The sequence below is a fragment of the Streptomyces sp. NPDC016845 genome (genome assembly GCF_044332585.1).
In the GTDB taxonomy this organism is placed as follows: domain Bacteria; phylum Actinomycetota; class Actinomycetes; order Streptomycetales; family Streptomycetaceae; genus Streptomyces.
Window position 1 is genome coordinate 1 of sequence record NZ_JBIRPI010000010.1, and the last position, 57087, is coordinate 57087.

47 protein-coding genes and 2 pseudogenes (1 of these 49 only partly in view) are annotated in these 57087 nt (G+C 71.2%); 17 read left to right on the forward strand and 32 right to left on the reverse strand.

What is annotated here, in order from left to right; all coding sequences use genetic code 11:
• Nucleotides 1-554: 554 nt before the first annotated feature.
• Nucleotides 555-1562: a stage II sporulation protein M gene (locus ACH4RC_RS23670; protein ID WP_398204196.1), complete on the reverse strand. Its 1008-nt coding sequence runs from the start codon at nucleotides 1560-1562 to the stop codon at nucleotides 555-557.
• Between the two features lie 106 nt (nucleotides 1563-1668).
• Between ACH4RC_RS23670 and ACH4RC_RS23675 the strand changes: the two genes are divergently transcribed.
• A complete protein-coding gene (locus ACH4RC_RS23675; protein ID WP_398204199.1) occupies nucleotides 1669-2673 on the forward strand; it encodes an RDD family protein in 1005 nt (334 codons plus the stop codon).
• Nucleotides 2674-2691: 18 nt separating this feature from the next.
• Here the strand turns inward: ACH4RC_RS23675 and ACH4RC_RS23680 are convergent, their stop codons facing one another.
• The 9 genes from ACH4RC_RS23680 to ACH4RC_RS23720 all read right to left on the reverse strand — a co-directional run bounded on the left by ACH4RC_RS23680 (nucleotide 2692) and on the right by ACH4RC_RS23720 (nucleotide 13265).
• On the reverse strand, nucleotides 2692-3306 hold the full coding sequence (locus ACH4RC_RS23680; protein ID WP_398204201.1) for a hypothetical protein: 615 nt from the start codon (nucleotides 3304-3306) through the stop codon (nucleotides 2692-2694).
• Nucleotides 3307-3467: 161 nt separating this feature from the next.
• A complete protein-coding gene (gene ahcY, locus ACH4RC_RS23685) occupies nucleotides 3468-4931 on the reverse strand; it encodes an adenosylhomocysteinase (RefSeq protein WP_398204203.1) in 1464 nt (487 codons plus the stop codon).
• Between the two features lie 345 nt (nucleotides 4932-5276).
• Entirely contained in the window at nucleotides 5277-6254 is a 978-nt protein-coding gene (locus ACH4RC_RS23690; protein WP_398204205.1) for a cation diffusion facilitator family transporter, read from the reverse strand.
• Between the two features lie 116 nt (nucleotides 6255-6370).
• A complete protein-coding gene (gene manA, locus ACH4RC_RS23695; RefSeq protein ID WP_398204207.1) occupies nucleotides 6371-7522 on the reverse strand; it encodes a mannose-6-phosphate isomerase, class I in 1152 nt (383 codons plus the stop codon).
• 184 nt (nucleotides 7523-7706) lie between these two features.
• A complete protein-coding gene (locus ACH4RC_RS23700) occupies nucleotides 7707-8834 on the reverse strand; it encodes an SIS domain-containing protein (protein WP_398204210.1) in 1128 nt (375 codons plus the stop codon).
• Nucleotides 8835-8862: 28 nt separating this feature from the next.
• Complete coding sequence (locus ACH4RC_RS23705) at nucleotides 8863-9033, reverse strand: Trm112 family protein (protein ID WP_361071626.1); 171 nt, start codon at nucleotides 9031-9033, stop codon at nucleotides 8863-8865.
• Nucleotides 9034-9586: 553 nt separating this feature from the next.
• Nucleotides 9587-10951, reverse strand: coding sequence for a phosphomannomutase/phosphoglucomutase (locus tag ACH4RC_RS23710; RefSeq protein WP_398204213.1), 1365 nt, complete (start codon nucleotides 10949-10951; stop codon nucleotides 9587-9589).
• 107 nt (nucleotides 10952-11058) lie between these two features.
• Nucleotides 11059-12675 carry an L-lactate permease gene (locus tag ACH4RC_RS23715; protein WP_398204215.1) on the reverse strand — a complete coding sequence of 539 codons (1617 nt, stop codon included), beginning with the start codon at nucleotides 12673-12675 and terminating at the stop codon, nucleotides 11059-11061.
• 212 nt (nucleotides 12676-12887) lie between these two features.
• Entirely contained in the window at nucleotides 12888-13265 is a 378-nt protein-coding gene (locus ACH4RC_RS23720; RefSeq protein WP_398204217.1) for a DUF3499 domain-containing protein, read from the reverse strand.
• Between the two features lie 343 nt (nucleotides 13266-13608).
• Here ACH4RC_RS23720 and ACH4RC_RS23725 point away from each other — a divergent pair, with 343 nt between their 5' ends.
• Nucleotides 13609-14097 carry a metallopeptidase family protein gene (locus tag ACH4RC_RS23725; RefSeq protein ID WP_398204652.1) on the forward strand — a complete coding sequence of 163 codons (489 nt, stop codon included), beginning with the start codon at nucleotides 13609-13611 and terminating at the stop codon, nucleotides 14095-14097.
• Nucleotides 14098-14201: 104 nt separating this feature from the next.
• Here the strand turns inward: ACH4RC_RS23725 and ACH4RC_RS23730 are convergent, their stop codons facing one another.
• The 3 genes from ACH4RC_RS23730 to ACH4RC_RS23740 all read right to left on the reverse strand — a co-directional run bounded on the left by ACH4RC_RS23730 (nucleotide 14202) and on the right by ACH4RC_RS23740 (nucleotide 20012).
• Complete coding sequence (locus tag ACH4RC_RS23730; protein ID WP_398204219.1) at nucleotides 14202-15701, reverse strand: DUF5719 family protein; 1500 nt, start codon at nucleotides 15699-15701, stop codon at nucleotides 14202-14204.
• Nucleotides 15698-19537, reverse strand: a complete 3840-nt coding sequence (locus ACH4RC_RS23735; protein ID WP_398204222.1) for a glycosyltransferase — start codon at nucleotides 19535-19537, stop codon at nucleotides 15698-15700. The genes ACH4RC_RS23730 and ACH4RC_RS23735 overlap by 4 nt, the downstream gene beginning before the upstream one ends.
• Before the next feature lie 211 nt (nucleotides 19538-19748).
• Entirely contained in the window at nucleotides 19749-20012 is a 264-nt protein-coding gene (locus ACH4RC_RS23740; protein WP_127831770.1) for a WhiB family transcriptional regulator, read from the reverse strand.
• Between the two features lie 722 nt (nucleotides 20013-20734).
• Between ACH4RC_RS23740 and ACH4RC_RS23745 the strand changes: the two genes are divergently transcribed.
• The 3 genes from ACH4RC_RS23745 to ACH4RC_RS23755 are packed head-to-tail and all read left to right on the forward strand — an operon-like array spanning nucleotide 20735 to nucleotide 23649.
• On the forward strand, nucleotides 20735-21241 hold the full coding sequence (locus ACH4RC_RS23745) for a cysteine dioxygenase (RefSeq protein ID WP_398204224.1): 507 nt from the start codon (nucleotides 20735-20737) through the stop codon (nucleotides 21239-21241).
• A 57-nt stretch (nucleotides 21242-21298) separates the two neighbouring features.
• Nucleotides 21299-22270, forward strand: a complete 972-nt coding sequence (gene cofD, locus ACH4RC_RS23750) for a 2-phospho-L-lactate transferase (protein ID WP_398204227.1) — start codon at nucleotides 21299-21301, stop codon at nucleotides 22268-22270.
• 17 nt (nucleotides 22271-22287) lie between these two features.
• The gene (locus ACH4RC_RS23755; protein ID WP_398204654.1) at nucleotides 22288-23649 is read left to right on the forward strand and encodes a coenzyme F420-0:L-glutamate ligase; all 1362 of its coding nucleotides are present in this window, start codon (nucleotides 22288-22290) and stop codon (nucleotides 23647-23649) included.
• A gap of 83 nt (nucleotides 23650-23732) precedes the next feature.
• Here ACH4RC_RS23755 and ACH4RC_RS23760 read toward each other — a convergent pair whose 3' ends face one another.
• From ACH4RC_RS23760 to ACH4RC_RS23770, 3 genes are all read right to left on the reverse strand, one after another.
• Nucleotides 23733-24806 (reverse strand): DNA-3-methyladenine glycosylase family protein, encoded by a 1074-nt coding sequence (locus ACH4RC_RS23760; RefSeq protein ID WP_398204231.1) that lies wholly within the window; start codon nucleotides 24804-24806, stop codon nucleotides 23733-23735.
• Nucleotides 24807-24981: 175 nt separating this feature from the next.
• Nucleotides 24982-26064: a sugar phosphate nucleotidyltransferase gene (locus tag ACH4RC_RS23765; protein WP_398204232.1), complete on the reverse strand. Its 1083-nt coding sequence runs from the start codon at nucleotides 26062-26064 to the stop codon at nucleotides 24982-24984.
• A gap of 89 nt (nucleotides 26065-26153) precedes the next feature.
• Complete coding sequence (locus ACH4RC_RS23770) at nucleotides 26154-27407, reverse strand: N-acetylmuramoyl-L-alanine amidase (RefSeq protein WP_398204234.1); 1254 nt, start codon at nucleotides 27405-27407, stop codon at nucleotides 26154-26156.
• 653 nt (nucleotides 27408-28060) lie between these two features.
• On the opposite strand from ACH4RC_RS23770, the gene ACH4RC_RS23775 reads away from it, so the two are divergent.
• From ACH4RC_RS23775 to ACH4RC_RS23790, 4 genes are all read left to right on the forward strand, one after another.
• Nucleotides 28061-28816, forward strand: a complete 756-nt coding sequence (locus tag ACH4RC_RS23775) for a TIGR03089 family protein (protein WP_398204236.1) — start codon at nucleotides 28061-28063, stop codon at nucleotides 28814-28816.
• A 116-nt stretch (nucleotides 28817-28932) separates the two neighbouring features.
• Nucleotides 28933-30207 (forward strand): LCP family protein, encoded by a 1275-nt coding sequence (locus tag ACH4RC_RS23780; RefSeq protein WP_398204238.1) that lies wholly within the window; start codon nucleotides 28933-28935, stop codon nucleotides 30205-30207.
• Between the two features lie 261 nt (nucleotides 30208-30468).
• Nucleotides 30469-32172 (forward strand): LCP family protein, encoded by a 1704-nt coding sequence (locus ACH4RC_RS23785; protein WP_398204657.1) that lies wholly within the window; start codon nucleotides 30469-30471, stop codon nucleotides 32170-32172.
• Nucleotides 32173-32260: 88 nt separating this feature from the next.
• On the forward strand, nucleotides 32261-33934 hold the full coding sequence (locus ACH4RC_RS23790) for an LCP family protein (RefSeq protein ID WP_398204240.1): 1674 nt from the start codon (nucleotides 32261-32263) through the stop codon (nucleotides 33932-33934).
• Nucleotides 33935-33963: 29 nt separating this feature from the next.
• On the opposite strand, the gene ACH4RC_RS23795 is transcribed toward ACH4RC_RS23790, so the two are convergent.
• Nucleotides 33964-35001 (reverse strand): glycosyltransferase family 2 protein, encoded by a 1038-nt coding sequence (locus tag ACH4RC_RS23795; protein WP_398204243.1) that lies wholly within the window; start codon nucleotides 34999-35001, stop codon nucleotides 33964-33966.
• A 125-nt stretch (nucleotides 35002-35126) separates the two neighbouring features.
• Here ACH4RC_RS23795 and ACH4RC_RS23800 point away from each other — a divergent pair, with 125 nt between their 5' ends.
• Complete coding sequence (locus ACH4RC_RS23800; protein WP_398204246.1) at nucleotides 35127-36593, forward strand: LCP family protein; 1467 nt, start codon at nucleotides 35127-35129, stop codon at nucleotides 36591-36593.
• 56 nt (nucleotides 36594-36649) lie between these two features.
• Here ACH4RC_RS23800 and ACH4RC_RS23805 read toward each other — a convergent pair whose 3' ends face one another.
• A complete protein-coding gene (locus ACH4RC_RS23805) occupies nucleotides 36650-37216 on the reverse strand; it encodes an acyl-CoA thioesterase (protein ID WP_398204248.1) in 567 nt (188 codons plus the stop codon).
• A 106-nt stretch (nucleotides 37217-37322) separates the two neighbouring features.
• Between ACH4RC_RS23805 and ACH4RC_RS23810 the strand changes: the two genes are divergently transcribed.
• The gene (locus ACH4RC_RS23810) at nucleotides 37323-38597 is read left to right on the forward strand and encodes an LCP family protein (RefSeq protein ID WP_398204251.1); all 1275 of its coding nucleotides are present in this window, start codon (nucleotides 37323-37325) and stop codon (nucleotides 38595-38597) included.
• Between the two features lie 417 nt (nucleotides 38598-39014).
• On the opposite strand, the pseudogene ACH4RC_RS23815 reads toward ACH4RC_RS23810, so the two are convergent.
• From ACH4RC_RS23815 to ACH4RC_RS23825, 3 genes and pseudogenes are all read right to left on the reverse strand, one after another.
• Nucleotides 39015-39485: pseudogene (locus ACH4RC_RS23815) on the reverse strand (hypothetical protein); the annotation flags it as partial.
• Nucleotides 39486-39773, reverse strand: a pseudogene (locus ACH4RC_RS23820) (hypothetical protein); the annotation flags it as partial.
• A 237-nt stretch (nucleotides 39774-40010) separates the two neighbouring features.
• The gene (locus tag ACH4RC_RS23825) at nucleotides 40011-41177 is read right to left on the reverse strand and encodes an acyl-CoA dehydrogenase (RefSeq protein WP_398204253.1); all 1167 of its coding nucleotides are present in this window, start codon (nucleotides 41175-41177) and stop codon (nucleotides 40011-40013) included.
• Between the two features lie 177 nt (nucleotides 41178-41354).
• Here ACH4RC_RS23825 and ACH4RC_RS23830 point away from each other — a divergent pair, with 177 nt between their 5' ends.
• Nucleotides 41355-42680 (forward strand): UDP-glucose dehydrogenase family protein, encoded by a 1326-nt coding sequence (locus ACH4RC_RS23830; RefSeq protein WP_398204256.1) that lies wholly within the window; start codon nucleotides 41355-41357, stop codon nucleotides 42678-42680.
• A 138-nt stretch (nucleotides 42681-42818) separates the two neighbouring features.
• Here ACH4RC_RS23830 and ACH4RC_RS23835 read toward each other — a convergent pair whose 3' ends face one another.
• Nucleotides 42819-43322, reverse strand: a complete 504-nt coding sequence (locus tag ACH4RC_RS23835; RefSeq protein ID WP_398204259.1) for a CGNR zinc finger domain-containing protein — start codon at nucleotides 43320-43322, stop codon at nucleotides 42819-42821.
• Between the two features lie 112 nt (nucleotides 43323-43434).
• On the opposite strand from ACH4RC_RS23835, the gene ACH4RC_RS23840 reads away from it, so the two are divergent.
• The gene (locus tag ACH4RC_RS23840) at nucleotides 43435-43803 is read left to right on the forward strand and encodes a VOC family protein (protein ID WP_398204262.1); all 369 of its coding nucleotides are present in this window, start codon (nucleotides 43435-43437) and stop codon (nucleotides 43801-43803) included.
• Here ACH4RC_RS23840 and ACH4RC_RS23845 read toward each other — a convergent pair.
• The 4 genes from ACH4RC_RS23845 to ACH4RC_RS23860 form a co-directional block, all read right to left on the reverse strand.
• Nucleotides 43800-44897 carry a membrane dipeptidase gene (locus tag ACH4RC_RS23845; protein ID WP_398204264.1) on the reverse strand — a complete coding sequence of 366 codons (1098 nt, stop codon included), beginning with the start codon at nucleotides 44895-44897 and terminating at the stop codon, nucleotides 43800-43802. The genes ACH4RC_RS23840 and ACH4RC_RS23845 overlap by 4 nt on opposite strands.
• 567 nt (nucleotides 44898-45464) lie before the next feature.
• Nucleotides 45465-46655, reverse strand: a complete 1191-nt coding sequence (locus ACH4RC_RS23850; RefSeq protein ID WP_398204266.1) for a dipeptidase — start codon at nucleotides 46653-46655, stop codon at nucleotides 45465-45467.
• Between the two features lie 31 nt (nucleotides 46656-46686).
• On the reverse strand, nucleotides 46687-47187 hold the full coding sequence (purE, locus tag ACH4RC_RS23855) for a 5-(carboxyamino)imidazole ribonucleotide mutase (protein WP_398204660.1): 501 nt from the start codon (nucleotides 47185-47187) through the stop codon (nucleotides 46687-46689).
• A gap of 38 nt (nucleotides 47188-47225) precedes the next feature.
• Nucleotides 47226-48377, reverse strand: coding sequence for a 5-(carboxyamino)imidazole ribonucleotide synthase (locus ACH4RC_RS23860; RefSeq protein WP_398204269.1), 1152 nt, complete (start codon nucleotides 48375-48377; stop codon nucleotides 47226-47228).
• A 171-nt stretch (nucleotides 48378-48548) separates the two neighbouring features.
• On the opposite strand from ACH4RC_RS23860, the gene ACH4RC_RS23865 reads away from it, so the two are divergent.
• On the forward strand, nucleotides 48549-49109 hold the full coding sequence (locus ACH4RC_RS23865; RefSeq protein ID WP_398204271.1) for a GtrA family protein: 561 nt from the start codon (nucleotides 48549-48551) through the stop codon (nucleotides 49107-49109).
• 16 nt (nucleotides 49110-49125) lie between these two features.
• Here the strand turns inward: ACH4RC_RS23865 and ACH4RC_RS23870 are convergent, their stop codons facing one another.
• Both ACH4RC_RS23870 and ACH4RC_RS23875 read right to left on the reverse strand, forming a co-directional pair.
• Entirely contained in the window at nucleotides 49126-50406 is a 1281-nt protein-coding gene (locus tag ACH4RC_RS23870) for an ATP-binding protein (protein WP_398204273.1), read from the reverse strand.
• 98 nt (nucleotides 50407-50504) lie between these two features.
• Nucleotides 50505-51182, reverse strand: a complete 678-nt coding sequence (locus ACH4RC_RS23875; protein WP_398204274.1) for a response regulator transcription factor — start codon at nucleotides 51180-51182, stop codon at nucleotides 50505-50507.
• Between the two features lie 512 nt (nucleotides 51183-51694).
• Here ACH4RC_RS23875 and ACH4RC_RS23880 point away from each other — a divergent pair.
• On the forward strand, nucleotides 51695-53191 hold the full coding sequence (locus ACH4RC_RS23880; protein WP_398204276.1) for a peptide MFS transporter: 1497 nt from the start codon (nucleotides 51695-51697) through the stop codon (nucleotides 53189-53191).
• 72 nt (nucleotides 53192-53263) lie between these two features.
• Here ACH4RC_RS23880 and ACH4RC_RS23885 read toward each other — a convergent pair whose 3' ends face one another.
• A complete protein-coding gene (locus tag ACH4RC_RS23885; protein ID WP_398204279.1) occupies nucleotides 53264-53548 on the reverse strand; it encodes a DUF397 domain-containing protein in 285 nt (94 codons plus the stop codon).
• A complete protein-coding gene (locus tag ACH4RC_RS23890; RefSeq protein ID WP_398204663.1) occupies nucleotides 53524-54372 on the reverse strand; it encodes a helix-turn-helix transcriptional regulator in 849 nt (282 codons plus the stop codon). The genes ACH4RC_RS23885 and ACH4RC_RS23890 overlap by 25 nt, the downstream gene beginning before the upstream one ends.
• A 133-nt stretch (nucleotides 54373-54505) precedes the next feature.
• Between ACH4RC_RS23890 and ACH4RC_RS23895 the strand changes: the two genes are divergently transcribed.
• A complete protein-coding gene (locus tag ACH4RC_RS23895) occupies nucleotides 54506-54673 on the forward strand; it encodes a hypothetical protein (protein WP_398204282.1) in 168 nt (55 codons plus the stop codon).
• Entirely contained in the window at nucleotides 54670-54972 is a 303-nt protein-coding gene (locus tag ACH4RC_RS23900) for a hypothetical protein (RefSeq protein WP_398204284.1), read from the forward strand. The genes ACH4RC_RS23895 and ACH4RC_RS23900 overlap by 4 nt, the downstream gene beginning before the upstream one ends.
• Nucleotides 54973-55127: 155 nt before the next feature.
• On the opposite strand, the gene ACH4RC_RS23905 is transcribed toward ACH4RC_RS23900, so the two are convergent.
• Nucleotides 55128-56447: a hypothetical protein gene (locus ACH4RC_RS23905; RefSeq protein WP_398204286.1), complete on the reverse strand. Its 1320-nt coding sequence runs from the start codon at nucleotides 56445-56447 to the stop codon at nucleotides 55128-55130.
• Nucleotides 56444-57087 carry the 3' portion of a hypothetical protein gene (locus tag ACH4RC_RS23910; protein WP_398204288.1) on the reverse strand. 484 nt of this gene lie beyond the right edge of the window, so only the last 644 of its 1128 coding nucleotides appear in the window; the start codon falls outside the window, past its right edge; it ends in the stop codon at nucleotides 56444-56446. The genes ACH4RC_RS23905 and ACH4RC_RS23910 overlap by 4 nt, the downstream gene beginning before the upstream one ends.

The window sequence follows — 57087 nt, forward strand, 5'->3', positions numbered from 1 at the left end:
CACCACGAGAGCGGACCGGGCGGGAGGAATAATCCCGTCCGGTCACAGCGTCCTCGCTGTGTTTATTTCAAAGGAACCTCGCCCCAACCATCATGCGACGGCCGGAGACGGGGTAATCAACATATCTGGCGTTGACTTTTGGCACGCTGTTGAGTTCTCAAGGAACGGACGCTTCCTTTGTACTCACCCGAGAGACTCTCTCGTGGCTTTCCTCCGGGCGCTTCCCTTCGGTCTTGCGTTTCCAACCTTACCAGATCCGTTTTCCGTTCCGTTTCCGGTTCGGATTTCATTTCCGGTGGCCGTTGGAGGGCCTTTGCCTTTCGGCGGTTCCGACTTTATCAGAAGTTTTCGGCCGGACTGACCGGCTGTTTTCTCTGAATAGGCGGGGGCTTCTCGAAGAATGTTATTTCGTGAAGCTCGCTAGATGCTAACGGTTGCTATCGAGTCTTGTCGAACTCGGGGCAACTGTTCGAATCTACCTCCCCGGTCCGGCCGTGTCAACGGTCTTTCCGGGGCGAAGAGGAGACTAGCAGGTCAGATGAGCCGTATGCACATCACGCAGCGGTAGGCACGGCCGCGCTGCGTTCCGTTGTCTCCAAATCGCCGGTTTCCCCTGCTCGCGCCGCGCGGCCGCCCAGGACGTACACGTACGTGAGAAAGGCGAGCTCGGCGGCGATGCCGATGCCGATACGCGCCCAGGTCGGCAGGCCCGAAGGGGTGACGAAGCCTTCGATGGCGCCGGAGACGAAGAGGACCAGGGCCAGACCGATGGCCATGCCGATCGCCGCGCGGCCCTCTTCCGCGAGGGCGGTCCGACGGGTGCGGGGGCCGGGGTCGATGACCGTCCAGCCGAGGCGCAGTCCGGTGCCGGCGGCCACGAAGACCGCGGTCAGTTCGAGGAGGCCGTGCGGGAGGATCAGGCCGAGGAAGGTGTCGAGGCGGCCGGCGGAGGTCATCAGCCCTATGCCGACGCCGACGTTGAGCATGTTCTGGAAGAGGATCCACAGGACCGGCAGCCCGAGGAAGACGCCGAGGACCAGGCACATCGCGGCGGCCTGCGCATTGTTCGTCCACACCTGGGCTGCGAAAGACGTGGCCGGGTGGCTCGAGTAGTACGTCTCGTACTGGCCGCCCGGGCGGGTCATCTCGCGGAGCTCGGACGGGGCGGCGATCGAGGCCTGTACGTCGCGGTGAGCGCCTATCCACCAGCCGATCAGGACGGCTATCGCCGTGGATATCAAGGCCGTGGGCACCCACCAGTGGCGTGACCTGTAGACCGCTGCCGGGAAGCCGTGGGTGAGGAAACGGGTGACGTCGCGCCAGGAGGCGCGGCGCGTACCTGTCACGGCGCTACGCGCGCGTGCCACAAGTTGGGTGAGGCGGCCGGTGATCCTGGGGTCGGGGGCGCTCGACTGGATGAGCGAAAGGTGGGTCGCCGTGCGCTGGTAGAGGGACACCAGTTCGTCCGCTTCCGTGCCGGTGAGGCGGCGTCGGCGGCGCAGCAGTGCGTCCAGGCGGTCCCACTCGGCGCGGTGGGCGGACACGAAGACGTCGAGGTCCATCCGGTCTGCTGCTCCTCGCTTTTCCGGCACCTGTGCGGCGCGTTGTGCCCTCAGCTTGGCAGACTGGCGGTTCCGGAGGCAGGTCAGGGAAGGGTGGGTGGCCGGCGTGAGTGAGCTGGTGACGGGCGAGGCAGTGGCGTTGGAGCTGCGGCCCGCAAAGCTGCCGAGCCGTGCGCTCGCCGTGCTCATCGATCTGGTGGTGGCGTTCGCCGTCTACATCGTGGTGACCATAGCCGTGGTCGCCGGGACCGGGTCGATGGACGACGCCGCTTCGGCGGCCCTTTCCGTGGCGTTGTTCCTGCTGGTCCTGGTCGGTGTGCCGATCGCTGTGGAGACGCTGAGCCACGGGCGTTCGCTCGGGAAGCTCGCGTGCGGGCTGCGGGTCGTGCGGGACGACGGGGGGCCGGTCCGGTTCCGGCACGCTTTGGTGCGCGGGGCCGTCGGCGTGGTGGAGATCCTGATGACGTTCGGGGTCGTCGCGTGCATCGCCTCGCTCGTCTCCGCGCGCGGGCGGCGGGTCGGTGACGTGTTCGCGGGGACGCTCGTGGTGCGCGAGCGGGTGCCGACCGGGCAGGCGGCGGTCGTGCCGCCTCCGCCGCCGTGGCTGGTGGGGCGGTTCGCGCAGCTGGACCTTTCGGCAGTACCCGAGGGGCTGTGGCTCGCCGTGCGCCAGTATCTGACGCGGATGGGGCAGCTGGATCCGCAGATCGGTCATGGCATGGCCGAGCGGCTCGCCGCCGATGTCGCGGCGCACACGGGTGCGCCCGCGCCGCGCGATGTGCCGCCGGCGGCGTTCCTGGCAGCGGTGATGCACGAGCGGCAGTCTCGTGAGGTGCGGCGGGCCTTCGGCTCGGCCGGGCCGGGTGCGGCTGTCGCGCCGCCCATGCCTGTGCCTGCGCCCCTGCCCCCGGCCCCTGGGGCAGGGCCGTACAGCCCGCAGGGAAGCTACAGCCCGCAGGGGACGTACGGCGCCGGGGCGGCCGGGCCCGTCTCCCCAGGCTTCGCGCCTCCTGCCGTCGCGCCCGCAGCGCCGCCCTACGGACAGCCGGGGCCGTCGGACAGCCGGGGCTCCGAGCAGCCGCCGGCCACCGGGTTCGCCCCGCCCGCCTGACTGCCGCGGCCCACCGCGTCAGCCGAACGCCGACGGCGGCGTCTCCAGCGCCTCCAACTCGATGCCCGGGGCCGCCAGGACCACGTCGCCGCTGATGTGGACGGTGTGCTGCTCCCCCGTGTCCAGGGCTGTGACCTGGTACGCGTTCACGACGAGGGGGCCGTTGTCAGTGGCGTGTGCTTCGCTGTCCAGCAGAGTCCAGGACTCGTCCAGGGTGCGCGGTGCCAGGACCGGATCCGTCAGGGCGACAAGGCGTACGCGCGTCGAGGGGGAATCGGGGGTGAGGTTCAGCAGTCGCGTGGTGGCGACGAGGAACGCGGGGGATGTGCCGGTGAAGGCATGAGCGGGTGCGTTCCCCTCGGTGGCGTGGGCGCCGGTGGGGTCGGTACGGACCCAGGTCACGCCGTCGATGGCGGCTCCTCGCACCTGCCAGCTCGCGGCGTTCACTTCAAGACGGATGGGGCGGCCGAGTTCGTCGAGGGCGAGGTCGATCGAGCCGGCGTGGTCGCCGGAGGGGGTGGTCCGCTGGGCCACGTAGCGCCAGCCGGAAGGGCCGGGGGCGCAGTGGAAGTGCTCGTCACCGAGGGGGGTGTGATCGTGCGGATCGTGAAGCGAATATCGGCCGCGGGGCATAGGGTTCGCGGGTCCTTCAGAGATCGTGACGGCTGAGACGGCTGCACGCGGAGTACGGGACAGGCCCCCGGCACGGGGGTGCGGGGGCCTGTCCTGTCAGTCCGTGAGCGTGACCGACGTGGTCGTGGTGCTCGGTGTCGCTACCTCAGTGGCTTAGTGGCTCAGTAGCGGTAGTGGTCCGACTTGTACGGGCCGTCGACCTCGACACCGATGTACGAGGCCTGCTCCGGGCGGAGCGTCGTCAGCTTCACGCCGAGCGAGTCCAGGTGGAGCCGGGCGACCTTCTCGTCCAGGTGCTTGGGCAGGACGTAGACGTCGGTCGGGTACTCGGACTGCTTGGTGAACAGCTCGATCTGGGCCAGCGTCTGGTCCGCGAAGGAGTTGGACATCACGAAGGACGGGTGACCGGTCGCGTTGCCCAGGTTCAGCAGGCGGCCCTCGGAAAGGACGATGAGAACCTTGCCGTCGGGGAACGTCCAGGTGTGGACCTGCGGCTTGACCTCGTCCTTGACGATGCCGTCGATCTTCGCGAGGCCGGCCATGTCGATCTCGTTGTCGAAGTGACCGATGTTCCCGACGATCGCCTGGTGCTTCATCCTGGCCATGTCGCTCGCCATGATGATGTCCTTGTTGCCCGTCGTCGTGACGAAGATGTCGGCCTTGTCGACGACCTCGTCGAGCGTCGTGACCTGGTAGCCGTCCATCGCCGCCTGCAGCGCGCAGATCGGGTCGATCTCGGTGATGATCACGCGGGCGCCCTGGCCGCGCAGCGACTCCGCGCAGCCCTTGCCCACGTCGCCGTAGCCGCAGACGACGGCGGTCTTGCCGCCGATCAGGACGTCGGTGGCGCGGTTGATGCCGTCGATCAGTGAGTGGCGGCAGCCGTACTTGTTGTCGAACTTCGACTTCGTCACCGCGTCGTTCACGTTGATCGCGGGGAACAGGAGGGTGCCCTCGCGCTGCATCTCGTACAGGCGGTGGACGCCGGTCGTGGTCTCCTCGGTCACGCCGCGGATCTCCGAGGCGAGCTGGGTCCACTTCTGCGAACCGTCCGAGATGGTGCGGTGCAGGAGCTGGAGGATGACGCGGTGCTCGTCGGACTCGGCGGTGTCGAGCGAGGGGACCTTGCCGTCCTTCTCGTACTCGACGCCCTGGTGGACGAGGAGGGTGGCGTCGCCACCGTCGTCCAGGATCATGTTCGGGCCGCCGGTGGGGGTGTTCGGCCAGGTCAGCGCCTGCTCCGTGCACCACCAGTACTCCTCGAGCGTCTCGCCCTTCCAGGCGAAGACCGGGACGCCCTGGGGGTTGTCCGGCGTGCCGTTCGGGCCGACGGCGATGGCCGCGGCGGCGTGGTCCTGGGTGGAGAAGATGTTGCAGGACGCCCAGCGGACCTCGGCGCCGAGGGCGACGAGGGTCTCGATGAGGACGGCCGTCTGGACCGTCATGTGCAGGGAGCCGGTGACGCGGGCGCCGGCCAGCGGCTGGGCGTCGGCGTACTCCTTGCGGATCGACATCAGGCCGGGCATCTCGTGCTCGGCGAGGGTGATCTCCTTGCGGCCGAACTCGGCGAGCGAGAGATCGGCGACCTTGAAGTCCTGGTCCTGTCGGGCGGCGACAGAAGTCATAGGTGAGCTGCTCCTCGGTGCAGTTGCAGATGGTCGAGGTGGGCTTGGTGCGCATGCCCGGGACCGGGTATGCGCCTGGCTGGTCTGCGGCGCCGGCGGACATACGGGTCCACTGCTGGGACACCAGTGTTCCCTGACGGGACCAAGGTGTTCCCTAGCGCTCGCAGCGCAGTCCGTCGGAGGCCCTCTCTCCCTCGGACGACCCGTCGCGCGGGTCGCCCGACCGCCATCAGCAGCGACGTCTGGCTCATGACGAATCTACACCGATCGGCCCAGTCGGCCCCACCCCGTCTCCGTCGAGTCGGAGGTGGGGCGTGGCCGAAAGACGTCGCATGGAGGGTGGGATCAGTGGTCCGCGGCCGGGGCCGGGCCGCCCGGCGTCGCCTCGCGGTCGGGGCCCTTGGCGGCCTCGGCCTCGCTGTAGATGTCGGGTTCGAGGTAGATGACGCGGGCGATCGGGACGGCGGCGCGGATGCGGGACTCGGCCGCGTCGATCGCGCGGGCGACCTCGGCGGCGGTGTCGTCGTGCTGGACGGCGATCTTCGCGGCGACGAGAAGTTCCTCGGGGCCGAGGTGGAGCGTGCGCATGTGGATGAGGCCGGTCACGGTCTCACCGTCGACGACCGCCTCCTCGATCTTGCGGACCTCGTCCGTGCCGGCGGCCTCGCCGAGCAGGAGCGACTTGGTCTCCAGGGCCAGGACGATCGCGATGGCGATGAGGAGGAGACCGATGCAGAGGGTGCCGATGCCGTCCCAGACACCTTCGCCGGTGGCGAGGGTGAGGCCTACGCCGAACAGGGCGAGGACGAGACCGATCAGCGCGCCGAAGTCCTCGAGGAGGACGACGGGCAGCTCAGGGGCCTTGGCGCGCTTGATGAACTGGCCCCACGAGAGCTTTCCGCGCAGCTGGTTCGATTCCTTTATGGCCGTACGGAAGGAGAAGCCCTCGGCGATGATCGCGAAGACGAGGACGCCGACCGGCCAGTACCAGTGCTCCAGCTCGTGCGGGTGCTTGATCTTCTCGTAGCCCTCGTAGACGGCGAACATGCCGCCGACGGAGAAGAGGACGATCGATACGAGGAAGGCGTAGATGTAGCGCTCGCGGCCGTAGCCGAAGGGGTGTTGCGGGGTCGCCTCGCGCTGGGCCTTCTTGCCGCCGATCAGCAGCAGGAACTGGTTGCCCGAGTCGGCGAGGGAGTGGACCGCCTCCGCGAGCATCGACGAGGAGCCGCTGAAGAGGAACGCCACGAACTTCGATACCGCGATGGCGAGGTTGGCTGCGAGCGCCGCCACGATCGCCTTTGCTCCGCCTGAAGCACTCATGTTGTTCCCGGTGTCCCTTCGTACGTCCCGTGCTGCTGTGAGAAGTGATGCTGCTGCTGCTTTGCCCGCTCTTTGCGGTGGGCCATTGTTGCAGCACGGGACGGGAGGAGCGGGAGTCAGGCCACGACGGTCGCGCGGAAAAGGGTGCCAGGTCCGGACACTTCCACCTTTTCGCCCGCGGGGACGAAGGCGGAGTGGCCGGGCGCGAGGGTGAGGTCGCCCGCGCGGACCGTGCCGGCGGTGCAGAGCAGGATCTGCGGGGTGGAGTCCGTCACGTCGTGGGCGGGGGCGCCCTCGGGGAGCACGAAGCGCGAGAGGCGGAACTCGTCGATCGGGGTGTCGTAGACCTCTTCGCCGTCCGCGCCGGCCTCCGGGCGCAGGACGCCGGGGTCGGTGGCCTCGAAGCGGACGATGCGGAGCAGTTCGGGGACGTCGACGTGCTTGGGGGTGAGGCCGCAGCGCAGGACGTTGTCGGAATTGGCCATGATCTCGACGCCGAGGCCGTTCAGGTACGCGTGCGGGACGCCCGCGCCGAGGAACAGGGCCTCGCCCGGCTGCAGCCGTACGTGGTTGAGCAGCATCGCGGCGATGACGCCCGGGTCGCCGGGGTAGTGGTGGGCGATGCCCGCGTAGGGCTCGTAGACGCCGCCGATGCGCCGGGCGGCGGCCGTGGCGTCGGCGACGGTGCGGGCCATCTCGTCCCGGTCCGCGCTCAGGACGGCTGTGAGGACCTCGCGCAGCGCGGCCTCCTCGGGGTGGGCGCGCAGCAGGTCGACGTACGGCTTGAGGGTGTCGACGCCGAGCCCCTCCAGGAGGCGGGCCGCCTCCTCGGGGGTGCGGAAGCCGCACAGGCCGTCGAACTCGGTGAGGGCGCAGATCAGTTCCGGCTTGTGGTTGGCGTCCTTGTAGTTGCGGTCGGGGGCGGTGACCGGGACGCCCTTCGCCTCTTCGGCCGCGTAGCCCTCCTTCGCCTGTACGAGGTCGGGGTGGACCTGGAGGGAGAGGGGGGCGCCCGCGGCGAGGAGCTTGAGCAGGAACGGCAGGCGCGGGCCGAACTTGTCGGCCGCCGGCTCGCCGAGCGTGGCCGCCGGGTCGGCGGCGATGACCTGGTCGAGCGGGCCGCGGTCGGTCTGCGACGGTGCGCCGGGGTGGGCGCCCATCCACATCTCGGCCTGGGGTTCGCCGGTCGGCTCGGTGCCGAGGAGGTGCGGGATGGCGGTGGTGGAGCCCCAGGCGTAGGGGCGGATGGTGTTGGTCAGGGCGTCCATCTGGGGGCTTCTCCGGTGAGCGGGGTGTGGCGGCGGGGCGGGCAGTGTCGTGCGTGCGTCTGCGGCTCGGCCGGGTGCGGGCGGCGGCCGGTGCGTGGGGCATCACGTACCGGCCACTGGCCGCACCCGGCCGAGCCGCACCGGGTGCGCGTGGAGCGAGGGTGTCGTCGGCGGGCGAGGCGGTTCAGGTGCCGGAGGCCAGGCCCAGGTAGATGGCGGCGAAGTCCGTCACGGCGATCAGTTCCGCCAGGGTCTCCAGGTCCGTGCCCTCCTCCGGTTCCAGCTCGCTGATCGCGGTGTCGTGGGACAGGGCGAGTTCGCGGGCGGCGACCGCGGCGGAGAGGCCGTCCGCGGGGCGGTCGCGGAGCAGGACGACGCGGGCGCGCAGTGCCTGGCCCTCCTCGACGCGGTCGCGGAAGAAGTCGTCGGGATCGGAGCCCGCGGCGAGGGTGCTGGTCAGGAGCGCGCCGTGGGCGGGCAGCGCCTCGGGCAGGTCCGCGGCGAGCGCGGGGCGGCCGGCCAGTTCGGCGATCGCGGCGGCGAAGCGGCGGCCCGCCGGGCCCGCGGCGGCGCCCTCCGTCCAGATCAGCGGGAGCGCCTCGGCGAGTTCGGAGGCGAGGGTCTTGGCCGGGTTGCTGTACGTCGCGATCGCCGGGCCGCAGCGTTCCGCGGTGTGGTCGAGGCGGTCCGCGACCTTCTCCAGGGTCTCCGCGGGGGCGGCCAGCAGGCCCGTACGGTCGAGGAGCGCGAGGAGCGGGGTGAGCAGGGACCAGAGCACGCCCGGCGCGGAGGCCGCGACCAGCTCGTCCTGGTCGTACGGGGAGGTCGCCATCGGCACGAAGAGGCCGCGCGCGCCCGCGACGGACTCCGTCAGGGGGGCGCCCTTGGGGCAGACGGCGACGACCGTGACGCCGCGCCTGTACGCCTGTTCGACCAGGAGGGAGAGGCTGGGCTCCGTGCCGGTCGGGGAGGCGATCAGGAGCAGGTCGACCGGGCCCGCCCAGCCGGGCAGCTCCCAGCGCAGGGCGCCCGGGGCCGGGGCCACGCCGGTGGGGCGCAGGCGGATCACCGGGCACGCGGCGCCCGCCAGGCGGCCGAGCAGTTCGGCGACGCCGGTGGCCGCGGTGCCGGGGCCCGCGATCAGCACGGCGCGCGGGCGGCCGTCCGGCTTGAGGTCGTTCATTCCGGCCTCGGCCGCGTGCCGGGCCGCCGTGCGGACGCGGGCGCCCGCCTCGGCCGCGCCGCGCAGCAGGCCACGGCGGTCTGCCCTGGCCAGCGCGTCCGGGTCGTCCAGGAGCGTTTCGTCGAACATCGGGTCGGGCCTCCTGCTCGCGGGACGGTTACGCGGGGCGGCGGGCCTCGTCGACCAGGAGGACGGGGATGCCGTCGCGGACCGGGTAGGCCAGGCCGCACTCCGTGCCGGTGCAGACCAGCTCGGCGTCGGCCTCCTTGAGCGGGGCGTGGCAGGCCGGGCAGGCGAGGATCTCCAGGAGGCCGGCTTCGAGCGGCATGAGGGTCCCTTCGGGGTACGTGGGCGGAGCGGTGCCGCGGGGCTTGCGGCCAGCTCAGCGTAGCGCTGCGCTGGGCTTGGGCGGATTGGTGGGCCGGGGGTCGGCGCGGGCACCGGGTTGATCGGGGTCTGGGGGGCGGGGCGACCCCGGGCCGGGTGCGGGGGCCGGGCGGTCCGGGGAAGCGCGACTCGGCCCGCCGCGGTGATCGCCTCAACGGCTCGTCCTCAAGCGCCGGACGGGCTGGGAGTTGGACCGGCCCGGGGAGCGTCCCCCGGCCCACCGCAGTCATCGCCCTGAGCGCTCCGCTGGAAGTGCCGCGACACGTGTGTGGCCGACTGCGGCGCCGTCGCGGCTGGTCGCGCAGTTCCCCGCGCCCCTTCGGGGCGCTGCCGAACCGCGACGTACTTCGCCCGGCTCGCTTGAAGGCTCGTCCTCAAGCGCCGGACGGACCCGGAGTTGATTGTGCGCCGGACGGGCTGGAGGGGGCTGGACCGGTCCGGCGGTCAATTCGGCGAGGGCGGCCGGGGTGGGGCCCGGCTCGGCCGCTGGGCTGCTACGCCCTGATCAGGGCCAATACCTCGTCCCGCACCTTCTCCATCGTCGCCCGGTCACGGGCCTCCGCGTTGAGGCGGAGCAGGGGCTCCGTGTTGGAGGGGCGGACGTTGAACCACCAGTCGGCGGCGGTGATGGTGAGGCCGTCGAGTTCGTCGAGGGTGAGGCCGGGGCGGGGGCCGTACGTGGACTTGAGCGCGGCCAGGCGCTCCGCCTGGTCGGCGACGGTGGAGTTGATCTCGCCGGAGCCGACGTAGCGGTCGTAGGAGGAGACCAGGGCGGAGAGCGGGCCGTCCTGGCCGCCCAGGGCAGCCAGGACGTGGAGGGCGGCGAGCATGCCCGTGTCGGCGTTCCAGAAGTCGCGGAAGTAGTAGTGCGCGGAGTGCTCGCCGCCGAAGATCGCGCCGCTGGTGGCCATCTCCTGCTTGATGAAGGAGTGGCCGACGCGGGTGCGTACGGGCGTGCCGCCGTTCTCCTTGACGACCTCGGGCACCGACCACGAGGTGATCAGGTTGTGGATGATCGTGCCCGAGCCGCCGTTCCTGGCCAGTTCGCGGGAGGCGACCAGCGCGGTGATGGCGGACGGGGAGACCGGGTCGCCGTTCTCGTCGACGACGAAGCAGCGGTCCGCGTCGCCGTCGAAGGCGAGGCCGAGGTCGGCGCCCTCGGCGCGGACGCGGGCCTGGAGGTCCACGATGTTCGCCGGGTCCAGCGGGTTCGCCTCGTGGTTGGGGAACGTGCCGTCCAGCTCGAAGTACATGGGGACCACGTCGAGCGGGAGGCCGTCGAAGACCGTCGGGACCGTGTGGCCGCCCATGCCGTTGCCCGCGTCGACCACGACCTTCAGGGGGCGGATGGCGGTCAGGTCGACGAGGCCGCGCAGATGCGCCGCGTAGTCGTTCAACGTGTCACGCTGCGTGATGGTTCCCGGCGTCGCGACCGGCTCGGGCGCGCCCGTCTCGCTCCACTCCTCGGCGAGGAGCCGGATCTCGGTGAGGCCCGTGTCCTGGCCGACCGGGGCGGCTCCGGCCCGGCACAGCTTGATGCCGTTGTACTGCGCGGGGTTGTGCGACGCGGTGAACATCGCGCCGGGCAGCTGGAGCGCGCCCGAGGCGTAGTACAGCTGGTCGGTGGAGCAGAGGCCGATCTCGGTGACGTCCGCGCCGAGGGCGGCGGCGCCGCGTGCAAAGGCGCGCGTGAGGCCGGGCGAGGAGGGGCGCATGTCGTGCCCGACGACGATCGCCGTCGCGTCGGTCACGCGGACGAACGCGGCGCCGAAGAGCTCGGCGAGCTTCTCGTCCCACTGGTCCGGGACCACCCCTCGCACGTCGTACGCCTTCACGATCTGCGACAGATCAGCAGTCACGGCCGGACCAGCCCTCCTGGAGTGTCCTCTTCGGACGCACAAACTAATGGGCCCATAAAGTACCTGGTCGGGCAGGTGGCGCAGCGCGCCCTGAGGTCACACTCCGCTCACGGCAGCATCCAGGACAGTACGAACGTGCTCTGCGCGAAGACGATGAGGCACATCACCAGGAGCAGCCCGAGGCTCCACGGCAGCACCTTGCGGAGCAAGTCGCCCTCCCGGCCCGCCAGTCCGACGGCCGCGCAGGCGATGGTCAGGTTCTGCGGCGAGATCATCTTGCCGAGGACGCCGCCGGAACTGTTCGCGGCCGCAAGCAGCTCCGGGGAGAGCCCCGACTCCTTGGCGGCCGTCACCTGCAGGGCGCCGAAGAGCGCGTTGGCGGAGGTGTCTGAGCCGGAGACGGCGACGCCGAACCAGCCCAGGACCGGGGAGAGGAAGGCGAGGCCCGCGCCCGCGGCCGCCACGAAGTGGCCGATGGTGGCGGCCTGCCCGGACAGGTTCATGACGTAGGCGAGCGCGAGGACGCTCGTGACGGTGAGGATCGCAAAGCGCAACTCGTACACGGTCCCCAGCCATTCGCGCACCGCCACGCGCGCGTGCACGCGGAGAACGAACGCCGTACCCACTCCGGCGAGCAGGACGAGCGTGCCTCCGGTGGAGACGAGCGGAAGCGTGAAGACATTGCCGCCGACCGGTTCGCCGTTCGGGGCGGCCACGTTCAGGAAGGGCCAGTCGAAGGACTGGCTCGCCTTCGCCAGCCAGTCCTTGACGGCCGGGATCTGCGCCACGGAGAAGACGGCGACGATCAGCGCGTACGGGGCGTAGGCGCGCAGCACTTCGCGGCGCGGGTCCTCTTCGTCGAGGTCTTCGCTGCGTACGCCGGTGAGGACGGCGGCGCGTACGGGTTCGGCGGCGGGCCTGCGCGCGCCCGGGACGGCGACGAGGGCGCCCGCGCCGGCCAGGGCGGCGCCGATGTCGGCGAGTTGGGCGGAGACGTAGTTGGAGGCGGCGAACTGGACGACGGCGAAGGCGACTCCGCACGCCAGGGCGGGCGCCCAGGTCTCGCGCAGCCCGCGCCCGCCGTCGACCAGGCCGATCAGCACGAGGGGCACGACGAGCGCGAGCAGCGGCGTCTGGCGGCCGACGACGGAGGCGACGGAGTCCAGGGGGAGGCCGGTGACCTGGGCGAGGGTGACGACGGGGGTGCCCATGGCGCCGAAGGCGACGGGCGCCGTGTTGGCGACCAGGGAGACGACCGCGGCCTTGACCGGGTCGAAGCCGAGCGCGACGAGCATGACCGAGCAGATGGCGACCGGCGCCCCGAACCCGGCGAGCGCCTCCAGGAGCGCGCCGAAGCAGAACGCGATGACGAGCGCCTGGATGCGCGGATCGTCGGAGAGGCGCCCGAACGAGCGGCGCAGGATGTCGAAGTGCCGGGTGCGGACGGTCATCCGGTAGACCCACAGGGCGTTGACGACGATCCACATGATGGGGAAGAGACCGAACAGTGCTCCTTGCGCGGCGCTGGAGACGGTCTGGCCGAGCGGCATGTCGTACGCGAGCCAGGCGACCAGGGCGGCGACGCCGAGGCCGATGAGGCCCGCGTGGTGCGCCTTCATGCGGACGGCGCCGAGCAGGACGAGAACGGTGACGAGGGGCAGAGCGGCGACGAGGGCGGACAGGCCGAGCGAGCCGTTCACGGGCTCCAGTTGCTGGACGAACACGAGCGCCTCCGGGATCCCGGTCCGTGGTGCGGGAGGGGTGCGGGTGGCGAAATAGTCGTGTCCTTGACAACTACGGGTCAACGCGTACGACGGAGAAGATCCCGTGAAGGCGGTACGCGAAGCGGGAAGGGGCGCTCGAAAGAGGAAGGGGCGCTCGAAAGAGGAAGGGGCGCTCGAAGGAAGGGGAGGTTCGAAGGAGGAAGGAGCGCGCGTCAGTTGTCGGGCGAGCGCAGGACGCGGAGGTGGCCGCGGCGGGCGACCTCCATCGGGTCCGCGCGGCGTCCCCCCGGGCCGCCGGCGCCGGCCGCACGCTCCTGCGGGCGGGCCGCCTCGCGCACGGCGTTGGCCAGGGCCTCCAGGTCGTCGCCGCTGGGGCGGGCGGGGGCGCTGCCGTCGGTGAGCCGGACGACCTCCCAGCCGCGCGGCGCGGTGAGCCGCTCGGAGTGCTCTGCACACAAGTCGTAGCAGTGGGGTTCGGCGTAAGTGGCGAGGGGGCCGAGGACCGCGGTCGAGTCGGCGTAGACGTACGTCAGCGTCGCGACGGCGGGACGGCCGCAAGCGGTGCGCGAACAGCGACGTACAGGGCTCACGACGTTGGACGGTACCGCACTCCTGAGCGGGCCGCGACGACTCTCCCCGAGGTCACCCCACCGTGTCGTGGCGTGAGATGGCCCACACCGGACCGCGGAGGCCCGCTTTTGACCTGCGGCGACCCTGGGCCCCGTACGCCGCCGGACAGTTGAAAGCGGTCACCACTCGGGGCAAATACCTTCAATTGTCACGAGATCAACGGTCCGGGAGAGAAGCGGAATCAGGCCCAAGTTTGGCTTGATCGGTCAGGAACCGACATGCGGGCGCGCGGCGAGCGACATGCCGCGTCAGCCGCGGAGCCGCCCCTCACCGGCCGCGCGGGAGGACTACGCTGCGTCGGTGATGGAAAGGCCCGCCAACGCCGAGAACCCGCTCCCGCCCGACGGGCGCTCCCCTGCCGAGCCGCGTCCGGCCCGCCGCCGCGACCGGCACGGCCGCGGCATGCGCGGGCCCGTCGCGCCGCCGCAGGTGCCGCTGTCTGCGAGCCGCGCCGAGGTCTTCGCGGACCTCGTGCAGGACTCCGTGGAGCGCCTGGAGCGGCGCTGGCCGCAGCTCTCCGAGGTCGACTTCCTGATCCTCGAAGTGCCCCGGCTCACCGCCGAGGACGAGGCGTGGGGCGCCGACACGGTCCCGCTGGGCGGGACGATCCCCGCGCGGGACGACGGGACGCCCGCGCGCGTGGTCATCTACCGGCGCCCCGTGGAGATCCGCACCAAGGGGCGCGACGAGCGGGCGGCCCTGATCCACGACGTGGTGGTGGAACAGGTAGCCGAGGTCCTGGGGATCACCCCCGAGACCGTCGACCCCCGGTACGAGGACGGCGAGGAGTGACCACGCGCGCGTAGAGCCGAGAAGAAGACCGCGAAGAAGGCCGAGAAGAAGACCGAGAAGAAGTCGGCCACGCGCGCGTAGCGGTTGAACGGGTCCGCGACGGGCTACTTCTGCAGGATCGACAGGTCCTCGCCGGAGTCCGGCACCGACACCGTCCCCCGGTCGTCGGGGAGCGTCTGGACGGTGAACGCGGGGACGCCGTCCTTCTTCTCCTCCAGCATCCGCGAGCCGTAGACCTTGCCGCCGGACACCGGCTCCACCGTGAGCGCGTACGCGCCCTTGAGGCCGTCCGGGACCGGCGCCGGGACCGACAGCGTCGTACCGGCCTTGACCGTGTACTCCTTGCTGGTCGCCGTGCCTCCCTCGGCCCCGGCGGACGCGGTGACCTTCACCTTGCCGGTGGCGCCGGGCGCGATCAGGGAGAGCGTGGAGCCCTTGGCGCGGTTGTCGGCGACCGTGGCGCGCGCGCCGATCTCGCGCGTGGCGGGGATGAACGCGGTCTCCTGGTCGGCGCCCTTGCCGCGCACGACGCGCAGCGCGGCCACGACCGGCACCGAGGCGTCCGTCGGCGACAGGAGCAGGGAGCCCGCGTCGCCGCGCGTCAGGGCGCCGAGGTCGGCCGCGGCCGTCATGCCGGACTTCACGTGCAGGGTGTCGTTCCCGGCGGGCACGATCCTGCCGGTGGAGGTGGCGAGCTGGATCTTCAGGTCCGCGTCGTCCTGGCCCGGCGCGAAGGCGACCAGACGCACGCTCGTGGCGTCCTTCGGGATGCCGGGGATGACCAGGGAGGGCGCCGGGTCGGCGGCGGCGGGCAGCCAGTCGCCGCCCAGCTTGTCGTCGGCGGCCGACACGGCGGCGGCGATCCGGCCGCTGCGCGCGGTCACGTGCAGGGTCAGGTTCGTGTACGGCTTGTCCGTCAGCGTCGAGAGCAGGACCGGCACGCTCGCGTGCGGCCCGACCTGGATACCCTCGCCGACCTCGGACTTTATGGTGCCGTCGGGCCCGTAGAGCTGCACGTCGACGACGGCTGCCTCGTCGTCCGGGTTGGTGAGGTGGATGTAGTCGCTGCGGTCTTTCGCGGTGCTCGCGCCGGGGAAGTAGAAGTCGGTGTCCGGTGCCGAGCAGGTGAGGCCGGCCAGGCCGCGGCCCGTGCCGGCGGCGACCTCGGTGGTCTGCTGCACGGTCCAGCCGGGCGCGAGGGCGCCGTCGGCGGTGCCGAGCACGGCGGGCGCGTCGGCGCCGGACGCCTCACCGGTGGCGGGCGTGCCCGGCTCCTTCGGGACGGCGACGGCCTTGGGCTTCTTCGTCCTGCCCTTGCCGCTCCCGGTGGAGCCCGAGCCGCTCTCGGCGGGTACCAACTGCGCCTTGCCCGCCTTGTCGGCGCCGCTGCCCCCGGAGGGCGGCGTGTAGGACGTGTAGGCGGTCTCCGCGAGGTCGGACAGGCCCGGGGACGGGCACAGCACGCTGGAGCGCTCGACGGGCAGCAGGGCGGCCGCCTTCGCGGGAGCGTCGTCGTCCGCGCCGCCGGACGTCGTGGCGGCGAACCCGGTGACGGCGGCCAGGGCCGTCACCGCGGCGATCAGGGAAAGGGTCGTGCGGTTCACTGCTGGCTCCCGTCGGGGCGCTCACTGTCCGCACCGTGGCCGTTGTCGTGGCCTGTGCCGGTGCCGGTGCCGTGCTGCTCGTACGTGGTGGGGTCGTACTGCCCTTGCGCGTCGTACGTGCCCCCGTAGGCGTACGGGTCGTACTGGCCCGCCTGGTACGGATCCGCCTGGTAGGGGTCCGCCTCGTAGGCGCCCGCCTGGTAGGGGTCGTTCTGGTAGGCGGCGGCCGACTGCGGGTCGTAGCCGTAGCCGCCCTGGTACTGCTGCTGGTCGTCCGGCGCGTACGTGCCGTACTCGCCGCCGCCCGCGTGTGCGGGCTGGTCCCAGTCGCCATACGGCTGCTGCTGCGGGATGTCCGCGGCCGGGGCCGCCTCCTGGACCGGCGCGGCGCCGTCGGCGGGCTGCTCCATGGCCTGGTCGAGACCGGCCTGGTCGAGACCGGCCTGCTCGGCACCGGCCTGGTCGAAACCGGCCTGCTCGGCACCGGCCTGTTCGGCCTCCGCCTGTGCGCGCAGGCGGCGCGCCCTGCGGCCGTCGCCGGACGCGTCCTGGGCGGGCACGACCGGCTCCTCCGGCAGGTCGTCGTCGACGTGCTTGCGCCGACCCGGCAGCGCGAGCACGACGAGGACGAGGGCGAGCGCGCCCTGCGCCCACAGCCAGGCGGTGTGTGTGAACGGCGCGTCGTAGGCGACGTCCAGGGTGCCGCCCGAGGCGGGCAGTTCGAAGCCCTGCGCCCAGCCGTCGACCGTGGTCTTCGTCAGGGGCTTGCCGTCGAGCGTTGCGGTCCAGCCCTCGGCGGCCTCGTCGGCGAGGCGCAGCACGCGCCCCTCGCCGCCGCTCGCCAGCTCGGTGTGCAGGGTGACCGGGCCCGCCGCGAGCGGCTTGGCCTCCTCGGCCGTCGGACCGGTCCCGGCCGTGGGCAGGACCACCGCACGCGCCACCTGCCGGTCGACGCGCCACAGGGCGGTGCCGTCCTGCTGGCTGAGCCGGGTCAGACCTGGCGTCGCGTCCAGGACGCGGCTCATCTGGCGCGGCGCCCCGTCCCGTACGAGGACGTAGCGGACCGCGAAGCCGCCGAGCTGGTCGGCCTGGTCGGCGCCGGAGCCCGCGACCAGGTTGGAGACGACCTTGTCGAGCTTGCCGGTGTTCTGGTTCTCACTCGCGGCGGCGGTCAGCTCACCGTCGCCGAGGCGCGCGCCCGCGCCCCGGACGAGCGAGTAGGAGACCTGGTCCGTGGAACCGGCGAGGACGAGGGTGCGGGCCTGGTCGCGGGTGCCCGCCTCCTCGGCGACGAAGGCGGGGACCTGCACCGGGTCGCGGCGCTCCAGCGGTCCGTCGGCCCCGGCGATCATCCAGCCCGCGGCGAGCAGCAGGGGGCCCGCGGCGGCGGCGAACGCGACGAGCGCGGCGACCGGCTGGCGCCAGCCGAAGCTCTGCTCGGCCACGCGCGAGCGCGCGCCGTCGGCGCCGAGCGCGGCGGCGGCCAGGAGCGCGATGCCGTAGACGAGGGTGGCGGGACCGGCCCACGTCGAATTGTTCGAGAGGACCGCGAAGACGAGGGCTACGAGGGCTACGGTCCAGGCGGTGAGGACCGCGAGGCGGCGCTCCTGGCGCAGCAGTGCGCCGAGCGCGGCCAGGACGATGCCGATGAGCAGCAGGCTGCCGGTGGTGCCGGGGCCGCCGGGCGAGGCGCCGAGCAGGCTGAGCGCGGTGCCGGTGGACTTCCCGTACGGCAGGCCCGCTTCCTCGAAGAAGCCGAAGGGCAGCAGCGTGAGCGACCAGGGCGCGAGCAGCAGCAGCGGTGTGCCGAGAGCGGCCAGGAACCGGAGCCCGTACGCCGTGATCTCGCCGCGGCGCAGCACGAGGAGCGCGAGGCCGAGGACGAGGGCGATCGGCCAGACGATGGGCGTGAAGGCCGTCGTGATGGTGAGGAGCAGGGCGAACGCCCAGGTCGCGCGCCAACTGCCGCGGACGCCCGCGGCGTTCATGAGACCGGCGGCGGACGCCCCCGCGCGCGCGATGAGCGGCAGCAGGATGACGAGCACGGCGGTGCCGACGCGGCCGCCCGCGAGGGCGCCGGTGGCGGCGGGCAGGAAGGCGTAGGCGACGGCCGCCCACGCGCGAAGGAGCCGGGACTGGACGAGCCGCCTGGAGGCGAAGTACGCGGTGAACCCGGCGAGCGGCACCGAGCCGACGAGCAGCACGGTGACCGCGAGGCCCGTGGAGCCGAGCAGCAGGGTGGAGAGCGCGGCGACGACCGCGAGGTACGGGGGCGCCGCCTCGGTGGATCCCGTGCTGGTGGCGTGCCAGGCGTCGAGGTAGCGGGACCACAGGTCGGAGGCGTCGCCGGGGGCGGGCAGCAGGGCTCCGCCGGCGAGCGCGCCGCTGCCGAGGAGGCCCCGGCAGGCGATCAGGGAGACGAACAGGAGCACCACGAAGAGCATCGGTCCGGGGTTGCGGGCGATGCGCTTGAGCCGGGCGAACTGCTCGACCTGGAAGAAGTCCGCGTCGTCGCCGCCGGGCCCGGACTCCAGCCCGCCGCCGCCGTGGCGTCCCGCGTTGGACGTCTCGGGGTCGGCGCCGTCGAAGAGGTTGCCGGCGACCTGCTCGACGGTGAGCCGTAGCGTGGCGCCGGGCGGCGGGAACAGCGGCCGCAGTTCCTTGCCGTCGACCACGCCTCCGGCGCGCTGCCGCCTTCCGGCGAGGATCCGTCCCGGTCGCAGCAGCGTCGCCATCAGGCCGGCGATCTCGTCGAAGGCCTGTCCCGGCACCTTGCCGACCAGATAGGCGACCGTACGCAGCAGGGTGCCGAGCACGAGCCGGATCAGGACCCAGGGCAGCACCGCACCGCGCGCGTTGACGAGCAGGGTGTAGACGGCACCCGCCTTGTCGACCTTGTGCGGCGACGAGGCCGTGCGCCCGACGCAGTCGACGGTGCGGCGCTCGCGCGAGGACGCCTCGGCGTGCCGCACGACGGCCTCGGGTGCGACGACGACGCGGTGCCCGGCGGCCTGGGCGCGCCAGCATAGGTCGACGTCGTCACGCATCAGCGGCAGCCTGCGGTCGAACCCGCCGAGCTGCTCGAAGACGTCGCGCCTGATCAGCATGCCCGCGGTGGAGACGGACAGGACGGGCCGTACGTGGTCGTGCTGGCCCTGGTCCTGCTCGCGGCGGTCCAGGCCGGTCCAGCGGCGCCCGGAGTTGGCGATGGAGACGCCGACCTCCAGGAGCTGCCTGCGGTCGTACCAGCCGCGCAGCTTGGGGCCGACGATCGCGACGTCGGAGCCGGCCTCGCGCTCCATCTCGACGACGCGCAACAGCTGCGCGAGCGCGTCGGGTTCGGGCGCGCAGTCGTCGTGCAGCAGCCACAGCCACTGCTCGGGCTCGCCGTGCGGCAGCTCGGGCAGGTCGTAGGTGTCGTCGCGCCATTGGCGGCTGACGGGGTCCCAGCCGCTCGGCCGCTTCAGGTAGGGCAGCTCCTCCGGGGTGAGCACCCCGGCGCCGCGCACGGCCTCCTCGACGGCCTGGCCGAAGCCGGTGCGGCGTGCGAGGTGCAGGACGCGCTCGTCACCGAGGGCGCCCGCGACCAGGGCCGCGGAGTCGTCGGCGCTGCCCGTGTCGGCCGCCACCGCGCTCTGCACGGGGCGCTCCTGGCCGAGCAAGCCCGACAGGACCGCGGGCAGCCAGCGGGCGCCGTCGTGCGAGACGAGGACGGCGGTGACGACATGCCGGGGGAACTCGGGGGCGCCGCTCGGGTCGAGCCCTGTGGCGTGCCCCGGGTTGAACGTGGCGGCGGCAGTACCGAACTGGTCTGCCGTATGGCTGTGCACGGACATCGAGGTACGGGCCCCGGTTCGCTGGACTGTGGTGGACGTCTGTGTCCGCTGGGGACACGGAGGCGTCTCGGACGGGGCCCCACACTAACGGCTGACAACACAGGCGGCCCGCCGCCTGTGGACAACCACATGGGACGGGCCGTACGTACGGCACATTACGTACTGCGGGAAACGGGCCTGACGCCGCATCAGGCCGCGATGCGGCGGCGGATCAGACAGCGGCCTTCTTCAGCCGCCTGCGCTCGCGCTCCGACAGGCCGCCCCAGATGCCGAACCGCTCGTCGTTGGCGAGTGCGTACTCGAGGCATTCGGAGCGGACCTCGCACGCGAGGCAGACCTTCTTGGCCTCCCTGGTCGAGCCGCCCTTCTCGGGGAAGAAGGACTCGGGGTCGGTCTGCGCGCACAGTGCGCGCTCCTGCCAGCCGAGTTCTTCTTCCGCGTCCTCGACCAGCAGATCCTGAAACGACTCGGTCATAGTGCGCCCCTCGTCCGTCCGTACGTCCCCGTGATGTTGCCGTTACCGAAACCGGCTGAACGACACGAGTGAAATTACAAGTGTGCCGATCCGGGGCAGTCAAGCCGCGATCTGCTATTGGGCCCCTTATTCACTCTGCGGAACCAAGGCTATGCGGAAAGTGTTCAAATCGGCAAAAACCGGAACACATCCCAGCGCTCCACGTGGTGCCCTCGGGGGTCCACACGGATGCCTCTACCCCGTGCAAACCACTACATGGGAGGACGCCGCGAAGTTTGATCTCGTTCCGGCACGCCCGCAGAAGCGAACCGGATCACATTCGGATCACGGGATCGCAACGGCGTTTGGCGCGCCGGACTGCTGCGCCACATGTCCGGTCAACCGCGTGCACAAACCTTTCGTCTTTCCGGGATACCGGATGAGGTGAACCATTTCTCACTATCCGGACATTGAGTTGACAGCGCAGGCATGAACCGGTGTGCTGGTGGGCATGCTCGCGAACTTGGCACTGATGACGACCCGCATCGCCGGGTCCGTCTCCGTTGCCCGCGCGCACTGTTGCTGTTCCAGCTGTTGAGTCGTTGAGCCACTGAGCTCCGACCGCCGCCTCCGCACCGCGTTCCACCGCCTGTTCAGGCCGCGTCCCACCGCGTCCCCTCCGCGTACGGCTTCGCGCCCCCGCCAGGGGCACCCAGCACTCTCCTCCGAGGAACCCCACACCGATGAACAGCGACAGCGACCTCCAGATCGCCGGCGACATCCTCGAAGTACCGCACCTGCTGCGGCCCGCCCGTGAACACCCCGAGACGGTGGCCGAGTTCGTCGGCCTCGCGCGCGCCGTCGCCGCCGACCGCGCGCAATGGGCCCACCTTGTCGAGTACGACGCCACGAGCCGCTGGTACCACCGGCTGCGCACCGGGCCGGGCTACGAGGTGTGGCTGCTGTCCTGGGTGCCGGGGCAGGGCAGCGGGATGCACGACCACGGGCCGTCGTCCGGCGTGCTGACCCTGCTCGAAGGAGAACTGACGGAGCGTACGGAGAACGGCGCGACCCGGCGGCTCACCGCCGGCGCACAGCGCGTCTTCGCGCCGGGGTACGCGCACGAGGTCGTCAACGACTCCCTCGAACCGGCCGTCAGCCTGCACGTCTACTACCCGGGCCTGACCGAGATGCCGCTGCACTCCCCCGCCTGCACCACCCGTACCGCGCCCCGGCACGCCGCCGTCTGACACCCGCGGGCGGGCACCCGCTGCCACGTTGTCGTAGCTGCCTGCGATGCTGGGGCCATGCGCATTGTGGTTCTGGCAGGCGGCATCGGTGGTGCCCGGTTCCTTCGCGGTCTGAAGCAGGCCGCTCCGGACGACGCGGTCATCACGGTCATCGGCAACACCGGGGACGACATCCACCTCTTCGGCCTGAAGGTCTGTCCGGACCTCGACACGGTGATGTACACGCTCGGCGGCGGTATCGACGAGGAACAGGGTTGGGGGCGGACCGACGAGACCTTCCACGTCAAGGAGGAGCTCGCGGCGTACGGGGTCGGGCCCGAGTGGTTCGGCCTCGGCGACCGGGACTTCGCCACCCACATCGTCCGTACGCAGATGCTGGCCGCCGGGTACCCGCTCAGCGCGGTCACCGAGGCGCTGTGCGAGCGGTGGCGGCCCGGGGTGCGGCTCATCCCCATGTCCGACGACCGCGTCGAGACCCACGTCGCCGTCGACATCGACGGTGAGCGCAAGGCCGTGCACTTCCAGGAGTACTGGGTGAAGCTGCGGGCCTCCGTCGACGCGCAGGCCGTCGTGCCCGTCGGCGCCGAACACGCGAAGCCGGCGCCGGGCGTCCTCGAAGCCATCGCCGAGGCCGATGTCATCCTCTTCCCGCCGTCCAACCCCGTCGTCAGCGTCGGGACGATCCTCGCCGTGCCCGGCATCCGGGAGGCCATCGCGGAGGCGGGCGTGCCCGTCGTCGGGCTCTCACCGATCATCGGCGACGCGCCGGTGCGCGGCATGGCCGACAAGGTGCTCGCCGCGGTGGGCGTGGAGTCGAACGCCGCCGCCGTCGCCGAGCACTACGGGTCCGGGCTGCTCGACGGGTGGCTCGTCGACACCGTGGACGCGGGCGTCGTGGAGCGCGTCGAGGCCGCCGGGATCCGGTGCCGGGCGGTGCCGCTGCTCATGACGGACCCGGAGGAAGGGACGGCCGCGGCGGCGATGGCGCGCGAGGCGTTGCGGCTCGCGGAGGAGGTGCGGGTCGCGTGAGCAACGCTGCCGCGTCTGTGCCCCCGTCGTCCCCGTCGTCTCCGTCGCCCTCGTCGTCCTCGTCGTCCCCTTCGTCCCCGTCCTTTCGTGCGTGGGCCGTCGCCGGGATTCCTGAGGTCAAGGAGGGCGACGAGCTCGCCAAGCTGATCGTCGCCGCCGAGCCGTCGCTCGCCGACGGGGACGTCCTGCTCGTCACCTCGAAGATCGTCAGCAAGGCGGAGGGGCGGATCGTCCGCGCCGACGACCGCGAGGCCGCGATAGACGCCGAGACCGTCCGCGTCGTCGCCCGGCGCGGGCCGCTGCGCATCGTGGAGAACAAGCTGGGCCTGGTGATGGCCGCCGCGGGCGTCGACGCGTCCAACACCCCGGCCGGGACCGTGCTCCTGCTCCCCGAGGACCCCGACGCCTCCGCCGCCGCGATCCGCGACGGCGTGCGGGACGCCCTGGGCGTCGAGGTTGGCGTCGTCGTCACCGACACCTTCGGGCGCCCCTGGAGGAACGGGCTGACCGACGTCGCCATCGGGGCCGCCGGTGTCCGCGTACTCGACGATCTGCGGGGCGGCGTCGACGCGTACGGGAATCCGCTGTCCGCGACTGTCGTGGCCGTCGCGGACGAGCTGGCCGCCGCCGGGGACCTCGTGAAGGGCAAGGCCGGCGGGCTGCCGGTCGCCGTCGTACGCGGGCTCAGTGGTGTGGTCGCGGCGGCGGGGGGTGACGTCGGAGGGTCCGCTCGGGAGCTGGTGCGGGTCGCACGTGACGACATGTTCCGGCTCGGGACCTCCGAGGCCGTACGGGAAGCCGTCACCCAGCGGCGCACCGTGCGCGCCTTCACCGGCGAACCCGTCGACCCGGGGGCCGTGCGGCGCGCCGTCGCCGCCGCCGTCACCGCGCCCGCTCCGCACCACACGACGCCGTGGCGCTTCGTGCTCCTCGAGTCGGAGGAGTCACGCGTACGGCTGCTCGACGCGATGCGCGACGCGTGGATCGCCGACCTGCGGCGCGACGGAAAGAGCGAGGAGTCCATCGCCCGGCGTGTGCGCCGCGGGGACGTGCTGCGCAACGCGCCCTATCTCGTCGTGCCGTGCCTCGTCATGGACGGGTCGCACACGTACGGGGACACGCGGCGGGACGCCGCCGAGCGCGAGATGTTCGTCGTGGCCGCCGGGGCCGGGGTGCAGAACTTCCTCGTGGCGCTGGCCGGGGAGCGGCTCGGGTCGGCGTGGGTCTCCTCGACCATGTTCTGCCGCGATGTCGTACGGGACGTCCTCGCGCTGCCCGCGGAGTGGGATCCGATGGGGGCCGTCGCGGTGGGGCACGCGGCTGCGGCTCCGCCGGTGCGGGCGGAACGGGTTGTCTCGGAGTTCGTCGAGGTGCGGTAGGGCTGCTTCTGGTCGGGTCGGGTCGGGTCGGGTTCGGTGGGGTGGGGTGCGGTGTCGTCGCCGGTGCCTGTTCGGTGCGCCTGTCACCACTGCGCGATGTCGACCCTGCGCATCTTCGGCTGTCTGCGGGGCGGGGCCACGCCCGACAGGAGGATCAGGCGGGCCGCCCTGTGGCGCTGGCCCGCGTACGGGGCCAGGAGCTCCAGCATCTCCTCGTCCGTCGCGTCCCGGTTGCCCGCGAGCGCGTAGCCCACGGTGTGCGGCAGGTGCAGGTCGCCCGTCGTCACCTCGTCGGGGGCGCCGTTCGTGCGCTGGATCGTCTCGGCGGAGGTCCACGGGCCGATGCCCGGGACCAGTTCGAGGCGGGCGCGGGCCGCTGCGGGCTCCATGACCGACGCCTCCTCCAGGCGGCGGGCCACCCGGGCCGCGCGGATGATCGTCGACGCGCGCTTGTTGTCGACGCCCGCCCTGTGCCACTCCCACGACGGGATCAGCGTCCACGTACGGGCATCGGGCACGACCCGCATCCGCAGCTCCTGCCCCGCCGGGCCCGGGGCCGGTTCGCCGTGCTGGTGCAGCAGCAGACGCCAGGCGCGGTACGCCTCGTCCGTCGTGATCTTCTGCTCCAGGATCGACGGGATCAGGTTCTCCAGGACCAGGCCCGTACGGGTCAGACGAAGGCCTGCGCGGCGGCGCGCCGACTCGGCGACCAAGCGGTGGCGCGGCTCGAACGGGGCCGGGTCGTCCAACCCGCCCAGAAGCGTCGGCAGCTGGTCCAGGAACCAGTCCGCTCCCGGGCCCCACGCCTGTGCCTCCACGGTGCCGCCCCGCTCCGTCAGACGTAGCGTGCCCGGGCCCTGCGGGGTGCGGCTCGATCGCCATACCGCGCCGTCCGGCGTCGTGCGGAAGGTGGGGTCGGCGGGGCCTCGGCGCAGCGGGCCCAGGGTCAGGCCCAGGTGGAGAGGGGTCGGGGGCGTGTAGGTGCGGGTGGCTGTCGCCGTGGTGGGGGTGGCCTCGGGTGCGGGTGCGGGTGCGGGTGCGGGTGCGGGTGCGGGTGCGGGTACGGGTACGGGTACGGGTACGTGGGTCTCGCCGGCCCGCACTGTTGTGCGGGTCGGCGGGGGCTGCGTACGCGGGATGTATCGGCGGCCGGCCACGGGGGTCCTCGGGTGGGGCGGGTGTAGCCCTACGAGGGTAGGGGGTTTCCCGGCGCTCCGGGGCCGGTCCAGGGCGGGGTTCCGTCACATCTGCGCTCCGGAACCGGCCCGGGGCGGGGCTCTGTCACATCCCGGCTCGGACCTCGGCTTTGTCGCGCGGACCGGGTTGTGGGTGTTACTGGTCCGAGGAGAAGCGGACGGAGGCCGCGGGGAGTCTCGCCTCGCACCAGACCCGTACGCCCGTCTGCAGTTCGTTGTCCGCGCCCACGTGCGCGCCGTCGCCCACGACCGCGCCCGTCACCATCGTGCGGGCTCCTACGCGGGCGTTCCGGCCGATCAGCGAGTCCGTGATCACCGCTCCCGGCTCGATCACCGCGCCGTCCAGAACCGTCGAGCCGAAGACGCGCGCGCCCTCGCCGATCCGCGCACCCTCCCCCACGACCGTGCCGCCCGTCAGCTTCGCGTCCGGTGCGACCGTCGCCGTCGGCAGGACCAGGCTGTCGCCGCAGCGGCCCGGCACCGCCGGGGACGGGGCGCGGCCGAGCACCAGGTCGGCCGAGCCGCGCACGAACGCGGCCGGGGTGCCCAGGTCCAGCCAGTACGTCGAGTCGACCATGCCTTGGAGGTGGGCTCCGGCCGCGAGGAGGCCCGGGAACGTCTCGCGCTCCACCGATACCGGGCGGCCCGTCGGGATCTCGTCGATCACCGAGCGGCGGAACACGTACGCGCCCGCGTTGATCTGGTCCGTCACGATCTCTTCCGGCGTCTGCGGCTTCTCCAGGAACGCCGTCACGCGGCCCGTCCCGTCCGTGGGGACCAGGCCGTACGCCCTCGGGTCCTCCACCCTGGAGAGGTGGAGGGAGACGTCCGCGCCGGTCGACTCGTGCTCGTGGACCAGGGCTCCGATGTCCAGGCCCGTCAGGATGTCGCCGTTGAAGATCAGGACCGGGGCGTCAGGGGCTGAGCGCAGGCGCTCGGCCACGTTGCGGATCGCGCCGCCCGTGCCCAGGGGTTCGGCCTCGGTGACGTACTCCAGCTCCAGGCCCAGGCTCGAACCGTCCCCGAAGTACGGCTCGAAGACCTCCGCCAGATACGACGTCGCCAGCACGATGTGGTCGACCCCCGCCGCCTTTGCCCGCGCCAGTTGGTGCGTGAGGAAGGGCACACCCGCCGCCGGGACCATCGGCTTCGGCGTGTTCACCGTGAGCGGGCGCAGTCTCGTTCCCTTGCCGCCGACCAGGAGGATCGCTTCTGTCACCTGTCGTCTCTGCTTCCTGCTGGGGCCGGCCGAACTGTCTTTCGGCCGGCCAGTGTATGCAGACCGTGTCGCGCCCCGGCCGGCCGGCGTCAGCGGCCCTGGAGGCGGGCCGCGCTGCTGCGGATCGTGCCGAGCTTCTTGTAGAGACGGCTCCCCGGGCAATCGGTTGCGTAGCCGTCCCGGTGGCCGGAGATCACGTGCAGTCGCACATTCTTTCCCTTGGCGTAGAGATTGCCACCGCCCGACTTGAGATATGTCGTCCCCGCGGGATTCGCGCCCGACAGGCCGAGCTTCCACGCGGTGAGTTTGGCGAGGGCGGTCGCCACGGCGGCGGGCGGGTTCGTGCTGCTGTACGAGCCCAGGACCGCGATACCCGTGCTGTTCGAGTTGAAGCCGAGGGTGTGGGCGCCCATGACCGGCTTTGTGACGCCGCCCGCCCGGCCCTCGTAGATGCGGCCGCACTTGTCGATGAGGAAGTTGTAGCCGATGTCGCGCCAGCCACTGCTCTTGACGTGGTAGCGGTAGATACTGCGGATGACTGAAGGGGCCTGTGAGCAGGTGTAGTTGTTGCCGGTCGCGCTGTGGTGCACGAACGCCGCCTTCACCTTCTTCGTGTAGCCGAGCTTCTTCTCGCGGAGCTTTTCGTCTGCGCCCCAGCCCTTGCGGGTGGTGATGCTTGGGCGGGGGGCCGTGTGGGTGGTGGGGGTTTGGGCTGTTTGTGCTGTTTTTGCGGGGGGCGCTTCGGGTTCTGTCTCCGCCTGAGGGGTTGCTGCCGTCGGCTCCGTCGGCTCTGTCAGCCCCGTCGGCTCCGTCGGTTCCGGGCCCGGGTCCGTCGGTTCCGGGCCCGGGTCCACCAGGTCCAGGCGGAGGCCCCTCGGGAAGGGCTCGGGGGGTGTGGTGCGGGTCTTGTCCGCGTTCTCGCCCTCCATCCGGACCTCTACGCCGTCGGAGTCGCCCACCCAGAGCGGGGCGGTCGAGCCGTGCGTGTGGCCTGCGGCGCGTTCGGGGGCCTCCGGGTCGGGGGCGTCGTCGGTGTGCGTCTCCAGGGGCTGCCACGCGGACCATGTACCCGTGCCGGTCGTACGGGTACGGACCTGTACGCGGCCGTGCAGCTCGGCGTTCGGGTCGTCCCAGACGACGCCGACCAGGGAGAACGGGCGGACTTCGCGCTGCGGCAGGTGCGGGGTGGCGCGGGGGGTCGCGGTCGGCGGGGTGAGGGCCAGGGACTGGGTGCCGCCCGGGAGGGTGTCCTGGGTCGTCACGGCGTGCGAGGGCAAAGCCGCCGGGAGGGCCAGGGCGGCCGCGCAGGTGACGCCGATCGAGGAAGCAAGGAATCCACGCATGCCCATGATCGTGGCCATATCGGGGCGATCGGGCCATTGGGGAGTGCCATACGGGTGTGACTGGGTGTCAGGCGGGCGCCTGTCGGTACGCGGTCTGGGGGGGTAGGGCCGTGCCGTTCTACCTGCCAGGGCGCTGGAAGGCGCGGTCCGTCGGGTGGTGGGGCGGGGCCGTGCCGGGGTGCCTCCTCGACCGGATCGGTCTCCTCCCCCGCTGTCCGCCATAGGCGCCTCGTCCTGCGCTCCATTGGGGCGGAGTCCTGCGGGGGCACCCCGACACGTCCCCTCCGGTCCCATCGCGAGCGCGCGTTGGTGCCCCATCCCGTCGCCGGGCCGCGGCCATGTAACCCCCTTCTTTGCAGCTTGGCCCCGCCCCGGGCGCCTGCACCCCACCTCAGGCAATCTGCCGCTCCCTCACCCACCCGCCGCCCGGGGCACCGTGCGCCCCGCCTTGGGCAATCTGCCGCCTGGGGCGGCAGGGTGGGCAAGGCGGCACCCCAGCGCCGGGGCACCGTTTAAGGACGCCAGGGCTTGAGTCCGCCTCGCCCAGCGCCGGGGCACCGTTCAAGGACGCCAGGGCTTGAGTCCGCCTCGCCCAGGGCCGGGGCACCGTGCGGATGGGCCGGGGCTCCAGGTCGCGGCGTTAGGGTGGCCCGGTGAATCTCGTGTCTCGGACCCCCGCCCAGCTCCTGCAGGATGCGCTCGCCGCTGACCCGGGGCGGCCGCTCGTCACCTTCTATGACGACGCCACCGGGGAACGCGTGGAGCTGTCCGTGGCCACCTTCGCCAACTGGGTGGCCAAGACCGCGAACCTGCTGCAGGGCGAGCTGAACGCCGAACCCGGCGACCGCGTCGCCCTGTTGCTGCCCGCGCACTGGCAGACCGCCGTATGGCTGCTGGCCTGTTCGTCCGTGGGCGTCGTCGCCGATGTCGACGGCGACGCGGCCGGCGCCGACATCGTCGTCAGCGGGCCCGACACCCTCGACGCCGCCCGCGCCTGCTCCGGCGAGCGGATCGCCCTCGCGCTGCGGCCGCTCGGCGGACGGTTCCCGCAGACGCCCGAGGGGTTCGTGGACTACGCGGTGGAGGTGCCGTCGCAGGGGGACCGGTTCGCTCCCTTCGCACCCGTCGGCCCGGACGAGCCCGCGCTCGCCGTCTCCGGCACCGAGCTGACCGGCGCCGAGGTCGTGGCGAAGGCGAGCGCCGATGCCGCCGGGCTGGGTCTCACCGGTCCTGGTTCGCGGCTGCTGTCCGGGCTGTCGTACGACAGCTGGGAGGGGCTGAGCGCCGGGCTCCTCGCCCCGTTGGCGACCGGCGGCTCCGTCGTCCTGTGCCGCAACCTCGGCCGCCTCGACGACGAGGGCCTCGCCAAGCGCGTGGAGAGCGAGCGGGTCACCGCCGTCGCCCGATAGCCGGGGCCCGGGCCGGCTAGTCCGTTCGGCTCAGCTCCCCTGAGTCCGGCGGCGCCGCTGGGTCCATGGTCGTAGAGACGTGCCCGCGTTCTCTACGTCGCCCGAGGGGGACCTACGTGACCGACTCCGCCGCCGTGCCTGCGCCGTCCGGACCGGGCGGCGGCTCCTCCCCGACCGGCGCCGGACGCTCCCGGAGGCGTAGGAGATGGCTGCGGTACTCGGCGATCGCGGCGGCCCTGCTCGTGCTCGTGGCGGGCGGTACGGGCTGGATGGCGTACGAGAAGCTCAACGGGAACATCACCGAGGACTCGGACACCGCCGCCGAACTCGCCCGCTATGAGAAGGAGCGCCCCAGCGTCCTGGTGGAAGGGGCCCAGAACCTTCTTCTCATCGGCTCCGACTCCCGCGCCGGGAAGAACGGCAAGTACGGGCGCAGCGACGGTACCCAGCGCTCCGACACCACCATCCTCCTGCACGTCGCCGCCGACCGCAGGAGCGCCACCGCCGTCTCCTTCCCGCGCGATCTCATGGTCGACATGCCTGGTTGCCGGAAGGGGGACGGCGGCCGTACCGAGCCCATGTTCGCCATGTTCAATTACGCCTTCGAGGTCGGCGGCACCGCCTGCACCATCCGTACGGTCGAGAAGATGACCGGCGTGCGGATCGACCATCACATGGTCGTCGACTTCCAGGGGTTCAAGAACATGGTCGATGCCGTCGATGGTGTCGAGGTCTGTCTTGACCGGCCGATCCGGGACGCCGACGCACATCTCTCCCTGGCCGCCGGGCGGCAGCTGCTCGACGGCGAGCAGGCCCTCGGTTACGTCCGCGTCCGCAAGACCCTCGGCAACGGCAGCGACACCGATCGCATGGACCGGCAGCAGCGGTTCCTCGGCGCCCTCGTCACCAAAGCGCAGAGCGATGGGGTGCTCCTCAATCCGACGAAGCTCTATCCGGTGCTCGACGCCGCCACGTCGTCCCTGACCACCGATCGCGGTCTCGCCAGCCTGCGCGGGCTCTACGACCTCGTGCGCGGCATGCGCGGCATCCCGGCCGAGCGCATCCAGTTCCTGACCGTGCCCCGGCAGTCGTACGCCTACGACGCCAACCGCGATCAGCTCGTCCAGCCCGCCGCCGACCGGCTCTTCACCCAGCTGCGCACCGATTCCCCCGTCGTCGTCTCGAAGAAGGCACCCGCCGACCAGCCGACCGGGAGCGAGCAGACCTACGAGGGCGAGGAGGAGGCCGACGAGGAGGGCGACGGGTACGACCTCACGTACGAAAACGGTGGCTGGGACGACGGCAGGCCCGAGCCGTCCCCGGCCGCCGACACGCCCTCCCCCGCGCCCACTTTCCGGGGCAACACCGCGCGCCAGAACGCGTGCGACTGAGGCGCCACACCCGCCCCGGGGTGAAGCACAAGCCATCAGCCGGCACACAGGTTCAAAGAAATGCGCCGGAATGACCGGTTGTAGGGGAGTGGAATTTGTCACCGCCGTCGCTCGACGCTGAACTGGGCGGATAGTGTGAGCGATCCGGTGCACCCGGCCATGCTGTCCCGGCGCGGTCGCGCACCGCTTATCGACTGACCGGGCGCCTGCTGGTGAGGGGGGCGAGGCGCCGCGTGGCCCCGACGGAGGATGCAGACAACCGTGGACGCGCAAGGCCGTGGGCGGGCCGATGACATCGATCCCGCTGACCAGTGGGTACTCAACCCCCGCACTGGTGATTACGAACTGCGACTGACCCCTTCCTCTGGGCAGTCGACGGTGCCCGGCCCGCGCCGCACCGCACCCCCACAGGGGCGGCGCGAGCGGCGGGAGCCACCGACCGCCAAGGACGTGCCGCCGCAGCGCAGCAGACGGCGTGAGCCGCAGGCGCCGCCCCCGGCGTCGAACCGGCGGCGTTCGAAGCCGAAGAAGAAGTCCACGGCGAAGAAGGTGCTGCTGTGGTCGTCCGGCAGCCTCGCCTTCGTCGTGCTGGCCGCTGCCGCGGGCGGGTACTTCTACTACCGGCACCTCGACGGCAACATCACCACGCAGGACGTCGTCGGCGCGAAGAATGGCTTCTCCAAGGACGAGGCGTTCAACATCCTCGTCATCGGCACCGACAAGCGCACCGGCAAGGGCAACGAGGGCTACGGCGACAAGGGCAGCGTCGGGCACGCCGACACCAATGTGCTGCTGCACGTCTCCAAGGACCGCACGAACGCGACCGCGTTGAGCATCCCGCGCGACCTCATCGTGGACGTGCCGGACTGCCAGGTGAAGGATCCCGAGAGCGGCGAGCTGAAGACGATCCCGGGCACGTCCGACGTCCGGTTCAACACCAGCCTCGGGCAGGACGGGCGCGACGCCGGCTGCACCATGGAGACCATCAAGGCGGTCACGGGCATCACCGTCGACCACTTCATGATGGCGGACTTCAACGCGGTGAAGACCCTGTCCAGCGCGGTGGGCGGCGTCGAGGTGTGTCTCGCCAAGGACGTCGACGACGAGGACTCGCACCTCAAGCTCGACGCGGGCACGCACAACCTGGAGGGCGAGGACGCGCTGGCGTTCCTGCGCACCCGGCACAGCTTCGGCAACCAGGGCGACCTCGACCGCATCAAGGTGCAGCAGCAGTTCCTCAGCTCCCTGGCGCGCAAGATGAGTTCGGGCGACACCCTCACCAGTCCGACGAAGCTGACGGGCCTCGCCGAGGCCGCGACCAAGGCGCTCACCGTCGACAAGGGCATCGGCAGTCTGTCCAAGCTCAAGGACGTGGCTCTTGAGCTGAAGAAGGTGCCGACCAAGAACCTCAGCTTCGTCACCACCCCGGTCGTCGACAATCCGGCCGAGAAGGTCCACGCCACCGTCGTGCTGAAGGACTCGGCCGCACCTCAGGTGTTCGAGGCCATCAAGAACGACACGTCGCTCACCCAGACGCAGAAGAAGCAGAAGAAGAACGCGGCCGACGACAAGCTCAAGGGCACCAAGTCCGCCGCCGGTGACGTCCGCGTCGACCTCTACAACGGCAGCGGGCAGACCGGCGCCGCCCAGGCGACCCTGACGTGGCTGCAGGTCAGCGAGGGTGTCGCCAAGTCCAGCCAGATGGGCAACAAGCCGACGCAGGCCAAGACGACGCTGGAGTACTCGCCCGACCAGGCCGACCAGGCCCGGCGCCTCGCCGACATCATGGGGCTGCCCGGATCCGCCCTGAAGGAAGGGCAGAGCGAGAAGAACGATCAGGGGCTGCCCGCGATCGTTCTGATCCTCGGCAAGGACTTCAAGGGCGCGGGGACGCCCATCAGCGGTGGTACGGCGAAGGTCGACGCGCCGAAGACGACCGCTGACAAGACTGTGTGCGCCAAGTGACCAACCTCGGCCGCCCTTCAACTGTCTGACTCTCTGAGACAGCGGGGCGGCCGAGTCATGGCCAAGGGCGGGGAGGGCGGGGCAGGACATGGGGCGAAGTGGTGTGCGCGGAGTGCATACGCGGTCGGAGATCCAGCAGGAGACGGCGGCTCACGTCGGTGAACAGGGCCGGGACGGGGACGCGGCGGACGCGGCGGACGTCGCGGTGTCGGCCGCGGTCGACGGCGCCGGGCCCCCGGACCGTACGCCCCGGGACCGTCGGCGCGCGGGCGGACGGCCCAGGAGAAGCAAACACCGGATACTGCGCTGGACCGCGGGCGTCGTCGCGGTCCTGATCGTCGGCACGGCCGGGGCCGGCTACCTCTACTACCGTCACCTGAACGGCAACATCAAGACGGACAAGCTCAACCTCGGCGAGCACAAGGTCGCCGCTCCCACACCCAACGCGGCGGGCCAGACCCCCCTGAACATCCTCCTCATCGGCTCCGACGCGCGCGACAACAAGGAGAACCAGAAACTGGGCGGCGCCAAGGAGACCTTCGGCGGCACCCCGCTGGCCGATGTGCAGATGCTCGTACACCTGTCGGCGGACCGGACGAACATGTCGGTGGTCAGCATGCCGCGCGACACCCTGCTCCCGCTGCCCAAGTGCACCGATCCGAAGACCGGCAAGGAGTACGAGGCGACGGTCGGGCGGCGCATGACGAACGAGTCCCTCGGCCGAGGCGGGCCCGGCTGCACGGTCGCGACGTGGGAGCAGCTGACCCGTATCCACATCGACCACTTCATGATGGTCGACTTCTCCGGTGTGGTGTCGATGGCCGATGCCATCGGCGGCGTCCCCGTCTGTGTCGACGCCAACATCCACTCCAAGGACAGCCAGGGCCACGGCTCCGGACTGAAGCTGGAGGAGGGCACGCACCCCATCAAGGGCGTGCAGGCCCTGCAGTGGCTGCGGACGCGCTACGGCTTCGAGGACGGCAGTGACATCGCGCGCGCCAAGGCGCAGCACATGTACATGAGCTCGATGGTGCGCGAGCTGCGCGAGAACGCCACGTTCTCCAACCCGGGCAAGCTGCGCACGCTCGCCGAGAAGGCGACCGCCGCCCTCCATGTCGACGAGGGCCTGGACACCGTCAAGAAGCTGTACGACCTGAGCAACGAGCTGAAGAAGCCCGAGCCCGGCCGCATCACCATGACGACGATGCCGTTCGTGTACGTGGGTGCCCGCGTCGCCCCCAAGGAGGGGGAGGCGGAGCAGTTGTTCCGGCTCGTCCGGGACGACATCGCGCTCGACGGCAAGGACGTGAAGAAGCCCGCGAAGGAGGAGACCTCGAAGGACCCGGCCGCGCCGGACGGCGAGATCGCGGTGCAGGTGCGCAACGGGACGCGGACCTTTACGGCGCCCGCGACGCGGGGACGCGCCTCCGAGGTGGCGCAGTCCCTCATCGGCAAGGGGTTCGCCCAGGCGGTCGCGGACCAGGGGCAGTCGTCGGTGGAGGAGAAGACGGTGATCCGCTATCCGTCGGCCGACCTGGAGGGTGACGCGCAGCGGGTCGCCAAGGCCCTCGGACTGCCGCTGAGTTCGGTCGGGAAGTCGACGGACGTGTCCGGGGTGACCCTGACCGTGGGCGCGGACTGGCGGACCGGGACCGCGTATCCGAAGACCGCGACCGACGACAAGGCGCCGAAGTCGGACCAGACGCTCAACGGGGCCGACGACGGCGACTGCATGCACGTGAATCCGGCGTTCACCTGGTAGAGCCTTTCTCCACCGGGCGGGCCTGTCGGTCAGCTGGTGGCGGGCTCGCTGTGCACCGTCGGACGGCGCGAGGCGATGACCTTCCTGGCGAGCGACTTAGGGCTCGTCAGGAAGCCCCAGCCCCACGACATGTGCATCGTGGCGAGGGCTACGGGGATCTGGGCGCGCGCCTTCAGCGGCAGGCCCTTGCCGGCCGGGAGGGAGCCCGCGACGATCGCCGCGAGATAGCCGGCGGGGATCACGAACGCCCACGGTGTCACGGCCGCGCCCACCACGATGCCCGCCGCGATGGCGACGACGGCGGTCGGCGGCGCGAGGTAGCGCAGGTTGATGGAGCCCGCGTGGTAGCGGGCCACGACGTGGCGCCAGCGCCCGTAGTCCTTGTACTGCTTGGCCAGCGCCTTGACGGACGGGCGCGGGCGGTACGCGACCTTCAGCTCGGGCGAGAACCAGATCTTGCCGCCCGCGTCACGGATGCGGAAGTTCAGCTCCCAGTCCTGGGCGCGGATGAACTCCTCGTTGTATCCGCCCTGCCGCTCCAGGGCCTCGCGGCGGAAGACGCCGAGGTAGACCGTCTCGGCGGGCTGGGCGGTGCCGCCGGTGTGGAAGACGGCGTTGCCCACGCCGATCTTCGAGGTCATCGCGGCGGCGACGGCCTTCTCCCAGTCGTTGGTGCCCTGGGCGTGCATGATGCCGCCCACGTTCATCGCGCCGGTCTCCTCCAGGAGGCGGACGGCGGTCGCGATGTAGCCCTGCGAGAGCGCGGCGTGCCCGTCGACGCGGACGACGACCGGGTGGCTGGACGCCTTGATCGCGGCGTTCAGCGCGGCGGGGGTGCGGCCCGTCGGGTTCGGCACGGTGTGCACGGCCGGGTTCTCGGCGACCAGCTGCGCGGCGATCTCGTCCGTACGGTCGGTGGACGGGCCGAGCGCGAGCACGACCTCCATCTCGCCGTCGTACTCCTGCGCCAGGATGGCCTCGACGGCCTCCCGCAGGTGCCGCTCCTCATTGAGGATCGGCATGATCACGGAGACGGCCGGAAGCTGGTTTCCAGAGTTCACGTTCATCCTTGGTCACGTTACCGCCAATGGGGGACATGAATGCGCGCCGTCCGGCCCGCTGCCGCGGTCTGGAGATCGTATCGGCCTACGGTTCTCGGATTCCCAGCCCGCTCACGCGGAGGTGTCCGCCCGTGCCCACGCCGCCCCGCTCCCCGGCCCGCCCGAACCGCCCATCGCGGCCTCCGCAGGGCCGGCGGCCGGTCGAGCCGCTGCGCCGCAAGAAGGCCCGGTGGGGCATGCGGCTCGCGACGGCGCTGTCGGTGACGGTGCTCGCCGCGGCGGGGCTCGGGCACGCGCTCGTCCTGGGGCTGGACACCGGTATCGACCGCATCGACCCGTTCAAGGACATGAAGAACCGGCCCGCCGCCGGGCACGGCATGAACGTCCTGCTCGTCGGCACCGACGGGCGCGACAAGATCACCGCTGAGGAGCGGCAGAAGTACCGGCTGGGCGGGGCGCCCTGCCACTGCACGGACACGATCATGATCGTGCACATCTCCGCCGACCACGAGCGCGCCTCCGTCGTCTCCCTGCCGCGCGACTCGTACGCGATGATGCCGCCGCACACCGACGAGAACAGCGGCGAGCAGCACCACGCGCACCCCGTGAAGATCAACGCGGCCTACGCGGAGGGCGGCCCGCAACTGACCGTCCGTACCGTCGAGAACATGACGCACGTCAAGATCGACCACTATCTGGAGGTCGACTTCACCAGCTTCATGAAGACCGTGGATGTCCTCGGCGGCGTCCAGGTCTGCACCGTCCGCCCCCTCAAGGACTCGTACACCGGACTCGACCTCGGCGTCGGCACGCACCAGCTCAACGGTGGGCAGGCGCTGCAGTACGTACGGGCCCGGCACACCGACGGCGCCGGTGACCTCGGCCGGATGCAGCGCCAGCAGCGCTTCCTCGCCTCGCTCATCTCGAAGACGACCTCGACCGGGGTGCTCCTCAACCCCGTCAGGTTCCGCGAGGTCGCCCGTACGCTGCTCGGCTCCGTCCGCGCCGACGAGGGGTTCGGGACGGACGAGATGGTCGGCCTCGCGCGCGCCATGCGGTCCTTCACGCCGTCGTCCTCGGAGTTCACGACCGTGCCGATCGGCAACATCGACTTCCCCGTGCCGAACATCGGCTCCACCGTGAAATGGGACCCGGTGAAGTCCGGGAAGCTGTTCGCGGCGCTGCGCGAGGACAAGCCGCTCGCCGTGCACAAGAACCGGAGGAAGGCGGTCGTCGTCGACGTCTCGCCCGAGCAGATCCGGGTGCAGGTGGAGAACGCGACGACGACGGCGGGGCTGGGCAGGAAGGCGGATGCCGCGCTTGCCGCGACCCGGTTCCAGACGACCGGGGCCCCCGTCGACGCGGCCGATCGCTCCGGGAAGCAGACGGTCGTGCTGTTCGACCCGCGCTGGGACCGGTCCGCGAAGTCGCTGGCCGCGGCGGTGCCCGGGGCGCGGTTGCAGGCGGTTCCCGGGCAGGGGGCCGTGATGAAGGTCAGGGTGGGGGCGGATTACGCGGGGGTGCGGAAGGTTCGGGCCGAGGATGCGTATCAGGGGGAGTACGGGGCTGTCACCGGGGATGAGGTGGCGTGCTCTTGAGCCGGCTCGGGCCCCTTGACGTGCGGGTCACGGGGCTCTGCCCCGGACCCCGCTCCTCAATCGCCGGAGGGGCTTGTTCGAGAAACGTCGGAGGGGCTGGTTCGGGCCCTCAGCTCCTTGATGGCTCGGCGGCGCGCCAAGCGGTGCTGGCGGCGGATCTGGGCCTCCTGGTGGCGGCGGCGGTCGCGGTCCGTCTCCGGGATGACCGGTGGGACCGCGCGGGGCTTGCCGTCCCCGTCGACCGCCGCGAAGACCAGGTACGCGGAGCCGACCTGCTGGGCGGGCGCCGACTCGTTCCAGCGCTCGGCGAGGACCCGGACGCCGATCTCCATGGACGTCCGGCCGACCCAGTTGACCTGGGCTTTTACATGAACGAGGTCTCCTACGCGGACCGGCTCCAGGAACGCCATCTCGTCCATGGAGGCCGTCACGGCAGGGCCGCCGGAGTGCCGGCCCGCGACCGCGCCCGCCGCGTCGTCCACGAGTTTCATGATCACACCGCCGTGCACCGTACCGAGGAGGTTGGTGTCGTTGTGCGTCATGATGTGCGACAACGTCGTGCGGGAAGCTGCGGTCGGCTTGCCCGGAATATCAGATTCCGTGCCGTGGGCCTGGTCTGTCATGCCCTCCACCCTATGCGCCGCGCCTTTGTGTCAGCTTCGCAACAGCCCTGGCCCGAATTCTCGACCGCCCTGTAAAGCACACCGCCGCGCACGGCAGACTGAGTCCATGAGCGATTGGCCCGAGGGGCGGAGCGACCGGCAGGGCGGCGGCAGCCGTGGCGGCTACGGCCGTGGCAGCGCGAACGCACGCCCCGAGGGCGCGCGTGTCATGCCACATGTGCAGCGGCCCGTTCCGCAGCAGCAGCCCCAGCCCGGCTACGACGACACGTACGAACCGCCGTACGACAGCGGTTACAACACGGGGCAGGTCTACGGCCAGCCCAATCACGGCCAGGGCGGCGGTGGCGGTGGTGGCGACGGCTACGGCCCGCCGGCCGGACGCACCGCGCGTCCGGCGCCGAACTGGCGCAAGCGCATCAAGTGGACCGCGATCACCGTGGTCACCGTCGTCGTGGTGACGAGCGTCTCCACGTACTTCTGGGCCGACTCCAAGCTCCACCGGGACGTCGACCTGTCCAAGGTCATCGACCGGCCCGAGGGCGGCGACGGCACCAACTACCTGATCGTCGGCACCGACAGCCGCGAGGGCATGTCCGACGAGCAGAAGAAGGAGCTGCACACCGGCTCCGCCAAGGGCAAGCGCACGGACACGATGATGATCCTGCACGTCGGGGGCAACGGGGACACGCTCGTCTCCCTCCCCCGCGACTCGAACGTCACGATCCCGAGCTTCAAGGGCGCCGAGTCCGGCAAGCTCTACCCGGCGACCGGCCGCCAGACGAAGCTCAACGCGGCGTACGCCGAGGACGGCCCCGAGCTGCTCGTGCGCACCGTCGAGGCCAACACGGGGCTGCGCATCGACCACTACGCGGAGATCGGCTTCGGCGGCTTCGCGAGCATCGTCGACGCGGTCGGCGGTGTCGAGATGAACCTGAAGGAAGGGTTCAAGGACAAGTGGTCGGGCGCCGACTTCAAGGCCGGCAAGCAGACCCTGACCGGCCAGCAGGCCCTCGCCTTCGTCCGTACGCGCCACGCGTTCGCCGCGTCCGACCTTCAGCGCACCAAGAACCAGCAGGCGTTCCTCGCGGCCCTCGCCCACAAGGTGGCGTCCCCGACGACCGTCATGAACCCCTTCAAGCTCTACCCGACGCTCGGCGCGGGCCTGGACTCGCTCGTCGTCGACAAGGACATGAGCCTGTGGAACCTGGCCTCCATGTTCATGGCGATGAAGTCGGTCTCCGGCGGCGACGGTGACGGCAAGTCCATGAACATGCCGACGAGCGGCTCGGTCGGCGGGAACCTGCTCTGGGACAAGACGAAGGTCAAGCAGCTCGTCGACCAGTTCAACAACGACGAGAAGGTCACCGTCTCCGGCAACTGACACCCGGGGCCGTCACCTGCCCCCGTACTCCTCGTACAGGTCGCCGATGAGGGCGAGGAAGGCGTCGGCCCGGTGGCGGTCCTCCCGCTGGGCGCGCAGGGCCTGGCCGACGGGACCCGGTGCTGCACATCGTCGAGCAGCGGCGAGGTGGTCGGATTCAGGCTCTCGGTGAACAGCCGCCGAGTGGCCTGGGCGGCGGGAGCCGGGTCGGGAGCGGCGAATCCGCTGGTCAGGTACTGGACCGGGTCGGTCGGGCTCCAGCCGACGACGGTGCCGTGCTGGACGAGGAGCGCGACGTCCGGGGCGATCCCGATGCGGGCCTCCAACGGCTCGTCGAGGACGTCGAGGTCGCGCAGACAGGTGAGCACGGTGTCCCCCGGGCCGCGGCAGAGGTCCGCGGTCACCTCCAGGCGGAAGTCCTCCGGCGCGTCCGCGTGCAGACCGCCCGGACTGACGTTCCTGCTCACCGGATCGAACCGGAGCGCGCTTGCGGCGGCCCAGGGCGTCGTAGGCGTAGGAGGTGGCACGGCCGTCGACCAGTTCCGTCTTAACCCGGCCCCGGCGGTCGTACTGGTAGCGCAGTTCACTGTCCGGGCCCGCTGCTTCCAGGAGGCGGCCCGCGCGGTCATGGGCGTAGGTCGTCACGCGGCCGTCGACGTCCTTGCGGATCACCTGGCCGAGCTCGTCACGCTCGAAGGCGATGGTGCCGCCGAGCGCGTCGGTCCGCGCGGCCAGTTGGCCCCCGGCGTCCATCCGACAGGTGAGCGTGCGTCCGTCGAAGTCGGTCTCGGAGACGATGTCACCGGCGGCGTCATACTCGTAGTCCCAGGTCAGACCCTGTGGGTTGGTGACGCGGGTGAGGTGGAGCTGTGCGTCGTGCTCGAACTCGGCGACGGGAACGATGCCGACGACCGGCGGGAAGAACATCGATCCGTCCTCGGTCGCGATGTCGACGGCCAGGCCCGCGGGTTCGTCCAGTGAGGGCACGACCTCGTCGACGATGCGGGCGCCCAGCAGTGCCGCGTACTCCATGGGCTGATCACCACCCGTGCGCGACCGCGCGAACCGGGCGAGCGCCACCTCGTCGGTGAACCCGCACACCCAGCGCACCCCGCCCGACCGCACCGACCAGAGTCCGCCGCCGGACACCGGCACCAGCAGCACCGAACGTCTCATCTCACCGACCAGTGCGCGGGGGTCGCCGACACCCCCTCTCCGCTCAGTGATCCGTTCGGCGAGCGCCGACCGTCGCTGCTCTACGCCGGTTCCCCCTTCGTGGCGTCTTCTGTTGCCTACGGGCAAAGACGTACGAAGTGTTGTGCCAGGTTTCCGGGAGGCGGTGACGGCCACCCGTTACATGCGCGCACGCCCCTGCCGATGCCAGCAGGGGCGTGCGCGTTCGCTCAAGAGGTTCTACGGCAGGTTGCGGGCCATGACGATGCGCTGGACCTGGTTCGTGCCCTCATAGATTTGGGTGATCTTGGCGTCGCGCATCATGCGCTCGACCGGGTAGTCGCGGGTGTAGCCGTAGCCGCCGAGGAGCTGGACGGCGTCGGTGGTGACCTCCATGGCGACGTCCGAGGCGAAGCACTTGGCGGCGGCGCCCTGGAAGGTGAGGTCCTTGTCGCCGCGCTCCGACTTGGCGGCGGCCGCGTACGTGAGCTGGCGGGCGGCCTCGATCTTCATGGCCATGTCGGCGAGCATGAACTGGATGCCCTGGAAGTCGCCGATCGGCTTGCCGAACTGCTTGCGCTCCTGGACGTAGCCCTTGGCGTAGTCGAGGGCGCCCTGGGCGACACCGAGCGCCTGCGCGGCGATGGTGATGCGGGTGTGGTCGAGGGTCTTCATCGCCGTGGCGAAGCCGGTGCCCTCCTCGCCGATCATGCGGTCGGCGGGGATGCGGACGTTGTCGAAGTAGACCTCGCGGGTCGGCGAACCCTTGATGCCGAGCTTCTTCTCCGGGGCGCCGAAGGAGACACCCGGGTCCGACTTCTCGACGACGAAGGCGCTGATGCCCTTCGAGCGCTTCTCCGGGTCGGTGACCGCCATGACCGTGTAGTACTCGGAGACGCCCGCGTTGGTGATCCAGCGCTTCACGCCGTTCAGGACCCAGGAGTCGCCGTCGCGCACCGCGCGCGTCTTCATGCCGGCCGCGTCCGAACCGGCGTCCGGCTCGCTGAGGGCGTACGAGAACATCGCGTCGCCCTTGGCCAGCGGGCCCAGGTACTTCTTCTTCAGCTCCTCGGAGCCGGAGAGGATGACGGGCAGCGAGCCCAGCTTGTTGACGGCCGGGATCAGGGAGGACGAGACGCAGGCGCGCGCCACCTCCTCGATCACGATGACCGTGGCGAGCGCGTCGGCGCCCGAGCCGCCGTACTCCTCGGGGACGTGCACGGCGTGCAGGTCGTTGGCGACCAGCGCGTCGAGCGCCTCCTGCGGGAAGCGGGCCTCCTCGTCCACCGCGGCGGCGTGCGGCGCGATCTTCGTCTCGGCCAGACCGCGGATGGCCTCGCGGAGCATGTCGTGCTCCTCGGACGGGCGGTAGAGGTCGAACTCCGGGTTGGACGCCGATCCGGCCAAGGTGTCTCACGCTCCAAGCGCTGCTAATTACCGTTAAGTAACCCAAATTTTAGTTCTCGGGCCGCGCCACCGATACGTGACCTGCGCGACAGCCGGGAACTTGCCCGCGGATCGACCCTGTCACGCCACGACTATGCTCGTCCCGCACACGCGCAGCCACACCTCTGGAGCTTCGTCATGGCCCTGAAAATCACCGTGATCGGTACCGGTTACCTCGGCGCCACGCACGCCGCGGCCATGGCCGAGCTCGGTTTCGAGGTGATCGGCCTGGACGTCGTGCCCGAGAAGATCGACATGCTCACGCGGGGCGAGGTCCCCATGTACGAGCCCGGTCTGGAGGAGCTGCTGCGCAAGCACGTCGCCGGGATCGAGGGCTCCACCGGGCGGCTGCGGTTCACGATGGACTTCGCTGAGGCCGGGAACTTCGGTGACGTGCACTTCGTGTGCGTCAACACCCCGCAGAAGCACGGCGAGTACGCGTGCGACATGAGTTACGTGGACTCCGCGTTCGCCTCCCTCGCCCCGCACGTGAAGCAGGGCGCGCTCGTCGTCGGCAAGTCGACCGTGCCGGTCGGCTCGGCGGACCGGCTCGCCGGGCTGCTCCCGGAGGGCGTGGAGCTGGCGTGGAACCCGGAGTTCCTGCGCGAGGGCTTCGCCGTGAACGACACGCTGCACCCGGACCGGATCGTGGTCGGCGTCGGCAGCGAGCGGGCCGAGAAGCTGCTGCGCGAGGTGTACGCGACCCCGCTCGACGAGGGCACGCCGCTCGTAGTCACGGACTTCCCGACCGCCGAGCTGGTCAAGACGGCGGCCAACTCCTTCCTCGCCACGAAGATCTCCTTCATCAACGCGATGGCCGAGGTCTGCGAGGCCGCGGGCGGCGACGTCGCCAAGCTGGCGGAGGCGATCGGCTACGACGACCGGATCGGGCACAAGTTTTTGCGGGCCGGGATCGGGTTCGGCGGCGGCTGTCTGCCCAAGGACATCCGGGCGTTCATGGCGCGCGCCGGTGAGCTCGGCGCCGACCAGGCGCTGACGTTCCTGCGCGAGATCGACTCCGTCAACATGCGGCGGCGCGGGGCGATGGTCGAGATGGCCCGTGAGGCGCTCGGCGGCGGGGCGTTCCTGGGCAAGCGGGTGGCCGTGCTCGGCGCCGCGTTCAAGCCGGACTCCGACGACGTACGGGACTCGCCCGCGCTGAACGTCGCCGGGCAGATCCACCTCCAGGGCGGCCAGGTCACGGTCTACGACCCGAAGGGCATGGCGAACGCGCGCCGTGTCTTCCCGACGCTCGGGTACGCGGAGTCAGCGCTCGAAGCGGTGCGGGGTGCCGATGTCGTCCTGCATCTGACGGAGTGGCGGGAGTTCCGGGAGCTCGACCCGGCGGAGCTCGGCGCTGTCGCTTCGGCGCGGGTGATCCTGGACGGGCGCAATGCGTTGGACGCGGCTGCTTGGCGGGAGGCCGGGTGGACGTATCGGGCGATGGGGCGCCCGTCCGCGTAGGGCTTCCGCCTGGGGATTCCGCGCAGGGCGCGTCTTCGTCCGCCCCGTTGCGGGGCGTTCGCGACTGGCCTTCGGGGCGCATGGGCGTGGGCGTGCGGCGTGAACCGTTGCGCAGTTCTTCGCGCCCCTGAAAGCGGCCTACTTCGCCCGGTAGCGGCGCATTTTCGCGCGGGCGCCGCAGACCGCCATCGAACACCAGCGGCCACGGCCGGCCGGGCTGCGGTCGTAGAAGGCCCAGCCGCAGTCCGCCGCCTCGCACGCCTTGAGGCGGGACCAGGTGCCGTCCCCGACGGCTTCGGCGATCGCCGCCGCGACCCGGGAGAGCAGGAGCGCGGCGTCGACCGGGACCAGGGCCGCGGAGCCGTCGCGGTCGTCGACCACCACGCGCAGGGGGGCCTTCGCCAGCAGTTCGCCGAGCGGGGTCACCGTACGGTGCGGGGGGTGGCCCGCGTGGGCCAGGCAGGCGGCGCGCAGGGATTCGCGCAGTGCGCGCGCCTCGTCGACCTCCGCCGCTGTGATGCCGAAGTGTTCGCGCACCTCCGCCGAGCCCAGTGTGTCGGCGCCCGTCGCGATGTCTCGCACCGTGTTCACCAGGGCCTCGATCAGGGCAAGGCCGCCGGGTGCGGACGCGCGCTCACTCATGCTTGCGACGTTACCCCTTTTGCGGCAGCATGCGGTAACGCGTTACCGGTTAAGGGTGCTTAGGGGTAACCGAAGCGACCGTGACCGAAGCAACCGTGACCGAAGGAGAATCATGGCCATCGCCAAGCTCGATGTCGTCGCCCTCGACTGTCCGGAACCGCGCGAGCTCGCCGACTTCTACGCGGCCGTCCTCGACGGCACCGTCACGGACACCGAGGACGACGGTGACTGGGTCGTCCTCAAGGTGCCGGGGGCGCAGCTGGCCTTCCAGAAGGCGCCCGGGTACACGCCGCCCGCCTGGCCCTCCGCGGAGTCCTCGCAACAGTTCCACCTGGACCTGACCGTCGCGGACCTGGACGCCGCCGAGAAGGAGGTCCTGGCGCTCGGCGCGACCGTGCTCGACAACGAGGACAAGAGCCGCAGCTGGCGGGTGTACGCGGACCCGGTCGGACACCCGTTCTGCCTCTGCGCCGCGTCCTAGCAGGTCGCCGCCGACGGGCCCCTGCGGCGTCGCGTATCGCGGGCCGTGAACTCCACGCCGCGCAGCACCCGCTGTACGTTGCCCCAGGTCAGCAGCGCGACGTCGGTCTCCGGCCAGCCCCGGTCGAGGAGTTCGGAGATCAGCGCGGGGTAGCCGGTGGAGTCGGCGAGGCCCTCGGGGTGCGTGTCCCCGGTGTCGTACATGCCGGACAGGCCCACCGCGCCGGGGCCCGCGACGCGGCGTACGTGGTCGAGGTGGTCGGCCACGTCCCGCAGGGCGGGGCCCGTGCGCGCCGCCGAACACGGCACCAGGCACACGCCCCGGTTCTCCCCCAGGGCCGCCAGGAGGTCGTCCGAGGCGTTGTCCGGGTGGCTGTTGAGGGCCCCGGCGCCCGAGCGGGTGAGGATCGCCGGGGCCTTCGACACGGCGAAGACACGGGCGCAGGTCGCCGGGGCCGAGCCGGTCAGGTCGACGACCATGCCGAGACGGTTCATCTCCCGGACCATCTCCTCGCCGAACCGGGTCAGGCCGTCCTGCGGGGCCCACGGCGCGCCGCTGAGCGTCAGCACCCGCAGGCCCAGGTGGTGCAGGGCGCGCAGCGTGCCCAGGGAGTCGCCAGCGGCGGTGGCCGGGGCCGGGCCGACGAGTACGGCGATGCGGCCGTGGGCGCGGGCGTCCGCGGTCTCCGAGGCGGAGCGCGCCAGGCGCAGGCCCTCCGGGTAGCGGGCGACGACGTTGTTGGCCAGGTCGATCTGTTCCAGCGCCGACGTGACCGGGCGGTCCGGGGCCGTCTCGAGGGCCCACATCAGCGCGCCCGTAACGCCCTCGCGCAGGCGCGGCAGATCCGTCTCCACGGCGTGCTCGCCCGTTTCCAGGTCGTACCAGGGCAGGGTGGGCAGCGTGCCCAGGAGTCCGCAGCAGCCGTCGGCGACCGGGTGCCGGTGGAGCAGGTCGCGGGCCGAGGCGGCACTCCGGGCGGGGCCGGTCCCGGGTTCGGGCTCCGGCTCGGGCAGACGGGGTTCGTCCAGCGCGGCGGGGCTGTCGAGCTCGCCCACGCCCGTGGTCGCGGTCAGTTCGTCCTGTAGGTCTGCCATGGGCACGGCTCCGGCCGGGGAGAGGTGGGGACACGCGGTTCGCTCAGATTGGCACGGAGGGTGGGGCGGGTACGCGGTGGGCGGCGCCGTTCGGGGGACTTGGGTGAGCCGAACGGAGTCACGGACGCGTCCAAGGTGACCCGGCGTTCGGTATGCGGCCCGTCTTCACCGTGGCCCGGTGCTGAGGCACGGTTCGTGCGCGGGCCCTGTCTCGCGGTGGGTGGCGCCGGGGTGACCTTGCTCTTGCGCGGGCCTACCCGCACCGCCACCCGGCGCTGGAGGCCACCGAGTTCCCGCGCGAGCCCACCCGCACGGCCACCCGGCGCTGGGAGCCGCCGAGTTCTCGCGCGACCTCACCCGCACAGCCACCCCGCGCTGGGGGGCCGCCTTGCCCACCCTGCCGCCCCAGGCGGCAGATTGCCCAAGGCGGGGGCGGGGGCGGCTCGGGTGGTCAACTGCTCGGGTGGCGGTTGGGCCGCGGCGGGGCCGCTGGTCCCAGGGTCGGTGGGAAGCGGTCGGGGGGCCGGGTGCTCGGGGTGGGAAGCGGACCGTTGGCTCAGGGCTGTGTCAGGTGTCCAGTTGGTTCAGGGTTGCGTTGGACGCGCCCCGGGTCGTCCGGAGGTCCCGGGCCACTGCTTCCGCCGCGCCGAGGACCCGCACCGCGTTGCTCCACGTCAGTTTCGCCAGGTCCGGCCTGGACCAGCCGCGGGCGACCAGCTCCGCGATCAGGTTCGGGTAGGCCGAGACGTCGTTCAGGCCGTCGGGGGTGAAGGACGTGCCGTCGTAGTCGCCGCCGATGCCGATGTGGTCGACGCCCGCGACCTCGCGCATGTGGTCGAGGTGGTCGGCGACCGTGGAGACCGTGGCGACGGGGCGCGGGTGGGTCTCCTCGAAGGCGCGGTGGAGCTTCATCGCCTCGGGCGAGGAGTCGAGGTGGTGGAAGCCGTGCGCGCGAAGGTTGTCGTCGGCGGCGGCGGTCCAGTCGACGGCGGCCTGGAGGACGAACTTCGGCACGAAGGTCGCCATCGCCACTCCCCCGTTGGCGGGGAGCCGTTCGAGGACGTCGTCGGGGATGTTGCGCGGGTGGTCGCAGACGGCCCGCGCGGAGGAGTGCGAGAAGATCACCGGTGCCGCTGTCGTGTCCAGCGCGGCGCGCATCGTCGTCGCCGCCACGTGCGACAGGTCGACGAGCATGCCCTCGCGGTTCATCTCCCGGACGACCTCGCGGCCGAACGCGGAGAGGCCGCCTACACCCGGCTCGTCCGTCGCCGAGTCCGCCCACGCGATGTTGTCGTTGTGGGTGAGCGTCATGTAGCGGACGCCGAGCGCGTACAGGGCCCGTAGCGTCGCCAGGGAGTTGTTGATCGAGTGGCCGCCCTCGGCGCCCTTGAGGGAGGCGATGCGGCCTTCCGCGCGGGCCGCTTCCATGTCGGCGGCGGTGAGCGCGGCCCGCAGGTCGCCCGGGTAGCGCGCGACGAGCTGGTCGACGCAGTCGATCTGTTCGAGCGTGGCGCTCACCGCCGCGTCGCCGGTCAGGTCGGTGCGTACGTAGACGGACCAGAACTGCGCGCCCACGCCGCCCGAACGCAGCCGCGCCAGGTCGGTGTGCAGGTGGGCGCTCTGGTCGGCGGCGATGTCCCGCGCGTCGAGGTCGTAGGTGACCTGCTCGCGCAGCGCCCACGGCAGGTCGTTGTGACCGTCGACGACAGGGAACTCGGCGAGTATCGCCTTGGCCTGCTGCAACGCCTCGTCCGTCATGCCGCACACTCCCAGATCACGTACGTACCGCTCACTTGCCGAAGCCGAAACCGGCCCCGGCGCCCTCCGCCTTCGCCCGGAGCCGCTTGCCCTTCTCCGTCGCCTGGTCGTTCAGCTCCTGCTGGAACTCGCGCATGCGGCCGAGGAGTTCCTCGTCGTGCGCGGCGAGCATGCGCGCGGCGAGCAGCCCCGCGTTGCGCGCCCCGCCCACCGAGACGGTGGCGACCGGGACCCCGGCGGGCATCTGCACGATGGAGAGCAGCGAGTCCATGCCGTCGAGGTACTTCAGCGGCACGGGGACGCCGATGACGGGCAGCGGGGTCACCGAGGCGAGCATGCCGGGCAGGTGGGCGGCGCCGCCCGCGCCCGCGATGATCGCCTTGAGGCCGCGCTCGGCGGCCTGCTCCCCGTAGGAGATCATCTCGTGCGGCATCCGGTGCGCGGAGACGACGTCGACCTCGTAGGGGATCTCGAACTCGGCGAGGGCCTTCGCCGCCGCCTCCATGACGGGCCAGTCGGAGTCCGACCCCATGACGATGCCGACGACGGGGCCGGCGGTGCGTGCGGCGCTCACTCGGTGATCGTGCCCTTCAGGTATCCGGCCGCGTGCCGGGCGCGGTCGAGGACCTCGTCCAGATCGTCGCCGTAGGTGTTGACGTGGCCGACCTTGCGGCCGGGCTTCACGTCCTTGCCGTACATGTGGATCTTCAGCTGGGGGTCGCGGGCCATGCAGTGCAGGTAGGCGCTGTACATGTCCGGGTAGTCGCCGCCGAGGACGTTGGCCATGACCGTCCACTTCGCGCGCGGGCGCGGGTCGCCGAGCGGGAGGTCGAGGACGGCGCGGACGTGGTTGGCGAACTGCGAGGTGATCGCGCCGTCCTGGGTCCAGTGGCCTGAGTTGTGCGGGCGCATCGCCAGTTCGTTGACGAGGATGCCGGGTTTCCCGTCGGGTCCGCGGGTCTCGAAGAGTTCGACGGCGAGGTGGCCGACGACGTCCAGCTCCTTGGCGACGCGCAGCGCCAGCTCCTGCGCCTCGCCCGCGAGCGCCTCGTCCAGGCCGGGCGCCGGGGCGATCACCGTGTCGCACACGCCGTCGACCTGCTGGGACTCGACGACGGGGTAGGCGACGGCCTGTCCGTGCGGCGAGCGCACGACGTTGGCCGCCAGCTCCCGTACGAAGCCGACCTTCTCCTCCGCGAGGACGGGGACGCCCGCCTTGAAGGGCTCACCCGCCTCCGCCTCGGAGCGCACGACCCAGACGCCCTTGCCGTCGTAGCCGCCGCGCACGGTCTTGAGGACGACGGGGAAGCCGTCGCCCTCCGCCGCGAACGCGGCCACGTCCGCCGTGTCGCGCACGATGCGGTGGCGCGGGCACGGGACGCCGAGCGCGGTGAGCTTCGCGCGCATCTCGCCCTTGTCCTGGGCGTAGAGCAGCGCGTGCGGTCCGGGGCGGACGGGGATGCCGTCCGCCTCCAGGGCCCGCAGGTGCTCGGTCGGCACGTGTTCGTGATCGAAGGTGATCACGTCACAGCCGCGCGCGAACTCGCGCAGCGTGTCCAGGTCGCGATAGTCGCCCACGACGACATCGCCGACGACCTGCGCCGCGGAATCCTGAGGAGTGTCACTGAGGAGCTTGAACCTGATGCCGAGCGGGATGCCCGCCTCGTGTGTCATACGAGCGAGCTGGCCCCCGCCGACCATGCCGACTACCGGGAACGTCACACCCCCAGGGTATCGGCCGTTCGGCCGGAACCCGTACGGGCCTCCCCTTGGAGGAAGATCCACAAACGTCGTCACCGGGCGACTTCCGGAGCGCGTGGTTAGCATGACGGGAGTGGTCCTGACGGATCGCGTGACCATGTTGACGGGGACTACGGGGGCTGAGGCGACCACATGAAGGCGACCACCAGCCGAACATCCGGTGCGGACAGCGGGGTGCGGCCGGGCCGTATCGGCGCACTGCGGCAGCGTTTCGACGCCCTGGCCCGCGAGATCGCCAAGTTCGGCGTCGTGGGCGCGCTGGGCGTGCTCGTGAACTTCGCGGTGTTCAACGCGATGCGGCACGGCACCGACCTCCAGGTCGTGCGGGCCAGCGTGATCGCGACGGTCGTCGCGATCGCCTTCAACTACGTGGGGTTCCGCTACTTCACCTACCGCGACCGCGACAAGAGCGGCCGCGCGAAGGAACTGTCGCTGTTCCTGCTGTTCAGCGTCGTCGGCCTCGTCATCGAGAACGGCGTCCTGTACGTGGCCACGTACGCGTTCCACTGGGACAGCCAGCTGCAGAGCAACGTCTTCAAGTTCCTCGGCATGGGGCTCGCGACCCTGTTCCGGTTCTGGTCGTACCGGACCTGGGTCTTCAAGGCGCTGCCGGCGCGGGAGACCGTGGCGCGCGCGGAATCGTTCCTGGAGGACGGGCCCGAGGCGAAGCCCGTCCACCGCGTCAAGCCGTAGGTGGCGTACGGGCTGCTCAGCGGATCGTCTCCGGGTCCTCGTCGCCCTCCGCGTTCTTCCTCACCGGGGTGCGCGACAGGAACAGGCCGAAGACGGGCGGTGCCGCCTGGAGCATTTCGAGCCGGCCGCCGTCGGCCTCCGCGAGGTCGCGGGCGACGGCGAGGCCGATGCCCGTCGAGTTCCGGCCGCTGATGGTCCGCTCGAAGATCCTCGAACCCAGCTCGGTCGGGACGCCCGGCCCCTCGTCCGTGACCTCGATGACCGCCTGGTTGCCGGTGACGCGGGTGCGCAGGGCGACCGTGCCGCCACCGTGCATCAGCGAGTTCTCGATCAGCGCGGCGAGCACCTGGGCGACCGCGCCCGGCGTGCCGACCGCCGTGAGGTGGCGCTTTCCGGACGAGACGATGGCGCGGCCCGCGCTGCGGTAGGCCGGGCGCCACTCCTCCAGCTGCTGCTTGATCACCTCGTCGAGGTCGAAGGTGACGGCCGAGCCGGTGCGCGGGTCGCGCGAGTTGGTGAGCAGCCGCTGCACGACGTCGGTGAGCCGCTCGACCTGCGCGAGCGCGATCGTCGCCTCCTCCTTCACCTCGGCGAGATCGTCGGTCATGGTGATCTCTTCGAGCCGCATCGAGAGCGCGGTGAGCGGGGTGCGCAGCTGGTGCGAGGCGTCGGCGGCCAGGCGCCGCTCGGCGGTGAGCATACGGGCGATGCGCTCGGCCGAACCGTCGAGGACATCGGCGACGCGGTCCAGCTCGGGGACGCCGTAGCGCTTGTGGCGCGGGCGCGGGTCACCGGAGCCGAGGCGCTCCGCGGTCGAGGCCAGGTCGGTCAGCGGGGACGCGAGCCGGTTGGCCTGGCGGACGGCGAGCAGCACGGCGGCGACGACCGCGAGCAGCGCCACGCCCGCGATGATCAGCAGGGTCCGGCCGACCTCGCGGGTGACGGCCGAGCGGGGCTCCTCGACGGTGACCTTCTCGCCCCGCTCACCCTCGGCGGTGTACGTGATGACGTCGCCCTGCGGTTCCGCGCCCAGCTCGATGGGGGCGCGGCCCGGGATGGCGACGACCGCGTACCGCTCCTCCATGGCGATCTGGTCGGCGAGGATGTCGCGGCTGACCTGTTCGTCGCTGAGCAGGCGGCTGTCCACGATGGAGGCGAGGCGGACCGCCTCCGACTCGACGCGGTCCTGGGCGCTGTTGCTGATGGTCCGGGTCTCCACGATGACGAGGGAGACCCCGAAGACGGCGATCACCACCAGGACGACGGCGAGGGTGGAGTTGATGAGTCGGCGGCGCATTGTCTCAGTGTCCCGGACTGTGGCCCCGCGCTGGAGTTGCCGTCACGGGGCTCCGCCCCGTACCCCGCTCCTCAAGCGCCGGGGGGGTTCGGTTCCGCTCAGCTTTTCTCGAAGCGGAAGCCCACGCCGCGCACCGTCGCGATGTACCTGGGGTTCGCCGCGTCGTCGCCCAGCTTCTTCCTGAGCCAGGAGATGTGCATGTCGAGGGTCTTCGTCGAGGACCACCACGTGGTGTCCCAGACCTCGCGCATCAGCTGGTCGCGCGTGACGACCCGGCCCGCGTCGCGCACGAGCACCCGCAGGAGGTCGAACTCCTTCGCGGTGAGCTGGAGTTCCTCGTCGCCCATCCAGGCGCGGTGCGACTCCACGTCGATCCGGACGCCGTGCGTGGCCGGGGCCTCCTTCGGCTCGGCGGCGCCGCGCCGGAGCAGGGCCCGGACGCGGGCGAGGAGTTCGGCGAGGCGGAAGGGCTTGGTGACGTAGTCGTCGGCGCCCGCGTCGAGGCCGACGACGGTGTCCACCTCGTCGGCGCGCGCGGTGAGGATCAGGATCGGCACCGTGTGCCCCTCGGCGCGCAGCCGCCGGGCGACCTCGAGACCGTCCATCCCGGGCAGGCCCAGGTCGAGGACGACGAGGTCGATGCTGCCCTGCAGTCCGGCGTCGACCGCGGCCGGTCCGTCCTCGCGCACTTCGACCTCGTAACCCTCCCGGCGCAGGGCGCGAGCCAGTGGCTCCGAGATGGACGCGTCGTCCTCGGCGAGCAGTACACGGGTCATGGGGTGATGGTAGTCCGCGCCGGAGGACGGCCGTGGGGTGATCGGCGAGAGCGCCCCCGCAAGGGAAACGGAACCACCACCTCCGGGTTCGTCTCCTGCGGCTGTGGGGTGCGATCCTGAGAAACACCTTCGAATCAGGGTGAGCGGTTCCACATGGGCCTGTGATCCATCTCTCAAGTCCTTCCATATGCGCCCCTGTCGTGTCGTATGGTGACCGAACGCCTGATGCACTAATGGGGGACCTTAGGAGCGCACTGCGCACCGAAGGTCCCTTTCCTGTGTGAGCTGACCGCGGTCAGCATCGAAAGGAACGACCTGTGGCCGGGCCCCGCGCGTAATGAAGCGCCGCGGGGTGTGGATCCCGGGTCCGCCGTACCTCGTCGCGTGCGATCACCTCGCCGCGGCAATCCCCCCGGGCGTGGGGAGGACGGTAGGACTCCGGTGCCGGCCGACCCCCCACCGGGCGCGCACCAGCTCTGCGCCGCGCGTCCCGCACACCCCGAGGATCGACCATGGCGTCCAGCCTGACGAAGGACTCGCCCAGCACCCCTGGGACCGAGAAGACCTTCTTCGGCCACCCCCGCGGACTGGCCACCCTCTTCATGACCGAGATGTGGGAGCGCTACAGCTTCTACGGCATGAAGGCACTGCTCCCGCTGTACCTGATCGCGCCCGGCGGCATGCACATGAGTGCCACCAACGCGACGGCGATCTACTCCGTCTACATGTCGATGGTCTACCTGCTCGCCATGCCGGGCGGCTGGGTCGCGGACCGCTTCTGGGGTCCCCGCAAGACGGTCGCCATCGGCGCCGGAGTCGTCATCCTCGGCCACATCACGCTCGCCCTGCCGAGCGCGGCCACCTTCTTCGCCGGTCTGGCGCTCGTCGCGCTCGGCTCCGGCCTGCTGAAGGCGAACATCTCCGTGATGGTCGGCCACCTCTACCAGGGTCCGAAGGACCCGCGCCGTGACGGTGGCTTCACGCTCTTCTACATCGGCATCAACGTGGGCGCCTTCCTCGCCCCGCTGACCATCGGCACCGTCGGCGAGAACGTCAACTGGCACTTCGGCTTCGCGCTCGCCGCGCTCGGCATGGCCCTCGGCCTCGGCCAGTTCCTCCTCGGCTCGCGTCACCTGAGCGAGCAGAGCAGCGTGGTCTCCCAGCCCGCCACCCCCGAGCAGCGCCGCTCCGCCCTGCGCAACGGCCTGATCTGGCTGGTCGTCGCCGCCGTGCTCTACACGCTGATGGGCGTCACCGGGAACTTCGCCGACTGGGCGCTGATGCCGCTGATCATCGCCGGTCTGATCATCCCGATCACCGTCCTGGCGCGCATGAAGCGCGACAAGGAGCTCAGCACCCTTGAGCAGTCGAAGCTGTCGGGTTACATCTGGTTCTTCGTCGTCGCCGCCGTCTTCTGGATGATCTACGACCAGAACGGTTCGACGCTGTCGATCTTCGGCGAGAACAAGACGACGAACCACCTGCTCGGCTTCGACTTCCCGACCTCCTGGTACCAGTCGCTGAACCCGATCTTCGTCATGGCGCTCGCCCCCGTGGTCGCCTCCGCCTGGCTGTGGCTGAACAAGCGCGGCAAGGAGCCGAGCACGGCCGTCAAGTTCGCCTCCAGCCTCACGCTGATCGGCATCTCCTTCCTCGTCTTCCTCATCCCGCTGATCGACACCGCCAACAACGGCGGCCGGGTCAGCCCGATGTGGCTGGTCGCGATCTACTTCATCCAGACTGTCGGCGAGCTCTGCCTCTCCCCGGTCGGGCTGTCGCTGACCACGAAGATGGCGCCGGAGAAGTACAGCGCCCAGATGATGGGCGTCTGGTTCCTCGCGGTCACCGCGGGCGACTCGGTGACGGGTCTGCTGACCTCTCCGCAGCTCGGCGTCGATCTCAACAACACCGGCGCGGTCACCGTCGAGGCGATCCTCGCGGTCATCGCAGGCTTCGGCATCTGGACCTCCCGCAAGAAGGTCAAGGCGCTGATGGGCTCCGTCAACTGACGCCCACGCCCCACTGACACGACAGGGCCGCCGCACCGTTCGTCCGGTGCGGCGGCCCTTTTCGTACGGGGGTCAGCGCGTTCGCAGCGATGCCACGAAGGTCGTCCAGGCCGACGCCTCGAAGACCAGGGCGGGGCCGGTCGGGTTCTTGGAGTCACGCACGGGGACGATTGCCTCCGGCATGTTGTCGGCGACTTCTAGGCATTCGCCGCCGCTGGTGTTGCTGTAGCTGCTCCTGCGCCAGGACGCGGCGGCCAGGAAGTCGTCGGAGACCTCGACGCATGCGCCGCCGTCGGTGTTGCTGTAGCTGCTCTTGCGCCAAGTCGCGGCGCTCAGGTCGATCGTGGTGGTGCGCACGGTGCTCCCTCCAGCAGTTCCCCGATGAACTCCCTCGACGCGGCGGGGGACAACGCCTGGTCGCGCATCGCATCGTAGGCGAGTTGCAACGGTTCGACTTGGCTGTTGTCCTCGATAAGTTCACCGTGGACGTCGTTCTCGGTGTATGCCACCGTACGTCCCCTCGCGTCACGCAGGAAGATCACGTCGGTGTTCATCAGGCCGAAGGGCCCAGCAGTGAACGGCAGTACCTGGAGTACGACGTTCGGGCGCCGAGAGGCATCCAGCAGATGCTCCAGTTGGGCTCGTCGAGCCTGCGGGTCGCGCAACCCCAGGTGCAGGACTGACTCGTACAGGATGGTGCGGAAACAGGGAGCGCCCTCCTTCGTCAGCAAGTCGGCGCGACCCAGACGCGCCTCGACCTGCCGGTCCAGCTCCTCGCCCTCATGGCCACCCGCGGCAAGCAGTTCGGTCGCGTAACCCCTGCTTTGGAACAGGCCGTGCGCGCTGCTGATCCCGAAGTGCCACAAACTCGTCGCCTCCGCCTCCAGAAGCATGTACCGGCGGTACTGCTGCTTGAACTGCGTCGGGTCGTTCTGTGCCAACTCCCAGAGGGTGAGCATGAATTCGGGTGTTCCGTAGACGTCGTCCAGCGCCTGGGCCAGTTCGGGCCCGCCCAGTGTGTGCCCGCTCTCGACCTTGCTGAGCTGGGACGCGTCCCACCCCGCCTTCTTGGCGAGCTGGCGGAGGCTGAGGCCGCTGCGCCCACGCATGACACGGGCCTGTTCGGCATAACGGCGGCGGGGTTCGGTGCTGCGGTCGGTGACCGTAAGTCTCATCGGCATGGTGTTGCCTTTGTTGAATTTGGCGGCCGGATGTTGCACTTGCGCTGTTCCAGGGCGTTTTCGGCCCCGCGCGGCGGCATCCTCGTACCACCGCCCGACACGCACGGTAATCCCGCTGCTGCACTGTGTACGGGTGAACCTCGAAGAAAGGCCCGGTACGACGATGAAGACCGACAACAGCAGGGCACTCCCGCAACGGCGCAGGCGGCACGCGAGCCCGGCGCATACGTGGGCGGCGCGCGCCACCCCGGCCACCCTGCGGGCCGTCGAACGGGCGCTGCTGCGGCTGGCCGCCGCGTGAACGAGAAGCCGGCCGTCGGCTATTGCGATGTGTGCGCCGCCTTGCGGGCGCAGCGGGACGCGGCCCATGCGGCGGGGCGCGAAGGTGAAGCGGGCGCGCGCGAGCGGGAGTTGGGGGCGCACGGATCCCTGGGTCCCGCCGTCCCGGTCGCCGGGTGCGAGATCTGCGCCGACCTCGCGGCCCGGCGGGCACGGGCCCGTGCCGCGTACGACTACAGCGTGCAGACCGACATGAACGTACAACTGCGCGCGCACCTGGAGGAGGAGCACGGGGTGGTGCGGGGGGCGGCGCCGTCATGAGAGGGCGGCGGTACGACGGGGCCTTCTGGAGCGGGGTTCTCACCCTGTGCAGCGTCGGCGCGCTGCTCGCCGCGATCTGCGTCTTCGTGCACCAGTGACCATGGCGACGGCGACGGCGGGGGCGGCCTACGCATCTCTCCCCCGCCGTCGTCACGTCACCGCGTCCTGGCCGCCCGGCGCGCTCGCGGCAGGAACGTGAAGACCGCGCCGCCCAGCAGGATCACCGTTCCGGCGACCAGGCCGAGCGCGCGCAGGGCGCCGTCGTTCGAGGCACCGGTCTCGGCGAGGCCGCCACCGGTCGAGGCGTCGGAGCCGCCCGCCGAGCCGCCCGAGCCTGATCCGGATCCCGAACCCGAACCCGTACCGCCTGCCGCGCCACCCTCCACCGCCTTCGTGTCGATCTCCAGGGAGACCGCCGTCTTCGTCGGCGTACAGGTCGTCGTCGTGCCCAGCGCCTTCACCGTGAGGACGCCCGGCGACAGGGTCGACTTTCCGTCCGCGCCCGGCTTGTACGTACCGGTCAGGTTCGGGATCGTCATCGGGTCGCCGGACTTGATGGGCGCCTTGTTGGTCGGCCCCTCGACGTTCACCGTGCCCTTGTCGGCGCCGCCCAGCTTCACCGCCATCGACGGCTTGACCGAGTCGGCCGGGATGTCGGCGGGGCTGTCCATCACGGACGCCCCGAACGTGACCGTCAGGGCGTAGTTCCCGCCGTCCTTCTTGGCGTTGATCCGCACAGGGGAGGTGGCGTTCTTGTCGCCGATGGGGGTCTTGCAGGCGTACGGGACCGACACCTCCTTGCCGGTGAAGTCGGTCTGACCGCCACCGCCGCCGCTGGTGGAGCCGCCGCCCGTGCTGGTGGAGCCGCCGCCCGTACTGGTGGTCCCGCCCCCGCCACTCGTGCCGCCCGCGCCGCCGCTCGTCCCTCCCCCGTCCGTCACCTTGACGGTCACGGCGGGCTTGACCGTCTCCTTCGGGGCGCACTTGGTGTCGGTCGAGATCGGCTTGTTGACGTTGATGGTGTACGCGTCCGGGGTCAGCGTCACGTCCCCGGCCGTGGTCAGCTTCAGCTTGCCCGTCATGTCGGACAGGACCATCGGGCTGTTCTTGGGGATCGCCGGGTTCTTCCGGGCGCCCTGCACCGCGAGGTCGCCGCTCTGCGCGCCGCCCACCTTGACCGTGCCCGTGGGCTGCACGGTGTCGGCGCCGAGGTCGAGCACGTCCGGGTTCTTCGAGGCGGCCTGGGTGGTCTTCCACACGACGTCGATCTCGTCGCCGACCTTGGCGGTCGCGGGTGCCGTGATGTCGGCGACCGTGGTCCCCTCGACCGGCGGAAGGCCCGAGACCGACGGCGGTATGCACTCCGTCTGATACGAGGACTCCGCCGCCTGCGCCGGGGTCGCGGCCAGCCAGAGGCCCGCACCGGACAGGATCAGGGCGCAGCCGGCCGCACCGGCTCTCCGTTGCCTGCTCACGTGTTTCCTTTCGTCGTCCTGCTGTTGTCGGGCGGTGCGGAGAGCTGCCCGGCCGCGGGTCCGCCCGGACCGGTGTCCGGGGCGAACCAGGGCAAGGTCGTCGTGGTGGAGGCGACGCCGTCCTGCGGGGCCTCCGGGTCCGGCCTCCGGGCGGGCACGGGCCGCGTCCCGGGGAGCCGCTTCGTACGCACGGGGAGGCGCCGGGCGCTTCGGCGCCGCCCCGACAGGCGCTGGTCGCGCGGGCGCAGCCGGTCCACGACCGCCATGCCGATCCGGAAGGCGGCGGCCGGGACGACGACGCACAGCAGGATCCAGAAGAGTGTGACGCCCCAGGGCCTGCCGACGCCCCACGGCTGCTCGGCCAGCACCTTCCCGCCGTACTTGAGCGACACCAGGTAGTCGCCGTGGGCGCCGCCCGTCAGCTCCACGGGGAGGGTGATCCGCGCCTTGCGGCCCGGCGCGATGGTGCCGCGCCACTGCTGCTCCTCGTACTGCGGCGCGAACACTCCGTGCGACGTGCCGACCTGGAAGACGGGGTTCCTGACGGGGGACGGGCCGACGTTGCCCACGGTGAAGACGAAGTTCCGGGCGGGCGGGGCGCCGAACCACGTGAGGAGGCCGCTCGATCCGTCGAGCCGGG

Bases quoted from the DNA above. Each gene is read 5' to 3' on its own strand.
- ACH4RC_RS23670 (WP_398204196.1), bottom strand. From the start codon at position 1,562: ATGGACCTCGACGTCTTCGTGTCCGCCCACCGCGCCGAGTGGGACCGC.
- ACH4RC_RS23680 (WP_398204201.1), bottom strand. From the start codon at position 3,306: ATGCCCCGCGGCCGATATTCGCTTCACGATCCGCACGATCACACCCCC.
- ahcY (WP_398204203.1), bottom strand. From the start codon at position 4,931: ATGACTTCTGTCGCCGCCCGACAGGACCAGGACTTCAAGGTCGCCGAT.
- ACH4RC_RS23690 (WP_398204205.1), bottom strand. From the start codon at position 6,254: ATGAGTGCTTCAGGCGGAGCAAAGGCGATCGTGGCGGCGCTCGCAGCC.
- manA (WP_398204207.1), bottom strand. From the start codon at position 7,522: ATGGACGCCCTGACCAACACCATCCGCCCCTACGCCTGGGGCTCCACC.
- ACH4RC_RS23700 (WP_398204210.1), bottom strand. From the start codon at position 8,834: ATGTTCGACGAAACGCTCCTGGACGACCCGGACGCGCTGGCCAGGGCA.
- ACH4RC_RS23705 (WP_361071626.1), bottom strand. From the start codon at position 9,033: ATGCCGCTCGAAGCCGGCCTCCTGGAGATCCTCGCCTGCCCGGCCTGC.
- ACH4RC_RS23725 (WP_398204652.1), top strand. From the start codon at position 13,609: ATGGAAAGGCCCGCCAACGCCGAGAACCCGCTCCCGCCCGACGGGCGC.
- ACH4RC_RS23735 (WP_398204222.1), bottom strand. From the start codon at position 19,537: ATGTCCGTGCACAGCCATACGGCAGACCAGTTCGGTACTGCCGCCGCC.
- ACH4RC_RS23740 (WP_127831770.1), bottom strand. From the start codon at position 20,012: ATGACCGAGTCGTTTCAGGATCTGCTGGTCGAGGACGCGGAAGAAGAA.
- ACH4RC_RS23745 (WP_398204224.1), top strand. From the start codon at position 20,735: ATGAACAGCGACAGCGACCTCCAGATCGCCGGCGACATCCTCGAAGTA.
- cofD (WP_398204227.1), top strand. From the start codon at position 21,299: ATGCGCATTGTGGTTCTGGCAGGCGGCATCGGTGGTGCCCGGTTCCTT.
- ACH4RC_RS23770 (WP_398204234.1), bottom strand. From the start codon at position 27,407: ATGCGTGGATTCCTTGCTTCCTCGATCGGCGTCACCTGCGCGGCCGCC.
- ACH4RC_RS23790 (WP_398204240.1), top strand. From the start codon at position 32,261: ATGGGGCGAAGTGGTGTGCGCGGAGTGCATACGCGGTCGGAGATCCAG.
- ACH4RC_RS23795 (WP_398204243.1), bottom strand. From the start codon at position 35,001: ATGAACGTGAACTCTGGAAACCAGCTTCCGGCCGTCTCCGTGATCATG.
- ACH4RC_RS23805 (WP_398204248.1), bottom strand. From the start codon at position 37,216: ATGACAGACCAGGCCCACGGCACGGAATCTGATATTCCGGGCAAGCCG.
- ACH4RC_RS23810 (WP_398204251.1), top strand. From the start codon at position 37,323: ATGAGCGATTGGCCCGAGGGGCGGAGCGACCGGCAGGGCGGCGGCAGC.
- ACH4RC_RS23830 (WP_398204256.1), top strand. From the start codon at position 41,355: ATGGCCCTGAAAATCACCGTGATCGGTACCGGTTACCTCGGCGCCACG.
- ACH4RC_RS23835 (WP_398204259.1), bottom strand. From the start codon at position 43,322: ATGAGTGAGCGCGCGTCCGCACCCGGCGGCCTTGCCCTGATCGAGGCC.
- ACH4RC_RS23840 (WP_398204262.1), top strand. From the start codon at position 43,435: ATGGCCATCGCCAAGCTCGATGTCGTCGCCCTCGACTGTCCGGAACCG.
- ACH4RC_RS23845 (WP_398204264.1), bottom strand. From the start codon at position 44,897: ATGGCAGACCTACAGGACGAACTGACCGCGACCACGGGCGTGGGCGAG.
- ACH4RC_RS23850 (WP_398204266.1), bottom strand. From the start codon at position 46,655: ATGACGGACGAGGCGTTGCAGCAGGCCAAGGCGATACTCGCCGAGTTC.
- purE (WP_398204660.1), bottom strand. From the start codon at position 47,187: ATGGGGTCGGACTCCGACTGGCCCGTCATGGAGGCGGCGGCGAAGGCC.
- ACH4RC_RS23865 (WP_398204271.1), top strand. From the start codon at position 48,549: ATGAAGGCGACCACCAGCCGAACATCCGGTGCGGACAGCGGGGTGCGG.
- ACH4RC_RS23870 (WP_398204273.1), bottom strand. From the start codon at position 50,406: ATGCGCCGCCGACTCATCAACTCCACCCTCGCCGTCGTCCTGGTGGTG.
- ACH4RC_RS23875 (WP_398204274.1), bottom strand. From the start codon at position 51,182: ATGACCCGTGTACTGCTCGCCGAGGACGACGCGTCCATCTCGGAGCCA.
- ACH4RC_RS23880 (WP_398204276.1), top strand. From the start codon at position 51,695: ATGGCGTCCAGCCTGACGAAGGACTCGCCCAGCACCCCTGGGACCGAG.
- ACH4RC_RS23890 (WP_398204663.1), bottom strand. From the start codon at position 54,372: ATGCCGATGAGACTTACGGTCACCGACCGCAGCACCGAACCCCGCCGC.